General features: G+C 63.6%; 39 protein-coding genes, 1 tRNA gene and 3 pseudogenes (2 of these 43 cut by a window edge). 19 read left to right on the top strand and 24 right to left on the bottom strand.

Going from position 1 to position 57,671, the window contains the following annotated elements; genetic code table 11:
• A protein-coding gene (locus tag P5205_01505) for a PEGA domain-containing protein (GenBank protein ID HSA09022.1) crosses the window boundary here: on the top strand, positions 1-355 show its 3' end. It extends 716 nt beyond the left edge of the window; the window shows 355 of its 1,071 coding nt (coding positions 717-1,071); the start codon falls outside the window, past its left edge; the stop codon is at positions 353-355.
• Positions 356-479: 124 nt separating this feature from the next.
• Here the strand turns inward: P5205_01505 and P5205_01500 are convergent, their stop codons facing one another.
• The 3 genes from P5205_01500 to P5205_01490 all read right to left on the bottom strand — a co-directional run bounded on the left by P5205_01500 (position 480) and on the right by P5205_01490 (position 3,987).
• Positions 480-1,454, bottom strand: a complete 975-nt coding sequence (locus tag P5205_01500) for a glycoside hydrolase family 43 protein (GenBank protein ID HSA09021.1) — start codon at positions 1,452-1,454, stop codon at positions 480-482.
• Between the two features lie 163 nt (positions 1,455-1,617).
• Positions 1,618-3,597, bottom strand: a complete 1,980-nt coding sequence (locus P5205_01495) for a DUF4838 domain-containing protein (GenBank protein HSA09020.1) — start codon at positions 3,595-3,597, stop codon at positions 1,618-1,620.
• Positions 3,598-3,741: 144 nt separating this feature from the next.
• Complete coding sequence (locus P5205_01490) at positions 3,742-3,987, bottom strand: hypothetical protein (GenBank protein ID HSA09019.1); 246 nt, start codon at positions 3,985-3,987, stop codon at positions 3,742-3,744.
• Between the two features lie 557 nt (positions 3,988-4,544).
• Between P5205_01490 and P5205_01485 the strand changes: the two are divergent.
• Together P5205_01485 and P5205_01480 are read left to right on the top strand one after the other, a co-directional pair.
• A pseudogene (locus tag P5205_01485) lies at positions 4,545-4,736 on the top strand (response regulator transcription factor).
• A 298-nt stretch (positions 4,737-5,034) separates the two neighbouring features.
• Positions 5,035-5,676 carry a response regulator transcription factor gene (locus P5205_01480; protein HSA09018.1) on the top strand — a complete coding sequence of 214 codons (642 nt, stop codon included), beginning with the start codon at positions 5,035-5,037 and terminating at the stop codon, positions 5,674-5,676.
• A 396-nt stretch (positions 5,677-6,072) separates the two neighbouring features.
• On the opposite strand, the gene P5205_01475 is transcribed toward P5205_01480, so the two are convergent.
• The 5 genes and pseudogenes from P5205_01475 to P5205_01455 all read right to left on the bottom strand — a co-directional run bounded on the left by P5205_01475 (position 6,073) and on the right by P5205_01455 (position 11,151).
• Positions 6,073-6,756: a DUF481 domain-containing protein gene (locus P5205_01475; GenBank protein HSA09017.1), complete on the bottom strand. Its 684-nt coding sequence runs from the start codon at positions 6,754-6,756 to the stop codon at positions 6,073-6,075.
• Positions 6,757-7,587: 831 nt separating this feature from the next.
• Positions 7,588-7,887: pseudogene (locus P5205_01470) on the bottom strand (DUF3313 family protein).
• 203 nt (positions 7,888-8,090) lie between these two features.
• Positions 8,091-8,366: a hypothetical protein gene (locus P5205_01465; GenBank protein ID HSA09016.1), complete on the bottom strand. Its 276-nt coding sequence runs from the start codon at positions 8,364-8,366 to the stop codon at positions 8,091-8,093.
• 175 nt (positions 8,367-8,541) lie between these two features.
• Positions 8,542-9,945, bottom strand: a pseudogene (locus tag P5205_01460) (transposase).
• Between the two features lie 1,130 nt (positions 9,946-11,075).
• A tRNA-Lys gene (locus P5205_01455) sits at positions 11,076-11,151 on the bottom strand.
• 183 nt (positions 11,152-11,334) lie between these two features.
• Between P5205_01455 and P5205_01450 the strand changes: the two genes are divergently transcribed.
• The gene (locus P5205_01450) at positions 11,335-11,784 is read left to right on the top strand and encodes a hypothetical protein (GenBank protein HSA09015.1); all 450 of its coding nucleotides are present in this window, start codon (positions 11,335-11,337) and stop codon (positions 11,782-11,784) included.
• A 31-nt stretch (positions 11,785-11,815) separates the two neighbouring features.
• On the opposite strand, the gene P5205_01445 is transcribed toward P5205_01450, so the two are convergent.
• The 6 genes from P5205_01445 to argH all read right to left on the bottom strand — a co-directional run bounded on the left by P5205_01445 (position 11,816) and on the right by argH (position 19,048).
• Positions 11,816-13,168, bottom strand: coding sequence for a sialidase family protein (locus P5205_01445; GenBank protein HSA09014.1), 1,353 nt, complete (start codon positions 13,166-13,168; stop codon positions 11,816-11,818).
• 294 nt (positions 13,169-13,462) lie between these two features.
• Entirely contained in the window at positions 13,463-14,356 is an 894-nt protein-coding gene (locus P5205_01440) for a sugar phosphate isomerase/epimerase family protein (GenBank protein ID HSA09013.1), read from the bottom strand.
• A gap of 156 nt (positions 14,357-14,512) precedes the next feature.
• Positions 14,513-15,559: a Gfo/Idh/MocA family oxidoreductase gene (locus tag P5205_01435; protein ID HSA09012.1), complete on the bottom strand. Its 1,047-nt coding sequence runs from the start codon at positions 15,557-15,559 to the stop codon at positions 14,513-14,515.
• Positions 15,560-15,574: 15 nt separating this feature from the next.
• Entirely contained in the window at positions 15,575-16,546 is a 972-nt protein-coding gene (locus P5205_01430; GenBank protein ID HSA09011.1) for a hypothetical protein, read from the bottom strand.
• Positions 16,547-16,556: 10 nt separating this feature from the next.
• On the bottom strand, positions 16,557-17,591 hold the full coding sequence (locus P5205_01425; protein HSA09010.1) for a phytoene/squalene synthase family protein: 1,035 nt from the start codon (positions 17,589-17,591) through the stop codon (positions 16,557-16,559).
• A 56-nt stretch (positions 17,592-17,647) separates the two neighbouring features.
• On the bottom strand, positions 17,648-19,048 hold the full coding sequence (gene argH, locus P5205_01420) for an argininosuccinate lyase (protein HSA09009.1): 1,401 nt from the start codon (positions 19,046-19,048) through the stop codon (positions 17,648-17,650).
• A 100-nt stretch (positions 19,049-19,148) separates the two neighbouring features.
• Between argH and P5205_01415 the strand changes: the two genes are divergently transcribed.
• Entirely contained in the window at positions 19,149-20,048 is a 900-nt protein-coding gene (locus P5205_01415) for a hypothetical protein (protein ID HSA09008.1), read from the top strand.
• Between the two features lie 8 nt (positions 20,049-20,056).
• Here the strand turns inward: P5205_01415 and P5205_01410 are convergent, their stop codons facing one another.
• Positions 20,057-20,530 carry a Fur family transcriptional regulator gene (locus P5205_01410; GenBank protein ID HSA09007.1) on the bottom strand — a complete coding sequence of 158 codons (474 nt, stop codon included), beginning with the start codon at positions 20,528-20,530 and terminating at the stop codon, positions 20,057-20,059.
• A gap of 169 nt (positions 20,531-20,699) precedes the next feature.
• Between P5205_01410 and P5205_01405 the strand changes: the two genes are divergently transcribed.
• From P5205_01405 to P5205_01395, 3 genes are all read left to right on the top strand, one after another.
• On the top strand, positions 20,700-22,205 hold the full coding sequence (locus tag P5205_01405; protein ID HSA09006.1) for a deoxyribodipyrimidine photo-lyase: 1,506 nt from the start codon (positions 20,700-20,702) through the stop codon (positions 22,203-22,205).
• An 89-nt stretch (positions 22,206-22,294) separates the two neighbouring features.
• Positions 22,295-23,854, top strand: a complete 1,560-nt coding sequence (locus P5205_01400) for a radical SAM protein (GenBank protein HSA09005.1) — start codon at positions 22,295-22,297, stop codon at positions 23,852-23,854.
• Positions 23,855-23,877: 23 nt separating this feature from the next.
• Positions 23,878-25,251, top strand: a complete 1,374-nt coding sequence (locus P5205_01395) for a sigma-54 dependent transcriptional regulator (GenBank protein ID HSA09004.1) — start codon at positions 23,878-23,880, stop codon at positions 25,249-25,251.
• Between the two features lie 265 nt (positions 25,252-25,516).
• Here P5205_01395 and P5205_01390 read toward each other — a convergent pair whose 3' ends face one another.
• The 4 genes from P5205_01390 to eno form a co-directional block, all read right to left on the bottom strand.
• Positions 25,517-26,794: a hypothetical protein gene (locus P5205_01390; protein HSA09003.1), complete on the bottom strand. Its 1,278-nt coding sequence runs from the start codon at positions 26,792-26,794 to the stop codon at positions 25,517-25,519.
• Positions 26,795-26,961: 167 nt separating this feature from the next.
• Entirely contained in the window at positions 26,962-27,798 is an 837-nt protein-coding gene (locus P5205_01385) for a sugar phosphate isomerase/epimerase family protein (protein HSA09002.1), read from the bottom strand.
• A 49-nt stretch (positions 27,799-27,847) separates the two neighbouring features.
• Positions 27,848-28,378: a hypothetical protein gene (locus P5205_01380; protein ID HSA09001.1), complete on the bottom strand. Its 531-nt coding sequence runs from the start codon at positions 28,376-28,378 to the stop codon at positions 27,848-27,850.
• 109 nt (positions 28,379-28,487) lie between these two features.
• On the bottom strand, positions 28,488-29,789 hold the full coding sequence (gene eno / locus P5205_01375; protein ID HSA09000.1) for a phosphopyruvate hydratase: 1,302 nt from the start codon (positions 29,787-29,789) through the stop codon (positions 28,488-28,490).
• Positions 29,790-29,967: 178 nt separating this feature from the next.
• Between eno and P5205_01370 the strand changes: the two genes are divergently transcribed.
• From P5205_01370 to P5205_01320, 11 genes are all read left to right on the top strand, one after another.
• Entirely contained in the window at positions 29,968-30,111 is a 144-nt protein-coding gene (locus P5205_01370; protein ID HSA08999.1) for a hypothetical protein, read from the top strand.
• A 231-nt stretch (positions 30,112-30,342) separates the two neighbouring features.
• Positions 30,343-31,788, top strand: coding sequence for an Nramp family divalent metal transporter (locus P5205_01365; protein ID HSA08998.1), 1,446 nt, complete (start codon positions 30,343-30,345; stop codon positions 31,786-31,788).
• A 37-nt stretch (positions 31,789-31,825) separates the two neighbouring features.
• Positions 31,826-32,248, top strand: coding sequence for a universal stress protein (locus P5205_01360; GenBank protein ID HSA08997.1), 423 nt, complete (start codon positions 31,826-31,828; stop codon positions 32,246-32,248).
• 46 nt (positions 32,249-32,294) lie between these two features.
• Complete coding sequence (locus P5205_01355; protein ID HSA08996.1) at positions 32,295-34,268, top strand: DUF6067 family protein; 1,974 nt, start codon at positions 32,295-32,297, stop codon at positions 34,266-34,268.
• A 123-nt stretch (positions 34,269-34,391) separates the two neighbouring features.
• Complete coding sequence (locus P5205_01350) at positions 34,392-37,736, top strand: discoidin domain-containing protein (protein HSA08995.1); 3,345 nt, start codon at positions 34,392-34,394, stop codon at positions 37,734-37,736.
• A gap of 85 nt (positions 37,737-37,821) precedes the next feature.
• Entirely contained in the window at positions 37,822-39,177 is a 1,356-nt protein-coding gene (locus P5205_01345; protein ID HSA08994.1) for a Gfo/Idh/MocA family oxidoreductase, read from the top strand.
• A 758-nt stretch (positions 39,178-39,935) separates the two neighbouring features.
• Entirely contained in the window at positions 39,936-40,292 is a 357-nt protein-coding gene (locus P5205_01340; GenBank protein ID HSA08993.1) for a hypothetical protein, read from the top strand.
• Entirely contained in the window at positions 40,289-41,830 is a 1,542-nt protein-coding gene (guaA, locus tag P5205_01335) for a glutamine-hydrolyzing GMP synthase (GenBank protein HSA08992.1), read from the top strand. The genes P5205_01340 and guaA overlap by 4 nt, the downstream gene beginning before the upstream one ends.
• A gap of 119 nt (positions 41,831-41,949) precedes the next feature.
• Entirely contained in the window at positions 41,950-45,765 is a 3,816-nt protein-coding gene (gene mfd / locus P5205_01330; protein ID HSA08991.1) for a transcription-repair coupling factor, read from the top strand.
• A gap of 105 nt (positions 45,766-45,870) precedes the next feature.
• Entirely contained in the window at positions 45,871-48,366 is a 2,496-nt protein-coding gene (locus tag P5205_01325) for a glycoside hydrolase family 127 protein (GenBank protein ID HSA08990.1), read from the top strand.
• 13 nt (positions 48,367-48,379) lie between these two features.
• The gene (locus P5205_01320) at positions 48,380-49,570 is read left to right on the top strand and encodes a dienelactone hydrolase family protein (GenBank protein ID HSA08989.1); all 1,191 of its coding nucleotides are present in this window, start codon (positions 48,380-48,382) and stop codon (positions 49,568-49,570) included.
• A 98-nt stretch (positions 49,571-49,668) separates the two neighbouring features.
• On the opposite strand, the gene P5205_01315 is transcribed toward P5205_01320, so the two are convergent.
• The 5 genes from P5205_01315 to uvrB form a co-directional block, all read right to left on the bottom strand.
• Complete coding sequence (locus P5205_01315; protein HSA08988.1) at positions 49,669-51,162, bottom strand: arylsulfatase; 1,494 nt, start codon at positions 51,160-51,162, stop codon at positions 49,669-49,671.
• A gap of 162 nt (positions 51,163-51,324) precedes the next feature.
• On the bottom strand, positions 51,325-53,877 hold the full coding sequence (locus P5205_01310) for a DUF3516 domain-containing protein (protein HSA08987.1): 2,553 nt from the start codon (positions 53,875-53,877) through the stop codon (positions 51,325-51,327).
• 208 nt (positions 53,878-54,085) lie between these two features.
• A complete protein-coding gene (locus P5205_01305; protein ID HSA08986.1) occupies positions 54,086-54,583 on the bottom strand; it encodes a ferritin-like domain-containing protein in 498 nt (165 codons plus the stop codon).
• Between the two features lie 239 nt (positions 54,584-54,822).
• Positions 54,823-55,839 (bottom strand): methyltransferase, encoded by a 1,017-nt coding sequence (locus P5205_01300; protein HSA08985.1) that lies wholly within the window; start codon positions 55,837-55,839, stop codon positions 54,823-54,825.
• Between the two features lie 7 nt (positions 55,840-55,846).
• Positions 55,847-57,671, bottom strand: partial view of an excinuclease ABC subunit UvrB gene (gene uvrB / locus P5205_01295; protein HSA08984.1) — the 3' portion only. Its footprint extends 278 nt past the window's final position; only the last 1,825 of its 2,103 coding nucleotides appear in the window; the start codon falls outside the window, past its right edge — the gene reads right to left on this strand; the stop codon is at positions 55,847-55,849.

The raw sequence follows: 57,671 nt of genomic DNA, 5'->3' as shown, positions 1-57,671 counted from the left end.
GTTCCTGACACCGGAACAGGTCGCCGAAGGGCAGCGGCTTGCTCGTGAGTTCAACCCTGGCGAGGCGTCCCCCCCGCCAGGCGTTGACAGAACGCCTGCCGCCTCCCCGAGCAACAACACCCCGGCTCCCTCGACGGGTGGCAAAGCAGGTATTGTTACTGTGATGGCACCGGACGATGCGTGCGAAATTTACGTGGATGGCGGCTTCGTCGGCCATACGCCGGCGCGGGTGAGGCTCAAGGCCGGGCCGCACGTGGTGGAGGTCAGGAAAGCGGGATTCAAGACTTACCAGAAGAACCTCCAGGTCAGCGAGGGGGCGGAGCTGACCCTGCGGGCGGTCCTGGACAAAGAGTAGTCACTGACACACCCAAAGTCGGGCTGCTCGCCCCGCCCCGGCGCAGTCTAAACCGCAGGTCCGGCTGCAATTATCGTTCCCGGGCTGGCCGTCCCGCAACACAAGCCAGCCGCAGGGCTGGCGCTCAGGGAGCCGGCTGATCCGTGCCCCGTGACAGTTTCGTGTGCAGAACGCCTTGTTCGTCGAACCAGATGGGGTCGAGCGCGAGAAAGCGGCGCCAGCCCCGCTCGGCGTTCCATTTCTGGTGATAGACGAGCCAGAGCTTGCCGTCGGGACCTTCCACGACGCAATGATGGCCGGGCCCGATCACGGACCCGCCGCGCCGGGCGATCGGGTTGCCGGCGTATCTCACGAACGGGCCGCTGGGTGACTGGGAGGTCGCGTAGCCGATGGCGTAGTCGGGCGTGTCGGCCCCAGAACCGGAATAGGTGAGGTAATAAGTGCCCTGGCGTTTGAGTATGAAGGGGCCCTCGGTGACCTCACCATTGGCCTTTTCCCAATCCTGCTCCGGGCGGATGAGGACCTTTGGCTCGCCTCGCTTGGTCAGCGGGTCGGCCATCGGCTGGACGAGAATCTTGAAACCGCCGGAGAGGTCAACATAATACAGGTAAAGGCTGCCGTCGTCGTCCTGGAACAGGTGGGCGTCAATCGAGTGCGATGCCAGCGCTGCCTTGTCGGTGAACGGCCCCAGCGGACTGTCCGCCACGGCCACGCCAACCTGTTTCTCCAGCGGCCCGCGCTGCTCGCCGGGCAGGTTGTCCGTATAATACAGATAGAACTTGCCGTCGCCGCGCTCGTGGTGGAAGACCTCGGGCGCCCAGGCGCCGCCACGCGGGTCCGTGAACGCGCGGCCCTTGGATTCCCAATCCACCAAGTTCGTGGAGACGAACACCTCGTAGCCCCGGCCATCGGTGGTCCCGTAGAGGTAGTAAGTGCCGTCCAGGCGCAGGATGAAGGGGTCGGCTATCACGCGTTCGGGCAGCAGCGGGTTGCGATAGGTCCGGGCGGGGGCGGGCGCGGCGGGGGGCGGCGGCTCGTTGCAGGCACACAGCCCCACGGCCACCGCGGATAGAAGCAAGGTAATCGTTAGTCTTCGCATCGGGGCGTGACAATAGACAAGCTGCGCCCACTAGGAAAGCCTTTCAACGAAGCCTTGGACCGCGGTTGGCAGAGCGCGGCGGCGACACCGCTTTCCCTGTAAGGTCCTTCTCCGCAAAGCGGCGTGGCGCTTTGCTTCCCGCCGCACCCCACAAGCTCTGTGTCTATTCCTTGTTCCCCGCCGCAATGGCCTTGGCCTCTTCCTCAATCCAGTTTTTCACATTGGCGGTGATGAAGGTGGGGACTTCCTTGCGCTCGATGAGGCCCTGGTTCAGGTCGGCCAGCGTGTAAAAGAGGGCGAGCACTTCGTCGGTATAGGCGCGGGCGCGCTCCAGTTGGGCGCGGGCCGGGGCGAATTGGCCGGCGCGGCGCAGGCGCTGGATGTCGTCGCGCTGGCGGTGGACCTCCATGAGGCGCTCGGCCAACGTGTGGAGTTTCTCCACCTTGCCGAGGCGGCGGGCCAGCATGGGTTCGCTCGCCACGAGCCGGGCGGCCGGTTCGAGCAATCGCTTGCGCTGGTCGGCCAGCCGGGCGCGGTCCGCGTCGCGCGAATCGCCGCGCACGCGGTAGCACAACTCAGGATCGCGCGCCCACGCCTCATGGTAGTCGGCCAGCAAAGCACCTGCCTCCGGGCCGAAGTAATGCCGCGCGTAATCACGCAGCAGGTCGTAGGGGCTCAGCGAGAAGTCGTGGAAACAACGGCCGGCCAGGTAGCCGTTCAAGCCGTGGTTCCACCAATAGCCACGCGGCCACATCAACATATAGACCGAATCAATCCCTTTCTCGCGGAAGTAGCGGCGGTCGCCTTCCATCGCCACTGTGAACGGCGACATCACCCACGGCTCGGCGAAGTTGTCGGTGTAATACTGGCACAGCGTGACGCCGCCCCGAGCGGCGCGGCGCCACTTCTCCAGGTTGTCCTTGCGGTCATAGCGCGGGTCATCGTAGCCCATCGTATAGACGCGGCCCCAATGCGCCCACACAACGCGCTGTTGCGGGTGAATCCGCGCCGTGTCGGGCGGATCGGTCATGGCGCCATAGCCGCCAACCGTCTCGACCAGCAGGTCCGGCCGGCAGGTCTTGAGCCGCTCAATGACTTCCGCCATGAGGAGCATCAGCAGGTTGCTGGCGCCGGCCTTCTTGCATGGCTCGCATTCGCAGGCCTGTCCGCCATCGAACGGCACCAGGCAGAGGATGTTGATTTGCTTCGCCTGCCGGGCGAACGCCGCGGCGTTGTCGGTAAACTGCTTCCGCGCTTCGGGATTCGACCAGCAGAACTGCGCGCCCGCGAAGGCCTGAGGCACGCGCTTGCCGTCGCGCAGACCAAACCAATCGGGATGGTTGGTCAGGTAATCCTCAGCGCGCAGCAGGAGGTTGAAGCAATGGGCCGGGCCGTGCAGGAACATGTCGCGCTGTTTCAATGCGGCAAGCAGGCCGGTGTCGGCAAGCTGCCGGTATTGCGTCTCCAGCGGGGTGTGGGTGTCGGCCTGCCAGCCCATGGCGTTGTAACGCGCCTTCATCGCCCACTCGATCTGCTTGCGGGCCGGGCCGGCCTCCATCTCAAAGAACCACGCGCTGCCGTTGCAGATGCGGTGCTTCATCGGCGAGGCCACGGCCCACGATCCGGCGGGCAGGGAAATCGTGCTCTGCACCGGCACGACCTCCGGGTCCGCGGCATCTTCGGTGGGGTAAAACCAGCGGCAACCCAGGCGCTCCAGCACATCGTAAATGCCATAGATCACTCCGCGCGCGTTGTCCCCGGCGATCACGATGCGGGCTGGGGTCTTGGGCGTTCCCGCTACGACCGCCACTGCGTAACCGTCATAGCCCTTTGCGGCTGGGGGCAGCACCGCCCGGTCCTTTGGCGACAATTCGGGGCGGAGCCCGACAGCCAAGGCCGGTTTGCCGCGGACGCGCTTGACGATAGCCAGTTTGCAGCCGCTGATTTGCCGGAGGTATCGTTGCAGTTCGCCAGCCCCCCAGTTGATGACCGGCGAGGCCGGCGGTGGGCAGACAATGCGCCAATCGCTGGCGCGGTCTTCGGCGATCTTGACCTGCTGCACCGGATCTGCGGGCGAGGCTAGACTGGCAGCAGCGGAGGCTGTGAGCAGAATTAGAAGGCAGAGTGTTGCCGCCGGTTTCATCCGCGGGAGCGTAGTGCACCGCCGCCGAGGAAGGAACTGGTTTGTGTAAGTGTGAGCACTCCCCAGCGCTTGTGCATAAAGGCGCGCGGGTTCCTTCCGACGGGCGCGCCACGGAGCGCAGCCCTTCAGGGGCCTAATCGCGGATCAAACCGTGCCGCGCTCCATGAAGACCAACCGCTCGTCGTATTCATCAACCGTGGTGAGCGAGCCGTCGTCGTCGCAGACCATCACGCCACGCTCGGCCCCGGCATAGTCCTCATATCCGGGGGCGGTCTCGCAGTTCTCGCCGTCGCTCACGAACACCACGGTGGCAAATGTGCCGGCAAGTTGGACACGGTCCCCGAGTTGAATATCCTCACCTGACGTATAACGCAGTAGTTCAGCATCCATAGGTTTTGTGCCGTCAGGCCCGCCCGAGTGCTCGCAACGGGCCGGTTCTTTCTGTTGCAAACTCCAGCTAATTCCCGACTTCTTCCTGCGCTGCCAGGATACACGCCCCCCCTCACGCCGGTCAAATCCACAACCTCTCGTCTGCGCCCGGCGCTACGGTCGCCAAACCGCGTGCGTTCTCCACCGGGGACCCTGACCGCGCGTTGACAGGAACGCGGGAGAAATTTGCTTGTTTGCGATATGCCCCCGGACGGTCTAAATTGTAGAAGCTGGGTGCCACCTTGCGCAATCGGAAGTGGCATTCGGCGTTAGATGTGGGGCCGATGGACGTATTTGCGGCCCCGCGCTTGTAGGGGGTGAGGAGCGCGGTGAACTGCGCGCCACGTCAGCGGCCCGCCATTTCGGTGTTCTGTCTTAGGCTCGATAGTGCTGCCTGCCACGCAGGCCGCCATGGGCGGAAGGCGCCACCGATACTGTTTGCCATGCATCCTGAATATGAAAGATCAAAGCGGGCGCTGGGGAGTGCGAGCCCTGAGGCAAAGAGAACCGGCGGGGTGCTCACCCCGCGTGAGCGCCAGATTGTGCGCCTGATTGCGGAAGGGCGCAGCAGCAAGGAGATCGCCCATCGGTTGCAGATATCAGTCAAGACCGTGGACACGCATCGCAGCAACCTCATGCGCAAGCTCCAACTCCACTCGGCGAGCAAGCTCGTTCGTTACGCCATCCGGAACAAGCTGATCGAGCCCTGATATACGGTTCGAAACCGCGTCCACGCAAGGTCTCTTCTCTACAGGATTCTGTGTATTGCGCGCGGCTTGGCTTTTGCCGCAAATTGTTTCTCTGAGTTCGAACTGGGCTGCTTTGGCCACATCTAATTGGCCTGCCAGCTCGGCTGGCGCCTAGTCGCCAGCCGAGCCGTATTTACCGCAAGCGCACGCGACAGAGGGGTTGGGTGTGCATTGCGATCAGAGACATTGGCTCCATGCCAGCCCGCGGCCCGGGTCGCTGCCGACGCTTTGCCGTGGCTCAAGACAACATGTTAACGCGATGACTGAAAGGGCATTAGACGGGCACCTGCGGGTGCTGGTGGTGGATGATTCTGCGCTTGTGCGGCAATGTCTCTGCCAGCTTCTGGAGGAAGGCGGGCGGTTTGCAGTCGTCGGGTGTGCCAACGATGGGCAAGCGGCTGTGGAATTGTCCGCCAAACTGCGTCCAGACTTAGTGCTCATGGACCTGCACATGCCGGGGATGAACGGCCTGGAGGCAACGCAGCGGATTAAGCGGCACCCCAAAGCGCCGATGGTCATCATGGTGACACTTCATGACACGCCGGCCTCCCAAGCCGCCGCCAAAGCCGCGGGCGTGGATGCCTTCGTGAACAAGGCGGCCATGGCCAAAAAGCTGCCCCCGCTGCTGTCCGCCCTGCGACGAACTCGCAAGGATCCAACTCGGATGCCGGCTGGCACCGGCCCCGCGACGGAGGGGTTTGACGGCGCGCTTACGCCCCGCGAGCGCCAGGTGCTGCAACTAATCGCGGATGGCCGCAGCAGCAAGGAAGTCGCCCATCGGCTGCAGATCTCGGTCGCGACAGTTGACACGCATCGCAGCAACCTCAAGCGCAAGCTCAACCTCCATTCAGTGAGCCAACTAGTCCGCTATGCTATTCGGCACCGGCTCATTGAGCCGTGACCGGAGAGCCGACCCCACGGCGGCATCACTGCCCCCCAGCAAGAATCGGATAGTCCCTCCCAATTCCTAACCCGCGCACTGTCCAAATTTTGGACAGTGATGCTGCCTGCCAGCCTTATCCACCCCCTCTGATCCCCGGGGGCTCTGGCTTGGGCTTACGGTGACGGCACGCTGGTGCCCCGGTGTGTATCCCATGGGGAGCGCTCCCCATGGGATACACACCGGGGCCCAACCGCACTAACAAGCCATCCTCCAGCCAACTCCGTGTCCAGGCGCGACTACTGCATCGTGACGGCGCCCGAAGCGATCCGGAGGTGTTTGTGGTTCCGGAGGCGTTGGTGTCGCGACTCGTGTTCGTGGTCGCGAAGCGGGAGTGCGGCTGAGTGGGAAAGCCGGTTAAAACCTGTAACCGAGTCCAACGGTGAGGTAGAAATCGCTATTCTGCGGTATCTCCCCGCTCGAATCCGCCTCGGGCTTATGCAGATACTCCCAAACGAAGGAGACATCAAAGTCCAGATGCTGCTTGATTTTGAATTCGAGCTTGGAGACTGCGTGGTGGGTATATTGCCCCGCTTCCTCCTTGGCGAAGATGGTCCGCAGGTTCTCCGAGAACGTCAGGCGACGGGTGAGGTCCATTTTGAAGTAGGTTTCCAGCACTGCTGCCGGCGTGGTCGCGGTATCGGATTGGTCCGGCTCTACCGTGTCAAACCGGGTGTACTGGTAGGCGGGACCGGCGGCCACGTTCCAGGTGAGCCCTGAGCGATCAAAAATGTAATAGCCGCCGCCCACCATGGCCGTCCCGCGGTGCGCAATGTTGGCCAGCGGGTCATGGTAGTATTCCAGCTGCGGCGCGCGAATGAACCAGTGGCGATCCAGGCGGATGTCGTAGGTGAAATTAAGGCGCTGATTATTGGCGCTTTCGATCCCGTTTACCTGGCTATAGTTGCCCAGGTAATCGAGCACCAAGTCGGTATTCGGACTCCGCCGAGCCAACTCGCCGCTGGTGGTCAGCGTGATAAATCTGTTATTGCCGGACTGGAGGCTCAGCCCGACGCTGAAGTTGCCCGACCAGTAATGCATCCCCCGACCGCCCGAGGGTGTAAGGCCCAGGAGTTGGTCCCGTGGCAGGAGGATCTGCTCGGGGCCGCTGACCGAGACTACCTCATTGCTAACGACGACAGTTCCAAACGCGGGCTCTTTCCGGCTGTCGAACCTGGCCCACGCCGGACTGGCGGGATAGATCTGCCGGATGTCCTTGAGCTTGAAGGTCTGCTCGTCCAGCTCGTCGTTGTCAAACTCCAGTTTTCGGTTCTGCAGATACTTGAACCGGCCGCTGAGCCAGGAGCCGGACTTTAGCTGAATCCAATCCAAGCTGCCCTGGCCAAGGTTCGGCGGCAGCCACTGATTGGTCGAGGGTTGAAGGCCAGGGGTTGAGACTTGATTGGTAAGCGGGATCGTGCCCGCGGACTCGCCGGGAGGCTGGCGCTGGAGTTCGCGAACCTGGGCGCGGAGGAGTGTCAAGCGCCCCCCCAGTTCGGATTCAAAGACGACCGTATCAGCGGTTTCGACGATGACCTTGCCGACGAACCGTTCGCCGTTAGTGGCCACCAAAACGTCGCCGGGGGCCGCTGTCGGCAGGGCGATCCAGGCCAGCGCCAGCCACAGGACAAGCGCAACGCAACGCGCTGCCGAACCCGGCCGGCGGATGGTGTTCGTTTGCAGGTTGCCCGGCACGACTTCACGCCCCAGGCCTCCGAGAGCGGTTTTGGTGACGGAACCCGTTTTCTCTTCAATCAGGCGCGGGTTGAAGCGCTGTGCCGACCAGCCGAAGGACAGCTTCACATCGCCCCAGGTGCTGTTGGGCTGGGTGCGCAGGGCCTTGGTCCCGACCCGCCGGTCCACCGTGGCAGCCGGCTTGGATTTCCGCGCGTCGGGCTGCGCCGCGTGGATTACAGGGACGTCCTGCCCGCCGGCCGTCACAATCTGGCAGTACTTTTGCAGCGCGTTGCTCATTGAGGTGTGGAACAGATCAATCAGCTTCTGCTGGTTATCGGCCGAGATTTTGCCCATCGACGAATCCGGGTCGTCGGATTTCCACAGCTCGACCGGCGTGATCCAGAGTTTGGTGTACTTGGCCCAGTTCACCTCCGGTTTAATGTAGTACAGGTCGGCTCGATCGGGCAACCTCTTTTGCATTCGGGAGTAGTCCCCCCAGGAGGCCGAAGGGTTCCACCCCGAGAGAGGTCTGGCATGTAGTCTCGCAGGCGGTTAAGTCGGTCAGCAAATAAGCTGCGAGGCTAAGGTCAGGAGTTCCAATGCAGTTGTTGTCTTCATTGGTAAGGGTGTTGATGCTATGTGGTTCGTTGTTCAATTGGGCCGCGCCTTTAGCGCCCGTGTTTGATGACCGGCTGGCGTTACTGCGCCGGAATGGTGATCAAGGGCAGTCTCTCGGGACTGCCGGATTCGGCGAGGGTGAAGAAGAACATGACAGCGGTGAGCGCGCGTTTGGTTTGCCAGTCAGCTTCGTCAACCCAAAACCAGTGGTCGCGGTAACGCACGGCGGCGAAGGCGTGTCTCGGCTTGTCCTTGCCGCTGTGAATCCGCATTACGTTCTGTCGGCTCGCCGGCTCGGCGTTGTCGAAAGCGGGCACGGCGCTGCGTTCCTTCAGGTGGACCTCCGGCACGTCCAAATAGCTAGCAGCCTGTCGGACTTAAGGCGGGGCTTATCAGGCAAGCTGGGGCCGCAGGCGCGAGCACGGCTAAGTCACCCTCGGCGGATCTTGATCGCGCGCTACAGCCCTCCCCCATCACCCTATAGAGCAAGAATGCTCAGTTTCTCCCGCGCACAGGTTCCTTGGCCGCTTTTTAGGCCACGGCGGCAGTCTTGAACCCCGCGCTTAGAAGGTGTAGCCGCTTGAGGTTGTAAGCGAGGCACACCCACTGCCATTCCAATGCCACCTTCTCCAGACCGCGCAGCAGGAATTGGCGAAAGCCCAAGACGCTCTTGATAATCCCAAAGACTGGCTCCACCGTCTGCTGCCGCAACTTGTATCGGGCGCGCCCCGCCGCCGTCCGCAGCCGATATTTCATCCGTTGGCTGGCAGGGGCCTCGGGACCCGGCACCTCCGGCTCGGGCCTTTGCTCCAGATCGCTGACCCTCCGATGATGCTCCTTCTTCTCCAGGACGGCATACACAATCGTTCCGGTGGGCTGAGCGTCGGCGGTGCTTTCCACCCTCCGCACGGCCTCCTCGCTCTAAAACCCACTATCGGCCAATACTGCGGCCACCGATGCCACCGGCCGGCCAATCGCCGCCACTGTGGGAACCAGTTCCTGCTTGTCATTGGGCGCCTGGCTCACCCGCTCTCCCACCATCAAACGGCTCTCCACCTCCACCGCCGCCTGCGCATTGTAACTCTGCTCAAAATGTTGACCGCTGCCCGCCTTCATGATCCGACTCTGCGGGTCGGTGAAGTTGTATTGGTCGGTGGGCCGGGGCCGGCCACTGGGAGCCTTGGGTCCCGGTCGGCGCGGCTTGTCTCCGGGCTCCGGTGGGGCCGCCCGTTGGGCCAATTGGGCTTGGTATTCAGCCATTTCGGCAGCGGCCCGAGCCTTGGCCCGCGCTTCAATCTCCGCCCGCGCTGCCGCCAGCTTGGCCTTCCGTTCTTGCCGGCGCTGCACTTCCTGCGGAATGGTCAAACCTTCCTCCAGCGGCCGGCTGTCGGCTTGCTCGGCTTTGGCCAGCAATTCTTTGACCTCTAACTCCAACTGCGCGATCGTCTTGCCCGCATGCTCATAACTGACTGCGGCATGCTTGCTGGCGTTGGCCAGTACCTTGGTCCCATCCACCGCCACCGTGATTTGACCCACCTGCAGGAACTTCAGCGCCTGGGCCAGTTCCAACACCCGCACAAAGGTCTCCGCCAACAGCGCCTGGTTCTCTCGGCGAAAGGCGCAAATCGTATCGTGGTCCGGATGGGTATCCCCGCAAATCAGCCGCACCGGCACACTGTCCCAGGTGGCTTGCTCGATGCGCCGGGAACTAAACACCCCGGTGGCATAACAGTCAAGCAACAGCGCCAAGAGCATCCGCGGCGGATACTGTTCACTGCCGGTGCCCCGCTCATTGACCCGCACCTGGCGCAAGTCCATGTCCTCGACCACGTCCAGGATAAAATGGGCCAAGTGACCCGCCGGCACCCACTCGCGCAGGTTCGGCGGCAGAAGCAAGGGAGTATCGTAATCAACTGTGACGAAACGTGCGGCCATGCCGCCATTGACAGCTCAGTCCCGCCTCGTATTCAAACAGCGCCAAATAATTTGTCGCCTAAGTCCGACAGGCTGCTAGCTCGAATCTGGGGATTGTACGGGAAGAGTCTCGAACAGTTGTGTATTTGTAATCCCCGACGCGCCGTACCGTCAAAACGTCGTGGTAGATACGACCGCTATACCCGCTGAGGCCCACCACGAAAATGTCATTGTCATTCCCGCTTCTGCGCAACGGCGAGATTCTGCACCCGTTGCCGGCTGCATCCTCCACCCTGAATCCTTCGTCTAGAACAGCTATCCTATCCAAGTAAGCATACGCGGAACCAGTGTTGGTGTTTAGACCCTCATGCCTGTACAGCACGACTCCCAGAAACGCGACCGTTCCATCCGAATACTTGCGGTAGGCATCCGCGCCAGCACTCTGCACGATTGCGCCAATCCTTTTTGCTTTCTGTTCCAGTTCTGCTCTCCGGCTCAGTATTGCCTGCCTCTGCGCTTGGCGCTGCGCCTCCCTGGCTTCCGCAACCGGATCTGGTTGCTGTCCCCAGCCAGAGGGGAGGTTTAAGAAACGGCCCGTCGCTGCGAAGCTCGACAAGGTGGAATACGCGAGCAACACACACAGGGTGAAAAAGAAGCAACCGCACTTTGCGGATTGAGTCTTCATTACGCGTCTAGCGTAGTCATCATCCCACTGGCCTTACTCTCGGCGATTACGCCCCCTGCCCGGGAATTGCAGGCGTGATTCACTGGCAGCACGCAAGGCTGCAGTCTTGGGTAGGACCGCCTCGCCAACGCGGCCAAACGGTGGCGCTTTCGGCGAAAGCGCCCGACCAGCCTGAGGGATTTCGGCACCACCATGATTTACCGACTAGCTGGCGACCGTCGAGCCAGCCTCGGCCCCCCGGTCCACATCCCCCGCCCTCGGCCACCAGAGACCCCATAGCGCGTCCTGACGGTGGGAGGGATAGAAGACCCCCAAACGCCCCTGCGCAGTTCTGCGGGTCGGTTGCGGCAGGTTGCCTGGAGACCTGTGCTTCCCAGAGATTGCCCGCGAAAGAACTCAAGTTAGAACTGGAAGCTGAGAAGTGGTTTCTACCCTTGTCTTACGCAAGTTTGCCCAGGTTCTAAGATGGTGGGTTGGCTGGGACTCGAACCCAGGACCAACGGCTTAAAAGGCCGCTGCTCTACCGACTGAGCTACCAACCCGGACCGCGGCAGGGCCGTGGCCAAAACTACTTAATACGGGGGGCGGCGCGAACACGCAAGCACTGTTCACGCTGACACCGCTCATAGCTCCAACCACAGTGATCTCACAACCATTGATTCGTTCGATGCATCCTGCAGTTTTATCAATTCACTGCTTTCACTTGGCGCCCTTAATATATCCCCATGAATAATGAACCTGGTAACTTGAATGGCAGATCGCAGCAGTTAACGCGGCGACTTGTCGGCTTGTGTGTGTTCCCCTTGCTTATGCTCACGGGCTGGACCGGCTGCAGGGAGCCGGCCAATATCGCTCCCGGCGTCGATCCCGTCGGCACCTACACGCTGGTCAGCGTTGACGGAAACAAGGTGCCGTGCCGGGCAAAGCATGGCGAGCACGAGCTGACCGTGAGCTCCGGCACCTTTATCATCAGAGCGGATGGCACGTGCAACAGCAAGATGGCATTCATCCCACCCTCCGGCAGCGAAGTTGTGCGCGAGGTCAGGGCCACTTACACCCGGCAAGGCGCAAAGCTCACGATGAAGTGGGAAAGGGCCGGGATCACCAGCGGCACGGTGAGCGGCGACACATTCACGATGAACAACGAGGGGATGATCCTGGCTTATCGCAAGTGACGCCGGCGGCGGCGTGTCTGCTTGAGGCGCGCTAGGGCGCCGGTGCAGGCACTTTCAAGTCCGCCAGGAATTCCGGCGTGATCTTCTTGCCGAGGAGGTAGAACTTGCGGTCGGGGTGCCAGAGGACGTTGTTGCCTTTGCGAGTGGTAAAGCTGGGGTAAACGCCGATGTCGGTGCTGCCGTGTTTGCCTTCGACGGGTGGGGTGCCGTCGTAACGCAGGCCATCGGTGTCCATGAGTTGCCTGGAGTCGCTGAACCAGAGGGGCTGATCGGCGCCGGGGCGGAACTCGCCGAGGGCGATGAAGGCGGGGCGGCGGGGGCCGTGGGTGGCTTCGGGTTTGGCATCAATGTTGCCCCGGTTGTTGTGGTGGAGGAGCACGTAGCGGCCGTCGGCCAACTGGTAAATTGGGCAGCAACTGACGGGCTGGAGGATGGGAAGGCCGTGGTCGCAGCGCAGGAGGGGGCGCGGGTTGCACCAGGTCTCGCCGTCGTCGGCGGAGAGGCTGTACCAGATATAACCGGAGTTGGTGCGCATGACACAGAAGAGGCGCTTGTCCGGCAGGCGGACGATGCTCGGCTCCTGGGCGATGCTGAGGAGGGGATACTTGTAGTGGGGCACGCGGAGAGCCTGCTCGCCCCAGGCGGAGTATTTCACGCGGAGGTCTTTGGGCTCGGGGTTGGTGTCCACGTTCTCAAAGCGCATGAACTCGACGACGGACTCGATCTGCGTCCACGACTCGACTTTCTTGAGGGTGGCACGGGCATGGTTGACCCAGTGGGAGTAGCCCACGAAGTAGCCGCCTTTGAGGTCGCGCATGGGATTCTGCCAGACGATCCACTCGGCGGGAATGCGGCCGGCGGGATCGTCGTAGATGCTTTTGGGCATGGGGATGTTCTGGGGCGCGGACCAAGTGGCGCCGTTATCATCACTGTAGATGCCTTCCATGGTGCCAGTGTGCATTTGGATCCAGCCGGAGTTGCCCTGGTTGCGGTTGAAGAGAACGTAGATGCGGCCGGACTTCGAGACCATCGGGAACGCCCAACTGGCCATGTGAGCGGGGTCCTTGGGGGTGGCGGGGCCAACGAGGTGTTTGGGAGGCGACCAAGTCACGCCCTCGTCGGTGGAGCGGGCGAAGACGATGCGGTTGCCGACGGGGCCATCGGGGGCGTTGATGTTCTGGGTCCAGACGGCCATGAGCGAGCCGTCCGGGCCGTCGAAGACGAGGAAGTGCTCGTTGTGGCCGTCATGCGTGGAACCATCGAAGCTGCCGGGCACATAGACGATGTAATCGGGCTGGCTGCGGCGGGCTTCGCGCTGCAGTGTCTCCTTTACGCCAGGGTCCGCTGCGAGCGCAAACACGCCGGATAGGAGCAGCAGTAGCACGTTTGCGGTGGCGGCGCCGGCGCCCGGCCGCAAAGGACTGCGGAGGCGACTCAGGCGGGGGCTATCACAATGAGGCATAAACACAATGGAGGATACCTGGTCTGTCCTTACGAAAGCAAACCACTACCAAACCGGCCGACTAAACCAAGGCTCGTGGGATCGCTCGCCCTCCCGCCGGACGCTGGCCCATTCACAGCGCCCGGCGCGGAAATGAGCCCAGCACATGCTCCGCGCCCAGCGAATCGTAACCGACAAAGTCCAGCCCATTCGATGTCTCATGCAACGTCAGCCAGGCTACAGCAGGTCCTGGTAGGCGAGCCAGAGGGCGCGGTAGTATCTCATCACGCGCACAGGGTCGGCGCTGGCGGGAATCTCGGCGAGGCAGTAGCCGGTGTAGTTGATCTGGTTGAGGCGCGCAAAGAGTTTGCGGAAGGGATAGTCCTCGATAAACAAGTCGCGCATGTGGACCAGGACGATCTTGTCTTTGAGCAGGTTGAAGTTGTGGTCCCAGCCCTCGCCGTCGAGGTCGGTGGGGTTGGAGTTCCAGCAGGCGCCGACGTTGGGATGGTTGGCCGTGTCGAGAATGGTCTTGATGTGGGGCGGAAAGGAGGTGCCGGAGCCGTGGACTTCGAGGCGGATGACCTGGCCGTGGTCGCGGGCGAAGTCGCCAAGCTCGCCGAGGGCGCGGCCGATCTGGGCGAGGGTCTTTTCGACAGGGACTTCCTGGGGGAGGGAGTTGGGGCGGACTTTGACCCCGGAGGCGCCGACGTCCTGGGCGAGGACGATGTACTGGCGGGTGGCCTCAATGTCCTGGCGGAGCTTGGCCTGGTCAGGCGTGTGGTAATCGAACGCGCTGCCAAGGCCCACCAGTTGGATCTTTGAGTCCTGAAAGCGTTTCCGGACTTCCTTGCGCTGTTCCGGCGACAGGTTCACCTCCACCTTGTGCGCGTGGGTGGTGCGGAGTTCCACTCCCTCGAATTGCGTTTCCTCGCAGTTCTTGATAATGGTGGGGATGTCCCAATCCCGCGCGAGGTTGTAGGTTACCAGGCCCAAGTGCATTTTCGGCGGCCGAACGAGGAAGCTGGCCGGCTTGGACTCCGCCGCCCCGCGGGCCAACCGCGGCGCGAGGCTCAACGCGCCCAGGCTGAGGCTGCTGGCTTGGATGAATTGCCGACGATTAAAATTCATGCTTGCAGGTTCTAACAGAACCCGCACTGCGTTCAACGTCTTTTTGATCGGCCAGCAAGAACGCCCAGGGCGGGTTTCGCGCGTCGGAGTGGCTCGCGAGGAATGGCCTTGCCTCCCAAGGCAGACGGACCCAAAGGGCGCCAGTTCAAGTCCCGGCTAAATGACCACGACTTTGCCCGTCCGGACGGACTTGGCTTCTGCTTCGCAGATTTGCACCGCGCTCAAGCCGTCCTGGGCCGTGACTACTTTGGGCCGCTTGCCGCTTTGGATGGCTTCCAGCATGTAGCGGAGTTCTCCAACGTAGCCGTCTGACCCGTCGCTCTTGACGAAGCGCGAGGCTTTGCCGGCCTCGCTGATCCGCAGGGCTTGCGCGCCGCGTGCCAGGTCGAAGTCCAGCGTCGCCCGCTCGCAGATCACGGTGTAAGCCATGTTGAAGCCACCGGTCAGCAGCCAGGTGCCTTCGGCATAAACGACCGGTCCGCGGGGGTAGTGGTACTGGGTGACGACATGATCAATCGAATTGCCGTTGCGCGTCACGCCGGACGAGAAGACGCTCGCCGGCCGGCCGAAGAGGAACTGGACGAAGTCCGTGTCGTGGATGTGGAGGTCGAGGAGCGCGCCGCCGGTCAGGTCGCCGCGGCTGTAGGTGGCCTTGCTCCAGCCGGGAGCGGGAGAGAGCCGCCGGAACGAGGCGGAGCAGATCCGGCCATACGGCTTGTCGGCCACGATCTGCTTGAGGCAGGACCAACCGGGCCAGAAGCGCATGCACATGGCCGGCATGAAGAACCCGCGGGCGGACTGGGCGGCGCGGGCGATCTCGCGGGCGCGCGCGGAGTTGAGCGCGAGGGGCTTCTCGCAAATAACGTGCTTGCCGGCTTTGAGGGCGGCGATGGCCTGCTCGGGATGCAGGGCGGTGGGGACGCAGAGATCCACAAGGTCAACGCCGGAGTCGGCGAGGACTTCGTCGAGAGCGCGATAGACTTTGACGGCGCGGCCAAGATCCATGGCGTCGGAGCCGGTGATGTTGCCGGAGACCCCAGGCAGGATGCCGTTGACCGGGACGCGGAACGCATCGCACACCGCCGCAATTCGGGCAGCCTTAAGCTGGCGGTAGGCCTTGATGTGGGTGACGCCCATGAAGCCGAGGCCCACGACGGCGACGTTGACTTTCCGATCCGGATTCCGGGATTTCCTATTCTTCATACAAGCTGAAATTAGTCAGGGCTCAGCCAGAATTCTGGCGCGTTGCTGGTGGTACTCCTCGGGGGTAATCTGGTCCGCTTTGTACTTGGCCAGGAGCTCATCCAGGCGCTGCTGCTTAGCGGTGGCGACGGCCGGAGGCGGTCCCTGCAGCGGCGGGAAGGACTGCAGGATCTGCTCGGCAGTCGGCCTCTTCGTGACTTTCTGCGTCGACGACGCGGGAGCGGTGGGCTCGACAGGGGGATGCGCCGCCAGTTCTTTCATCTTCAGATCCAGGGCCTCCTGGGCTTTGGCGAGGAGCGTCGGGTCCGCCGGGGTCGGCGCGGCCAGCATCGGCGTGGCGGCCGGCTGGACGGCGGGAATGGTTGCAGCCGGCACCGGCTGAACCGCTGGCGCCACAGGCTGGACGACCGGCGGCGGTGCCATCGCTGGCGCCGGGACAGTGACCGCTGCTGGCGGCGGCGCCGCGATCACCGGTTGCGGCGTGGCCGTGCCCGGTTGCGCCTGCAATTCAGCCATCTTCTGGCGCAAAACCTCGCGCGCCCGGGCGATGCTCTGCGAATCCATCGGCGTCGGCGCGACGAGCACAGGCGTGGTGGCCGGGGCAACGGCCGGCGCAACGACCGGCGCAGGAGCGGCTTGACTGGCAGACCTCGAAGTCCGGGGCCGGCGCACGGGCGGGGGCGCCCATTGCGCGGGCGGTATGGTGCGCCCGCCAACTGATGGCTCCATCACAGGGGCAGTCACAGTCGGGGCCGGCTGGGGAGCCGGTGCAGGCACGACTACCGGGGCGGGCTGCGTCTGGGTCTGTGGGATGGTGGCACGCGGCGCCGGCATGGCCGCGGGCGGCTGGCTCTGCAACTCGTTGAACTTCTTCTCCAACGCCTCGCGCGCCTTGATTTGCGCCTCAGTGTCGGCCGCGCGGAGCGGCACCACTGCCACGCAATACATTGCCGCGCAGACAACCAGGAAGGACTTTGAAATCTGCATGGGGGCCTTTTTACGGCAAATTGGGGGGCGACGCAACAGGTTTCCCGACCGGGAACATTTTTTCCCAAGCCCCCGGCCAGGGGTAGAGCAGAACGGAACGGAAGATGATTTTCCGGACCTGGCGACGGCTGACTTTGACCCGCAGCGCCGGGTCGAGCACGTTGTCGTCGCGCAAGCGCTCGAGCGTTTCCCGGCCGATCAGAATCGGCCACGCGCAGGCCAGCCGCACACGGACACAGCGGCGCGGCAAGGCATGAATGTAGTCCCAGCCGGCCCGCAGGTGGGCGTCGGCGCGGGCAAGGTACTCGTGGTAGAGCGGACGAAAGCGCGGCTCGCTCTCCGGGAGCAGCAGGTCCCCGGGTTTCAGGCCTGACACCGCCAGCTTCTCCGCCGGGATATAACAGCGCCCCTGGCGCAAGTCCGCCGCCACGTCGCGCAGGATATTCACCAGTTGGAGCCCCTTGCCGAACCGCACGCTGTTGGCCAGCAGTAATGCGTCATCCACCGAGGCCCGCGGGAAAACATGCGCGCGGCAGATCCTGGTCCAGAACTCGCCGACGCAACCCGCCACGCGATAGGTGTAGTCGTCCAGCTCCGCGTCGGCGCGCAGCGCCACGAGCGAACCGGCCGACGCGCCGGCGAAGCGCCGCAAGTCCAGTTCCTGTCCGCTGGTGATGATTTCGAGCACTTCGCGCACCAGCTGCCGATCCCCGGGTTGCAGGCCCTGCAGCAGTGCCAGGCTCGCTTCGCAGCGCTCCAGCAGAATGCCTTCAGCCCGCGACCCCTGTTGCCGCGCCAGGGCGCCGAAATCCAGCTTGGCAGTTGCCCGCCCTTGAATCCGCTCGCGCAAGGCGCGCAAGGCTTCCAACCGTTGCTCCAGCGCCACCAATTCGGTGTCAGCGATGGTGTCGGCCGTGCGAGCCAGCAGGTAGGCCAGGCTGACGGGCGTCCGAATCCCGCCCGGCAGCACGCGCAACGTAAGGTAGAATGAGCGCGACACATCCCGCAGCAGGCCGGTCAGCAGTTCTTCGGGCGCTTGCGCCATGGTTTTGGGGCGACTGAGACACCGTTTCGCCGGGGGCGGTCAGGGCGGCGCGGGGTTCAGCCAATTGACTTCTTCCACTTGGCCAGTTGCTTTCTGACTTCCGCCGGTCCGGGCGATCCCGCAAGCCGGCGCCGGACCAGGGCTTGCTGAAGGTCGAACACCTTGAGCGCGTCGGCCCCAAGCTTCTTCTCGACCGACTGCAACTGCGCGAGCGAGAGCTGGTTCAACGGCCGGCCAAGGCGTTCGGCCAGCGCGACCAGCGCGCCGATGGCGTGGTGCGCCTGCCGGAATGGCAGACCCTTCCGGACCAGGTAATCCACCAGATCGGTTGCCAGCAGCGCCGGATCGCCTGCCGCCGCCCGGCAGGCTTGCCGGTTGACCCGGGTATGATCCAGCATCGCCGCGCAGATCCGCACCGACGCCCTCACCGTATCCATCGTGTCGAACAGCCGCTCCTTGTCCTCCTGCAAGTCACGGTTATAAGTCATCGGCAGCCCCTTGAGCAGCGTCAGTAGGGCGACCAGGTTTCCGATCAGCCGGCCGCTCTTGCCCCGGACCAGCTCCGCGACATCGGGATTCTTCTTCTGCGGCATCAGCGACGAGCCGGTCGTGTAGGCGTCGGCGAGGCGGATGAAGTTGAACTCGGCGCTCGACCACAGAATTAAGTCCTCCGCCAGCCGCGACAGGTGGACACCCAGGAGCGCCGCAGTGCCGCAAAACTCCACCGCAAAGTCTCGGTCGCTCACCGCGTCCATCGAGTTCTGCGTGATTTGCGGCCGGCCTTTCGCGTCCACAAAGCCGAGCAGTTTGGCCGCCAGTTCGCGGTTCAGCGGCAGCGTTGAGCCGGCCAGCGCGCCGCTGCCCAGCGGGCATACATTCACCCGCGCCCAGCATTCCCGCAGCCGCTGCACATCGCGCTCGAGCATCTCGACGTAGGCCAGGAGATGGTGAGCCAGATAGACCGGTTGGGCCCGCTGTGTATGCGTGTAACCGGGGATCACGACTTCCCGCTCTCTTTCCCCCAGCCGCACCAGCGCGTATTGCAGCCGCCGGATCTCCATCAGCAGCCCCAGAATTTCCTCCGCCAGCCAAAGCCGCATGTCGAGCGCCACCTGGTCGTTGCGCGAGCGGCCCGTGTGCAGCTTCGCGCCCGCCGGCACCCGCCGCGTCAGAGCCGCCTCGATGTTCATGTGGACATCTTCCAGCTCCGGCCGCCAGCGGAATTTGCCCGCCCGGATTTCCTTGCCGATGGCATCCAGCCCCCGGGTGATCGCGTCCAACTCCCGTCGCGTCAGGCACCCGGCCTCCCGCAGCACGACGGCATGGGCAATCGAGCCGGCGATGTCGTGCCGCCAGAGCCGCTGGTCGAACGAGACGGATTGAGTGAATTGTGCCACGGCCGCCGCCGGACCACCGGCAAACCGTCCGCTTCGAGAAACAGGTTTGGATTTCTTCATGCGCTCAGCTCTGCCCGAATGTGCGGCCATGCTGCCCGGAAGTCACTGCTAAAAAAGAATTGTCCTGCCCCGTCCGCTGTGGAATGGTGGCGCCGAAACAATGAGTGAATTCAAGTTTGCCTGCCCCGTCTGCGGCCAGCATATCACGGCTGACGCCAGCACCAGCGGCGGGCAAATTGATTGTCCGACCTGCTTCCAAAAGATCGTCGTGCCCCAGGCGCCCGGCTCGCAGGAAACCAAGTTCATCCTGTCGGCGTCCCAGGTGGCCAAACCTCGTCCGGTCGCCGCGGAGGGCCGTTCCGGGCTGGGGCCGCTGGGAAGATCCACCGAGCGCACCTCGCTTGCGGCCCTCGTTGCCTTGCTCCTGCTCCTGGGTGGGGCAGGCGCGGCACTTTACGTGTTCCGAGACCGCATCTTCAAGCCCGCCCTCAAGCCGCCTCCCGCGGCCACCAACGCGGTCGCGCTGACCTCCAACGCGCCGGTTGCCATCAATCCGACCCACCCCATTCCGACCAACATCGCCTGGACGCTGGAACCGGCGAAGGCGACCATCCCGGAGACCACCGCCGCCGGCAGCATCCACGGCAGCGGCTTTCTTTGCGAGCGGACGACCGTGCAGGGCGGCATTCTGTCGCTGCGTCAGGGCCGTGCCTGGCCTCCGGATCTGGGGATCACTTTGATTTTTCCCGTGCGTCCGGGAGAGGAGTTAACCGGCAAGACGATCGAGATTGCGCCCGGCCATCCCCGACCTCTGCGCATCGTCCTGCGTTGGAAGGATGAACAACAGGAATCCATCACCGAGACCTTCCGCGATGGCTACGTCCTTAAAATCAGTTTTGGCCAGCCCGCCGAGGGCCGCCTGCCGGGGAGGCTCTACCTCGGCCTGCCGGATGCGGCCAGGAGCTTTGTCGCGGGAACTTTCGAGGCGGAAATCAGAAAACCCCAGCCGCCGAAATCCGGCTCGCCCAAATCACCCCGACCGCCTCGCCCGAAACGCTGACCCGCGGCTCAACTGCCCCGCTTCGAGCAGGCGCCCAGTTTCTGGAACTCCTCACAGGTCGCCGTGATGTGGAGCCGGTGCGTTTGCACCTTGAAGCCAAGCTGGCGGCTGATTTCATTCCCCAGCTGCTCGATCTTCCGGCTCTCAAACTCGATAATCTTCCCGCAGTCCTGGCAGATGATGTGATTGTGATGCGGGCGCTCGGCGTAATTGGGGTCGTAGAACTTGTGGTTGCCGCCGAAATCCATTTCCCGCACCAGGCCGCTCTCGGTCAGCAGTGGCAGGGTACGGTAGACTGTCGCGCGAGATACCGACCTGTCCCGTTGCTGGGCCCAGCCGAGCAACTGCTCCGCCGTGAAATGGTCCTGCGTGCTGAATACCGTTTCGATGATGGCCCGTCGCGGCCCGGTGACCCGCAGTTTCTTCTGCGCCAGAAAATCCAGGAACCGCTGCCGGACGCGCTTGTTGGCTGCTTCTGGCATGCGCCCAGATTAAGGCGAATCGCCTTGCCCAGTCAATGCCCGCAATGGCGGGCGTCGGACCTGTTTCGGACCGCCCCCGTCGCGGGCCGGCAGGCAGTATTAAGCCAGCTCCCGCTGGCCACCGATGGAGTAGTAGCTTTCCGCCCTTGAAAATGGTAATTCGTTTTCCGTGAAAACCGCAAAGGCCGCCACTGGCAAGACCCCTGCCGCGATCGTGTGGCTGCGCCAGGACTTGCGCCTGGCGGACAATCCGGCGCTGCAAGCGGCCTGCCGCCATGGCGGCCCGGTCGTGCCGGTGTTTGTCTGGGCGCCGGAAGAGGAAGGCGCGTGGCCACCCGGCAGCGCCTCGCGCTGGTGGCTGCATCAGTCGTTGGAGCAGTTGGCGGCGGCCTGCGACACTGCCGGGTCCGAGCTGGTTATCCGCCGGGGTTCATCGATCGCTGAGCTCCGGCGCGTGGCCAAAGCGGCGGGAGCCAACGCGGTGTTCTGGAACCGTCGTTACCAGCCAGCCGCCCTTGCCCGCGACCGGCAGGTCGAGGAAGCCCTGCGGACGGCCGGTCTGCAGACTGAGAGCCACAATGGAGCATTGTTGCACGAGCCTTGGACCATCCAGAACAAATCCGGCCGCCCATTCCAGGTCTTCACCCCGTTCTGGAGGACGTGCCTGAACTCCGGCGAACCTGCCGCCCCGCTGCCTGCGCCGCGAATGCTCATGCCGCCAAGCCGGCGACCCACGTCTCTGCCCCTGATGGTCCTGGGACTGGAAGCTGCCCACAGTTGGACAGACGGATTGCGGGCCGCGTGGCATCCGGGCAGCGTTGGAGCGAACGCTGAATTGCGGCGTTTCCTGCGCCAGGACCTCGAGTCTTACGATGAAGGCCGCAACCGGCCCGACCAACCCGGCACCTCGCGCCTCTCGGCGCACTTGCACTTTGGCGAGATCAGCCCGCGGCAGGTATGGCACGCGGTGAAGGGCTTTGCGGAATCGCGCTCCCTGCCGGCGGCGGTCTGGCGCCGCTGGCAATTCCTCACCGAACTGGGTTGGCGCGAGTTTGCGCACCACTTGCTGTTCCACTTTCCCCACACGCCGGAGCAGCCGCTCCGGCCTGAGTTCGCAGGGTTCCCCTGGCGAAAGAACTCCACGTGGCTTCGCGCCTGGCAGCGCGGCCGGACCGGCTACCCGCTGGTGGACGCGGGCATGCGCGAGCTTTGGTCCACCGGCTGGATGCACAACCGCATCCGCATGGTCGCGGCCTCCTTTCTGGTCAAGAACCTCCTCATTCCCTGGCAGGAAGGCGCCCGCTGGTTCTGGGACACGCTCGTGGACGCCGACCTGGCCAACAACACCCTCGGCTGGCAGTGGACCGCCGGCTGCGGCGCCGACGCCGCGCCCTTCTTCCGCATCTTCAACCCGGTGAACCAGGGCGCGAAGTTCGACCCCAACGGCGGCTATGTCCGCCGCTGGGTGCCGGAGCTGGCACGGCTGCCCGCGGCGTGGATGCACCGTCCCTGGGAAACGCCGCCGTCCGTGCTCGCTACCGCCGGCGTTGAGCTGGGCCGCACCTACCCCCGCCCTATCGTCAGCCCGTTCATCTCCCGCGAGCTGGCGCTGGAAGCCTATCAGAGGATGAGACGAAAGCCCCGGATCGCGGGCCACCAGTCCCCGGCCGATTGAAATCACAGGCGCGGCGGACAAAACCGTTTGCACTGAAGGCGTAACGCTGTTAGCGTAGTGCCATCAACCTTTCCAAAAGTTCGATTCCGATGAATGTCTTCCTGGTTTACGTGGGAGACGACGACTTCAGCCGAGTGCTCCCGGCCACGCTTAACCGGTCGAAGTCAGACAATGGACGCGTCAAGGTAATGGCATTCCCTCCGCTGGGAATTCAAACCCTGGCCCCCGTGCTGCGCCAGCGGGGGCATCAGGTGCGGATGTTTGATACCTGTCACCCTCAGATGAAGGCGGAGCATATCGCCGAGGCTGCCGCACAGGACCGGCCCGACGTCATCGGGCTTTCCTTCCTCTCGACCACCACTTACCCGGCGGCCAAACGGATGGCCCGCCAGCTCAAGGCAAAGGCGGCGGATATCCCGATCATCGTCGGCGGGGCCTTTGCCACTTTGAACGCGGACCGCATCCTGATGGATTGTCCGGACATTGACTGCGTGGGCCGCGGCGAGGGCGAGGAACTTCTGCCGGATTACCTGAGCCACCTCGACGATCCGGGCTCGGTGGCGGGCCTGGTCTGGCGTGATGGGAGGGGCAGAGTCATTCAGAACGCGCCCCGGCCCATCCTGGCAGACTTGGACCAGTTCCCCTATCCCGACCGCACCAGCCTGCCGATTGATTACATCGAATCCTTGCCGCTGGACGTGCCCGCGGTGCTCTCGCTCGACAAGTTTTGCACGGTGCAGACCTCGCGGGGCTGTCCTTACTCCTGCATTTACTGCGACATCCCGTTGCTGGGAGAAGGGCGCTGGCGGAGCCGCTCGCCGGAGCATGTACTGGGCGAATTGCAGCAGCTTAACGATCAGGGCTTTCGCTCGATCTACCTGACCGACGATCATTTTCTCATTAACCGCAAACGGATCAGCGCCATTTGCCAGGGCATCATTGACCGCCGGCTGCAGTTTAATTGGGGCTGCGAGGGCCGGGCGGACGCGGTGGGCATTGATCAGCTCCCGCTCATGAAGCAAGCGCGCTGCGATTCTCTGGCCTTCGGCGTGGAAGCGGGCACGCAGAAAATCCTGGACCGACTTAAGAAGAAGCAGACCCTCGCGCAGGTGGAGCGCGCGGTCAGTGAAGCCAAGCGGCATGGCATCAACCGGGTGCATGGCTTCTTCGTGGTCGGCTCGCCCGGTGAAACCGAATCGGACATCAAGGAGAGCTTCCGCTTCGCCGCACGCCTCCAACTGGACACCTTCGGCTTCAATCGGCTGTGCGCCTACCGCGGCACCCCGCTCTGGCAGGAGTACGTGGAGCGCGGGATCATTGACGACGAGCGGGATTGGCATAAGTGGTTCAAGTGCTCGGACATTGACCCGACCACCCTCCCCAGCGAATTGGTCAATCGCCTGCGAGCGAGAGGTTATGGCTCCCTCTTTGCGCGCCGGCTTCTTAAACGTCCGATTCGGACGGCGAGGCTGCTCCGCGCCTTCGGGCGACACATGAAGATCTCCGATATGATCAAACTGCTGAGCAGCCCTTTCCGCCGGCGCACGTTGACTCGGAAACCCGAGCTGCCCGCCCGGATGCTGGATTTGGGCCTCGAAGCGCCGGATCGGCGCGCAGTTTCGCTTGCGGACCTGCAACCAGCCGGGTAAACCGGAGCGGCAGGCCCGCACAGATGGCGACAGAATTTCGCAAACACGGTTCAAGAGGCCCGCGCATCCTGATCGTTGATGACGATCCCGGGCAGCGCAGCCTGCTGGACTCGTTCCTGCGCAGTCAGGGCTTCGACACCGTCACCGCCGCCTCGGGCGAGGAGGCGCTGGAGATTCTTCGCGCCGGGCAAATCAGCATGATGATTTCCGACGTGCGCATGCCGGGCCTCTCGGGCCTGGAAACGATGCGCCGCGCGCGCACCGAGCACGCCGTGCTGCCCATTCTGCTGGTCACCGCTTACGCCGACATCCGCGAGGCCGTCGGCGCCATGCGCGACGGCGCCCTCAATTACCTGGCCAAGCCGATTGACCTGGACGAGCTGCTCGCCACAGTCCAGCAGGCCACGGGCATTGCCAAACCCGCACCCGTGCGGTTCAGCGCCGACAAGCAATTGCCACCGCAAGTGGTGGCCAGGAGCCCGCTCATGCAGGCCGTCTTCCATGACGCGTCGCTAATCGCCGCCTCCGAGAGCCGCATCCTGATCAGCGGCGAAAGCGGCGTGGGCAAGGAAGTGCTCGCCGATGTCATCCATGCCTGGAGCCCCCGCGCCGGGGGCCCGTTGGTCAAAGTCAACTGCGCCGCCATCCCGGAGAACCTGCTGGAGAGCGAGCTGTTCGGGCACGAGAAAGGGGCCTTCACCGGCGCGGCCGGGAAACGGATCGGCCGCTTCGAACTGGCCAACGAGGGCACCATCTTCCTGGATGAAGTGGCCGACATGTCCCCGCCGCTGCAGGCCAAGCTGCTCCGCGTCACGCAGGAAGGGCGCTTCCACCGCGTCGGCTCCAACGTCGAACTGCGCACGAACGCCCGCATCCTGGCGGCCACGAACCGCAATCTGGAAGAGGAAGTCAATGCCGGCCGTTTCCGCGAGGACCTCTTTTACCGACTCAACGTCGTCGAACTCAACATCCCCGCCCTGCGCGAGCGGCCGGAGGATATCCTGCCGCTGGCCAATGCCTTCATCGCGGAGTTCACCGGCGGCAAGGCGCGGTTTGCCTCCGGCGTCGCGGATTGCCTGGCGCGCTATGCCTGGCCCGGGAACGTCCGCGAGCTGCGCAACGCGATGGAACGCGCCGCGCTGCTCTCGCTGGGCGAGCTGATCCTGCCCGAGCACCTGCCCGCCAAGGTCCGTGCCGGGGCCGAATCGGACCCCCCCGCGGAACTCCAGGATGCCGAGCGCCTGGCGGAAATCGAGCGGCAGGCCATCGTCCAGGCGCTCCGCAAGCACGACTTCAACCGCACCGAAACCGCCAAAGCACTCGGCATCAGCCGCCGCGCCCTCATCTACAAACTCCAGCGCTTCCGCGCGGAGGGCCTTTCCGTGGACCCGGCGTAGCACCCGGGTCGGAACCTGCTCCGCCCGCCCCCCAAGCCTGGAGCACCCCACGCCCAAGCCAATTACGGCGATATAACGGCGCCAATCCGGCGGGACTACGGTGTGTATCCCATGGGGAGCGCTCCCCATGGGATACACACCGGGGTATCACGGGTGTCACAACGTTGTCACACCGGGGCGGCTATTCGGTCCGGGAACAGGGAATTGAGCCAATAGAATGCGGTAATTAGCGCCCGCCTGGTTGTCCCAGGGCGGAATCCGCAGGTTAGAGACCCGTGGTCCGGGCAGCCGGATAGCCCAGCCGAAACTTGCCAGAACCCTCCGGCACCAGCAGATCGGTTTGTTGAACGGCCAGGTTGTCGCCAGCGCCGAGCAACTGCGCCAGGCGCCGACGCAATTCTTCAATCTGCGCCGCGGTGGGGGGCGCGGAGTCCGGCACGCAGCGAAGCAGCCATTCGCCGCCCGCGCGCTCGCATAGTTGGTAGTGAGCGATGCCTGGCAGATTCGCAAAGCACTGGTCAATCTGCCAGGTCGTCACCCGCCGGCCTTCCGGCGTTTGGAACGCGTCCGCCGCGCGACCATGCACGGTGTAGCTGGTGCGATAGGGCCGCTCCTGTCGCTCAACCAGATCGCCGATGCGATAGCGGATGAGCGGCATGAACTCATTCGTGAGGGTGGTGACGGCCAGCTCGCTTACGCCCTGGCTGTCGGTGTTGAGCTCTTCCAACAGGGCGGTTTGGAGACTGGGGCCCATTTCGCCGGGGCGGACCTCCATCAGCAGGTGGCCGGTTTCGGTCGAGCCGTACAGGTTAAAGACCGGCACCCGGAACACGCGCTCCAGAACCCGCCGGTGCACGGAGCTGACAAATTCGTAGCTGGCGATAATGAACCGCAGGGACGGCAGGCAAATGCCGCGCCGCTCGCAGTAACGCGCGAACAGCATGCCATAGACCGGGTCCACGTCCAGGAACCGCGGCTGCCACTCAACCGCTTCCGCGGCCATCCGCGCCAGCTCGGTTTCGCTCCAGAGAAACGGATAGCGCGAGAGGCTGACGAAGAGCGCGTTGCCGACCACGCGGTCGGCTCGCGAGGGCACGCCCGAATAGCATATATCCCCGCTGCACACTGGTGAATTGATCGTCACCCGCCGCGCGCCGGGAAACTCGTCGAGCGTGGCGGCGACAAACGGGTTGAGCCGCAGCGCCCGCTCCTCCTGCTCCGCCCACCAGCCGCGCCCAAGCAGCAGCGGCGTGCGTTCCTCCGAGGTGCCGGAGGTCTGCTCCAACTCCACCAAATCCTGGTCCAGCAGCATCTCCAGCTCAACGCCCGCCCGCAGGAAGTTGTGCGGGAAATCGCGGCGGATGTCCTGCTTGGTAATCAGCGGCAGCCGGCGCAGTTCCGCCAGTGACATCGCCCCGCCGGGGACGCGCGGCCGCTCGCCCGCCCGCTGGTACAACGGCACTTCGCGCAACCAGCGCGGCAGCACTTCGCCCAGCCGATACGGCAGGGCCGCTTCCTGAATCAGTTCAGGCGTCGCCAACATTCAGTCCTTCTCGCTTTCATGTTCTACTAAGCCCCGAATGTAGCACAGAATCAAGCCGCTTGCAGACGTCGGGCAGCGCCTGCCGGCGCTGCGCGAGATCCGGCTCGACCGCATGGTCACCGGCCACCCAGTCCATCACTACCGATTCAATTGCTGAACCGGATACTTCAAGCACCCGCCGCGGCCACTACTTCCCTGGCCGTGCGGATGTCGGCTACCCGCTGACTGCCGGCTTCGCGCTCGATGACGCAATCACCGCCGAACTTCACTTCCCGCAGCGCTCCAAAGAACGCCTTCCAGTCCACTTCGCCGGTGCCGACGGTGACTTCCTCGCCCCAGGTGCCCGGCACTTTCGTCCGGCGCGCGTCTTTGATGTGCACTTGCCGAATCCACGGCCCGAGCAGGCGCAGCGCCTCGATCGGATTGCCCTTATCGTAGAGGATCATGTTGGCGGGGTCGAAGTTGACCCCGACGTTCGGGCGGTTGAGCTTTTGCAGGAGCTGGACCAGCGCCGGCGCCGTTTCCTGCCCGGTCTCCAGGCCCAGTATGATGTTCGCGGCCTGAAATACGTCCGCCGTTTCGCCCAAGCGGCCCAGCATCTTGACGAAGCCGGGATCTTTCTCGTCGTGCGGCAGAAAGCCCGCGTGGAAAGTCACCAGCTTGAGGCCCATCTGCCGCGCCAGGGCGACGGTGGCGCGCACATTAGCGCGGTTCTGTTCCCACGTGGCATCGGGCGCGATGCCGCCACTGGCCCGGATGGTGTCCAGGGTCGAGTAATCCTCCCCCACGCAGCCGAACATGCCCGACACAATGCTCATGCCGTGCTGGCGGAACAGGGCCGCCGTCTCGCCCCACACCGCCGGCGATTCGCGCAGCGGATCCAGCGCGAGCTGCACGCGGCGGATGCCGGTGGCCTGCAATTTTGCGATCAGGTCCTGCGGGCTGGCAGGCTGCAACGACCAGCTGCACACCGCCACGCGTTCAGTCAATGTCTCATTCTTCATATTGATTCAGTTTCACCAATTGTTGATTACCGATCTCCGATCTCCAATCCTAAAACGCGTCTTCCTTCTCCTTGAACAGCAGGTTAAACGTCGTCAGCGAGCCGTAAGAGCGCGTGATGTATTGCTGCATTTCGACTTTCTCGCCGTCGCTGAGCTGCGGGTGGGCGTTGATCTTCTGCTCCAGCACGCGCAAGTTGTTGCGGATCATCACCACCTTGTGGAAGAAGGTTTCCATGGGCACTTCCTTGGTCTGCAAGGAGGGATCCGCAGGGTGCAGCACCGCCTTGCCCCGGTGCCACCGGGCGGCAAGCTGTTCCACCACGGAGTCCGGCTTCTCCAGCCCCAGCTTGCGAATCGTCGCATCCACCGTTTGCTGGACCACTTGGGCCAGCGGCAAGTCCAGTCCCCGGATGCTGGCTTGGGGTTCCGCTTGCTCCAGCCCGCTTGGTTCCGGCGCTACCGTCCGCCGCCCGTCATCGAACTGGATCTCCGCAGTTGCCTCCGCGATGGCCTTCACCGCGCCGACCCCGTATTGCGGGTGGCGGACCCTCATGCCGATGTGCAAGGCTTCGATCTTCATGTTCCGCATTTAACCACGCCCGCCCGGATAGGGAAACGCCTAAGTACAAAGCAAGACCCGGCCGGGGCCGGGCCTTGCGCGTGCTTAATTGAACTGAACCGGCAGCAGCTTACTTGCTCTTCCGGAACAACGGGCCGCCGTATCGCGCCTTCTTCCCCAGTTCCTGCTCGATGGCCAGCAACCGGTTGTATTTCGCGATGCGCTCGGAGCGGCAGGCCGAACCGGTCTTGATTTGGCCCGCGTTGGTGCCGACAGCCAGGTCCGCGATGAACGCGTCCTCCGTCTCGCCGGACCGGTGCGAGATCACCGCGCCGTAGCCCGCCTTTTGTGCCATTGCCACGGCTTCGAGGGTCTCGGACACCGTGCCAATCTGGTTCAGCTTGATGAGGATGGCGTTGGCGAGGCCGTCGCGGATGCCCTCGCGGAAGATCGTCGGGTTGGTCACGAACAGGTCGTCGCCCACCAGTTGCGCTTTCTTGCCGAGCGCCTTGGTCAGCGCCAGCCAGCCCGCGCGGTCTTCTTCGCCCATGCCGTCTTCGAGCGACACTATCGGATACTGCTTCACCCACTGGCTCCACAGCGCCACCATCTGGGCGGGGGTCTTGCGCGAGCGATCGGACTTCTTCATCACATAGGTGCCCTCGTCGTAGAACTCGCTGGCTGCCGGGTCCAGGGCGATGGAGATTTGCTTGCCCGGCTTGTAGCCCGCCGCGCGGATGGCCTCCAGGATGACCTGCACCGCTTCGGTGTTGGTCTTGAGGTTCGGGGCGAACCCGCCCTCATCGCCCACCGCCGTCACCAAACCGCGCTTCTGCAACAGCTTTTTCAGCGTGTGGAAGGTCTCCGCACCGTAGCGCAGGGCCTCCGAGAACGTCGGCGCTCCCAGCGGGAAGAGCATGAACTCCTGGAAATCCACGTTGTTGGTCGCGTGCGCCCCGCCGTTGAGCACGTTCATCATCGGCGCCGGCAGGATGTAGGGCGCGCTGGCCTTGGCCCCGAACAGCTTCCGGATATGCTGGTAGAGTGGCACACCCGCGTCCATCGCCGCCGCCCGGCAGACGGCCATGGACACGCCGAGCAGGGCATTGGCACCCAGCTTCGCTTTGGTGTCCGTGCCGTCGAGCTTGCACATCAGGTCGTCAATCTCCTTCTGCGCGTGCGGCGATTTGCGCACGACTTTCGGCGCGATGAACTTGTTGACGTTCGCCACGGCCTTAAGCACGCCTTTGCCCATGTAACGTTTGGCGTTGCCGTCGCGCAATTCCACGGCTTCCCGGATGCCGGTGGACGCGCCCGAAGGCACGCTGGCGGTTGCGGTGATGCCATTGGACAGCGTAACCGTCACCGAGACAGTCGGGTTGCCGCGTGAGTCCAGAATTTCCAGTGCACTGACTTTCTTGATCTTGTTCATGTTTAGATTCTTCATTAGCGAGAGGGATGCTATGCAAGTCGGGCGGGCACTTTCAATGGAATTTGAAGGGGGTGTGCGCCAGGCCTCCCCAGCCTGAATCTCCGGCACCTCCAAGCCATCCCATGCCGCCCGATAATCATACTACGATTACTATTCCGAGATCGCCTTCACCTGGAACGTGGGCGCCGGGATCCGCTGGAACATTACCGACAATGTGTTCATCAAGGTGACCGCCGGGGCACAATGGTTGCAGTATGATGACGCCGAGGATATCACGCCTCAATGCGGCGGTTCCTACGCCATCGGCATAATGTTGCCATAAGCACGCCAACTGGCGTGCTCCATCCTGGTCGAACGGAGTGGCCGGATTAACGACAGCCCGGAAGCGGGCGCAGGTCGAATCGAACCGCCAAGGGGGCTTGGTCACTGTTCGAGCAGACACATCCTGTTTGCAACAACATCCACGATGCAGTAAGGAGTAGGGCATGGCACAGAAGCTAAGTGTTGCCCGGTATTCTATAGTTCCGGGTGGCCAAGGCGGGGGGTGCCCGGGATGAGGAATGGTTCGAGACCGGCAGCCGACGCCAGCGCCGACGCCGGCCGCCACACTGCCTATTCTCCAACGCCGGAAGTCCCCGGCGGGCAGGTGTCGCTCGAAGGCATCCACGGCACCGTTCCCGTACCGCCACACTCGGCCGGGTTCTGGCGCCAATGGCGCGCGTTTGTGGGACCGGCCATCCTGGTGAGCGTGGGCTACATGGACCCCGGCAACTGGGGCACGGACCTGGCGGCGGGCGCGCAGTTCAAGTACGGCCTGCTGTGGATCGTGGCGCTGGCGAGCTTCATGGCGGTGATCCTGCAGGTCCTTTCGGCCCGGCTGGGCGTGGCGACCGGCAAGGACCTCGCTCGGGCTTGCAGGGACTGGTACCCCAAATGGTCCCGCTGGCCCTACTGGATCGCGATGGAACTCGCGGTGGCGGCGACCGACCTGGCCGAATTACTGGGCAGCGCGGTAGCGCTAAACCTGCTGTTTAGCATCCCACTAACCTGGGGGATCTTCATTACCGCGTTCGACGTGCTGCTGCTGCTGGCGTTGCGAGGGGTGGGCATGAGAATGCTGGAGGCCATCGTGGCGGTTCTGGTGGCAACGATTGGCGTCTGCTACGGCCTGGAGATCTTTGTGCTGCCTCAGACGCAGCCGAGCTTCCTGGAAATGGGCCAGGCATTGGCGCGGCCCGGCTTTCGCGAGAACGGCATGCTGGTAGTGGCCATTGGCATCATCGGAGCGACGGTGATGCCGCATAATCTCTTCCTGCACTCGGCGCTGGTTCAATCCCGGAAACTGCGGCGCGACGAGGCTTCGATCCGCACCGCCATTCGCTTCAACACGATTGACTCCACCGCGGCGCTGGCGATCGCCTTCCTGGTCAACGCGGGGATTTTGGTGCTGGCGGCGTTGGTGTTCTATGGCAAAGAGAGCGTGACCGTGGCGGGGGGCGAGGTGGTGAGATTTGGTGCCGACAGCGACTGGATCCTGGTGGCGCACCTGACGCTGGCCCCGCTGCTGGGAACGAGCCTGGCCAGCACGCTGTTCGCCGTGGCGCTGCTGGCCAGCGGCCAAAGCAGCACGATCACCGGTACCCTGGCCGGACAGGTGGTGATGGAGGGCTTCATGCGCTGGCGCCTTCGTCCGTGGATTCGGCGGATGATCTCCCGCCTGTTCGCCGTTATTCCGGCAGTCTGGCTGGTCAGCGTGCGCGGAGCGGACAGCATCACGGACCTGATCAATCTCAGCCAGGTAACCCTCGGGCTGATGCTGCCACTGGCCCTGTTCCCTTTGCTGCACTTCACGTCATCGCGCCGGAGGATGGGCCAGTGGGCCAACGGCTGGTTCCTGCTGATCCTGGGCTGGGGCAGCGTGCTGTTGATTACGGCCATGGACCTCTATAGTCTGCCGGCGTCGCTCAAGGAAGCCTGGCGCATCATTTCCAGCGGCTGAGCGCGACCAGAGCCCAACCGCGAGACCAATTACATTTATGAGCCTGTATAAGAAGATACTTGTGACCCTGGAGGGCACGCCTACCGATCGCGCGATCATTGAACACATCAAGCTGCTGGCGCGGGCGATGCAAAGCCGGGTGGTGTTGCTGCACGTGGCCAGCGGGGTGCCCGCCAAGTACCACGGGACGGATGCCGCCGGCACGGAAGTCGAGGAGGGCAAGGCCGGCCTGGAGCGGGTTCGGGCGGAGTTGGCGGCCGCGGGCATCTCGGTCGAAGCGGAGTTGGCCTACGGAGAACCTGTGAAGGAAATCGTGAGCTGGGTCCAGCGGAAAGGGTGCGACCTGGTAGCGATGAGCACGCACGGCCACCAATTCATGGCCGACCTGGTGCTCGGCACCACGGCCTTCAAGGTCCAGCACAGCATCAGTGTGCCCATGCTCCTGCTCCGCGCCAAGTGAACACGCCGCGGCCTTCCTGAACCTCCACCTGCAAGCTCAGCTTCCTATGCGATTCCACACGGTTCTCCTGCCCACGCTACTCTGCGGCTACCCCCTGCTCGCAGCCAGCCCGGATCTGCCGGCCCCTTACACGCCCGTGAAGGCCTCCAGCTCGCAGTTCCGCTGCCTCGGGCGCGAGACGGATTTGGGAAAGCTGTTGCTGCCCAGGCAGATTGTGGCCGCCGGCCAACCGCTGCTGGCCGCTCCCGTCCGCGTGGTCACGGAACCGGATGTCCTAGCCGGGCTTAAGGGAAAGGGCAGAGTCATCACGAACACCGCCGACAAGGCCACTTGGGAATGGACCGGCGAATCGGCTGCCTGCCGCATCACGGCGCGCATGACCGGCGAATGCGACGGGCTCTGCTGGTACGAGTTCGAGCTCTGCCCGAAGCAGCCGGTCAAACTGAGTCTGCTTCGGCTGGAAATCCCCCGTCGGGCCGCCACCGCCAAGTACCTGCACGCGGCGAACTTCACCTGGACGTATCTTTCTTCCGGGCTGCCTGAACTTGGCGGCCAATGGTCGGACAAGTTCAGGCCGTACGTCTGGCTGGGCGATGAAGAACGCGGCTTGGCCTGGTGCGCCGAATCGGCCAGAGGCTGGTCGCTCCGGGAGCCAACACGCGCCCTCCAGGCCCGCACGCAGGGGAACGTGGTGCTATTCAGCACGACGCTGCTCGATCATGAGGTGACGATTTCGGCCCCAATCACCCTTCGGTTTGGCCTGCAAGCGAGCCCGCTAAAGCCGGTCTCCTGCGCCTGGCGGGCCAGCGCCCGAATCCTGCACAACATCACCTACGCGGCCTGCGCGCCCGGACCAGATGGGCGGATGCAGTTGGATACGCTGCGGGACGCCGGGGTGAAAACCGCGGTCATTCACGACGATTGGACCGACTACTACGGCCAGATAACACCGCTTGACGGCGAGCGGCTCCGGCGGCTGATCCGGGAATGTCACAAGCGGCAGATCAAGCTGCTGGTTTACGTAGGTTACGGTCTGGCCCGCCGCGCTCCGGATTTGCAGGGACATCACGACGAGTGGTCCGTCATGCCGCTCATTCCGTGGAGCACTCCCTATCGCACCGAGTTTCGCGCCTTTGACGCCACCTGCGCTCGCAGCGGATGGGCAGATTGGCTGGTCAAGGGGATTGACCAGTTGTTCGCCGAATACGAACTGGACGGCCTCTACTTCGACGGCACCAGCGAGGCTTTTCGCTGCCATAACCAAGCCCATGGCTGCGGCTGGAAGGACAGCGACGGCAACCTGCGGGCCGACTACCCGATGCTGGCCTCCCGCCAACTGATGCGCCGGATCGCGGACACGGTCCGCCGGCATCGTCCGGATGCTATTCTCGACGCGCACATGTCCGCCAGCCTGACGCTGCCGACACTGGCCTTCTGTGACAGCTACTGGAACGGCGAACAGTTCGAGACGCTCAAGGCCAGCGATAAGTTCGAGCTGCCTTTGCACATTTTCCGCACCGAGTTCATGGGCTACGCGCATGGGCTCGACGCGGAGTTCCTGTGCTACGAGAACCGCCCCTTCACGTTGACCGAGGCGATTGCGTTAGCGTGGCTCCACGGTGTGGAGGTCAGGCCGTATCCGCGCACCCTGGCGCAAATCAGTCCGATTTGGCGCGCCATGGATAGTTTCGGGGCATGCTCCGCCCGCTGGCTGCCGTACTGGAGCGGGTCGGGCGCAACCGCGGGGGATGAGTCAGTCAAGATCAGCAGTTACCTGCACCCCGGTAAAGCGCTGCTCTTTGTCAGCCATCTGAAACGCGAGCCGCTCAGGAGCACTTTTCGCCTTGACCGCAAGCGGCTGGGCCTGGCTTCCGGAACGTTGCGCGCCTTCGATGCGCTTACCAGAATCCCCGTTGCCCTGAAGGACGATACGGTGCCGCTTTCATTCGACGGCATGGGCTATGGCGTCATTGAAATTCGCGACCGGCATTTCAAACCACTACCGGCGCAGCAAGAGTGAGGCGGAGCATGCCTGGGTCCACGACGGCTGAACCTTGAGCCGCCGCCAACCCGCGCGCCCTGCGGAAACGGGCGGGAGAGATTTCTCTTTTGGGCGAAGGCGCTCAACCGCACACTCCGACCGATGAAGAGCAACTCTTTAACCCGCTTCTCACTCCTGTTTGGTGCCGGCGCAATGCTCATCGGCATCTGTGGCTCCCAAGGGGCGGCGGCCCAGGCCGACCGCATCTCGCTGGCCGGACGATGGCAGTTCAGATTGGATCGCCGCAACGCTGGAATCGAGGAACGGTGGTTCGAGCGGTCGCTCCCGGACGGGATCAATCTGCCCGGCTCGCTGTCCGCTCAAGGCATCGGTGATGACGTGTCGGTCGCAACCAAATGGACGGGGAGCATCGTGGACAAGTCCTGGTTCACCGCGCCGGAATATGCCGAGCATCGGAAGCCGGGTAACGTCAAAGTCCCATTCTGGCTCCAGCCGGAGAAGTATTACGCCGGCGCGGCCTGGTACCAGCGGGAGATTGAGTTCCCACCGGCCTGGCGTGGCAGGCGGATTGTGCTGACCCTGGAGCGACCGCATTGGGAAACCCGCGTTTGGGTGGATGGCGAGGCGTTCGGTTCCAACCGCAGCCTTTCGACGCCGCATGAATACGATCTCAGCACGACGCCGGCCGCCGGCAAACACCGGCTCACCATCCGGGTGGACAACAGCCTGGTGGTGGATGTGGGCGAAAACTCCCACTGCATCAGCGATCACACGCAGGGCAATTGGAACGGGATCGTGGGGGACGTCAGCCTGCGGGCGACTGCGCCGGTGTGGATTGAGGACGTGCAGGTCTATCCGAATGTGGCGACAAGATCGGTGCGCGTCGTCGTGACCGCCACCAACGCCGCTCGGCAGCGTTTCGAGGGGAAGCTGTCGCTCTTCTTTGAGCGTGATGGAAAGGCCGCACGCCTGCCCGTCAGCCAGAATCTCGATACACCTGCCGCTGACCTGACCACCAAGGCCGAAGCTACGCTCGCTCCGGATGCGCCACTGTGGGATGAGTTCACGCCCAGCCTTCATACCGTCCGCGCCCAGCTCCGCGGCGAAGTCGGCGGGCAAATCGTCGCGAGCGAACGCGAGGTCACCTTCGGCCTGCGCCAAATCACCACTGATGGCACGCAGTTCCTCATCAATGGCCGCAAGACCTTTTTCCGCGGCACACTTGAATGCTGCATCTTTCCGCTCACGGGCCATCCGCCCACCGAGGTGGAATCCTGGAAGCGCATCATCCGCATCGCCAAAGCCTACGGGCTCAATCTGATCCGGTTTCACTCCTACTGCCCGCCGGAAGCAGCTTTTGTCGCGGCGGACGAACTCGGTTTCTATTACCAGGTCGAGACGTGCTGGCCTAACCAATCCACCTCCCTTGGCGACGGCAAGCCGGTGGACCGGTGGGTTTATGATGAGACGGACCGCATCCTTAAGGCTTACGGCAATCACCCCTCCTTCGTGCTAATGCCCCACGGCAACGAGCCCGGCGGTCAGAACGCCGCCGCTTACCTGGCCAAATGGGTGGAGCACTTCAAAACGCAGGACCCGCGCCGCCTTTGGTCGAGCGGCGCCGGCTGGCCGCAGCTGCCAGAGAATCAGTTCCACGTCACCCCCGACCCGCGCGTGCAGCATTGGGGCGCAGGACTCAAGTCGCGCATCAACGCCCAGCCGCCGGAAACGCAGACGGATTACCGGGATTACATCCAGAAACGCACCGTCCCCGTCATCAGCCATGAGATCGGCCAGTGGTGCGTCTATCCCAACTTCGACGAGATTTCCAAGTACCGGGGCTGCCTGAAGCCGAAGAACTTCGAGATTTTCCGCCAAACGTTGCGCGCGCACGGCATGGGCGATCTCGCGCATCGGTTCCTGCTTGCGTCCGGAAAGCTGCAGACGCTCTGTTACAAGGAGGACATCGAGTCCGCGCTGCGCACGCCGGGCATGGGGGGCTTCCAACTGCTCGACCTGCACGATTTCCCCGGCCAAGGCACGGCGCTGGTCGGCGTGCTCGATCCGTTTTGGGACGAAAAGGGTTACGTCACTGCGAAAGAATACAGCCGTTTCTGCAACCGCACCGTGCCTTTGGCGCGCCTGGGCAAGCGCGTGTTTACCACCGACGAGAAACTCGAAGCGGACATCGAAGTCGCCCACTTCGGCCCGGCCCCGCTTAAGGAAGTCGCTACGACCTGGACGCTGGTGGGGGACGATCAAAGAGTCGTTGCCGGCGGCGAGCTCCCGGTTTCTGACATCGCAATCGGCAACGGGATAGGCCGGGGCCGCGCAAGCATTGACCTGCAAGAGGTGCCGGCTCCCGCTCGTTACAGGCTGGTGGTGACTCTCAACCAGCCTTCCAGGGGTTCAGCCCCGGCCCCCGAGTTTCAGAATGACTGGGACGTATGGGTCTATCCGCCCAAAGTGGATACTCATCCGTTACCGGACTCTCTGGTGACCGAGGTCCTGGACGACCGGGCGCTGGCAGCGCTTGAAGCCGGCGGCAAGGTGCTGCTGATGCTTCCGCCGAACAGAGTCAAGGGCGACAGGCATGGCAAGGTCGCGCTAGGCTTCTCGAGCATCTTCTGGAATACGGCGTGGACCCGCCGACAACCGCCTACGACGCTTGGGATCTTGTGCGACCCCAAACATCCGGCCCTGGCGGAATTCCCAACTGACTTCCACAGCAATTGGCAATGGTGGCACCTCGTCAGCCGGGCTGGCGCCATGATCCTCAAGGACCTGCCCAGGGAATTGCAACCGATCGTGCAAGTCATAGACGACTGGGTGACGGGCCGCAAACTCGGCCTGGTGTTCGAGGCGAAAGTCGCAAAGGGCAGGGTTCTGGTCTGCAGCATTGATTTGAGAAACCACCTCGACCAAAACCCCGTCGCCCGGCAGATGCTCCACAGTCTGCTCGGCTACATGGCCGGTTCCGACTTCAACCCGAAGGTCGCCGTCAACAAGGACGCCTTGGCCGGGCTGCTGGACCGGGTTTCACCCTCGAAACTCGCGGCGTTGGGAGCCAAAGTACTCGAGGCCGACAGCGAGGACGGCGCAAACGGGAACGTCGCGGCGAACGCGATTGACGGCAACCCCAACACCATTTGGCACACGCGCTGGCAGCCGCGCAGCGACCCCATGCCGCACCATCTGATCATTGATCTGGGACACCCCGTGGCGCTCAGCGGCATTACCTATCTGCCGCGCCAGGACGGCGCCAATGGCCGCATCGCCGAATGCGAAATCTACTGCAGCTCCGACCCAACTTCATGGGCCGCGCCGACGGCCACGGCGACATGGCCCGACAGCACCCAGCTTCAGGCGGTGCGCTTCGAGAAACCGATCCGCGCGCGGTACGTGAAGCTGGTGGCCCGGTCCGAAGTCAACGGCAGGCCTTACGCCAGCATCGCGGAGTTGGACGTGCTGACGGACGAGCAATAGCCGCCCCGGAATGTCCGCCGCGGCCCAGCGGCGCGACTGCAAGAAAAACCGTGTCAATGTTGTGCGACAAGGTTAAATGTCTCTCATGAATCAGGATCGCCCCATCAGTCGCCGCGCCTTTCTGGAGAAGGCTGCCACCATCACTGCCATCGGCTTTGCCGCCCCGCACCTGGTCGCCGGCGCACAGCCTGCCGCCCGGCCCAAGCCCGGCCCCAATAGCCGCATTCACGTTGGCCTCATCGGATGCGGTGGCATGGGCCGCGCGAACCTCGCCAACTGCGCCAAAGAGCCTGATGTTGTCATCACCGCTGCTTGCGATGTATGGGAATCCCGCCGCGCCGCGGTTGTTCAGCAGTTCAAGGACACCTGCAAAGGCTACCGCGATTTCCAGCAGATGCTCCAGCAACCGGACCTCGACGCGGTCATCATCGCCACCCCGCCGCACTGGCATGCCCTGAATGCGATCGCGGCCTGCGAGGCCGGCAAGGATATCTACCTGCAGAAACCGATGACCCGGCACCTGGCGGAAAGCTTCGCCGTCCGCAACGCGGTGAAGAAACACAACCGCATCAGCCAGGTCGGCACGCAGATTCACGCGAGCGAGAATTACCGGCGCGTCGTCGAACTCATCCGCTCGGGCAACCTGGGTCCGGTCAGCACCATCCGGACCTTCAACGTCATGAACCAACTGCCCGACGGCGTGGGCCAAAGCCCACCCACGCCGCAACCCGCCGGACTCGACTGGGACCTGTGGTGCGGCCCCGCCCCGCTGCGACCATTCAATCCCATCCTTGCCAACAACTCCTACAATCATTGCTCGTGGATGGAATACAGCGGTGGTTGGACGCCGGGAATGGCGCCGCACATCATTGATCTGCCGGTCTGGGCGCTGGACCTTGGTTTCCCGCTGAGCACAAGCTCCTCCGGCGGCCGTTACTTGCTCAAAGACGATGGCGACGCCTATGACAATCACGAGGTCCTTTGGCAATACCCAGGCCTGACAATGACCTGGATGAGTTCACTCACCAACAGCTACGGCTTCGACTTCGAGGGCGACCCCAAGCCACGGCGCCGCCTGGGCATGTACTTCCACGGCGCCAACGGGACGCTGGCCGCGGACTACGGCACACTTAAAGTCATCCCCGAAGGCGACAAGATGAACGGCTTTGAAACGCCGCCCCAATCCATCCCCCCATCACCGGGCCACGAGCGCGAGTGGCTTGATTGCATTAAGTCCCGCCAGCAGCCCTCTTGCAGCGTGTTCTATCACATGCGGGTAGACGTGCCGATCGCACTGAGCCTCCTTTCCCTGAAGCTGGGCCGGACCATACGCTTCGACGCCAGGTCTGAGAGAATTGTCGGTGATACCGAAGCTGCCCGACTCGCCGTCCCGAGATATCGCGCCCCTTGGAAGTTCCCCAAAACCTACCTCAATACCTGACCTGGCAATTGGCTTGAATAACCCCGGGAAAGGGGTCCATCACGGACAGCCGAAGCACAGGAAATACAAGGTCATTCCTGCACCCCGGCGAAAACCGGTTGTGCCCTCCCAATCTCCAACCCGCGCACTGTCCAAATTTTGGACAGTAATGCTGCCTGCCTGCCTTCTACAGCCCCCGCTGACCCCAGCACCCTTGGCTTGGCGATACGGTGACAACACGGTGGTGCTACGGTGTGTATCCCATGGGGAGCGCTCCCCATGGGATACACACCGTAGCCCGTCCACACTCCCAGGCGATCGCCCAGCCAGCCGCAAGCCACTGCCAGCGCGCGACGACCGCAATGACGTCGAGCCCGTCCCGCGGGGGTTCTGGAGGGAGGCAGGGGAGTCCGAGACGGCGGATCGCCCTCGGTATTCCCCGGCAATTCGTGAAGAATCAAAAAAAGCGCTTGTCCTTTCAGCACATTGGGTCAAGGTTATCCCTACTATGAAAAGGTTATATATTCTTGTCGTACTGGTCGGGGTGGTCATCGGCGCAGTGCTGACGGGGTGCAACCCGCCTTCAGATGATACGCCGCAACCACCTGACACAAACGTGGCGCCTGCGGCTCCTGTGGCTCCGCCTCCGCCGGGCTCCAATTAGTCAGTCAGCTTTCCCAACTCAACCTTGGGATAACGGTCTCAAGCCGGGCAAAGTTCTTGCCCGGCCTTTCTATTCTTTGGCTTGGATTCACCGGGCCGGGAATTAGACTTGGGCCGTGCGAAGATCATTCTGTCTCTGTTTGGCGGCGGGGCTGGCGTTGGCTGGGTGCGGTGAATCGTCCAACCAACCGGACCCGCCAGCCGATGGCGCGGCCAGCGGCAGCAGCCCGTTGAGCGCGCCGGCTGACTATGTGGGAGCATTGGGCAAGGCGCAGCAAAAAGCAGTCAAGACGGTGGATACAACCTCACTCAACCAGGCGATCCAGTTGTTCCATGTGGATCAAGGGCGCTACCCCAAAGACCTGAACGAACTGGTGGAGACGAAGTTCATTCCCAAGGTCCCTGACGCGCCGCAAGGCATGAAGCTGGATTACGACGCCACTGCCGGGAAGGTCAAGGTGATCCCGCAGTGACGGAGCAGATTGTCATCCTGGACTTCGGTTCGCAGTACACGCAGGTCATTGCGCGCCGCGTCCGCGAGTGCAACGTCTATTCGGTCATCCTGCGCTATGACACGCCCGCGCGCGAAATCACGCGGCTCAATCCCAAGGGGCTGATCCTGTCGGGCGGCCCCTCCAGCGTCTATGCAAAGAACGCGCCGCTGCCGGACCGGGCCATTTTCCAGCTTGGCATCCCGGTGCTGGGCATCTGCTACGGCGTTCAACTCCTGGCGCAGTATCTCGGAGGAAAGGTCGAGCCGGGCCAGAAGCGCGAATATGGCAAAGGCACGCTGCGGATCAAGAGCCCCTCCTGCCCCCTGTTGGCAAAGTTGCCGACCACTTTGCAGGTCTGGAACTCCCACGGCGACAAGCTGACGAAGCTTCCCGCCGGATTCAAAGCGGTCGCCGTGACGGAAAACTCAGCCTACGCGGCCATTGAGAATCGCGCGGCGAAGATGTTCGGCTTGCAGTTCCACCCGGAGGTGGTTCATACGCCGCGCGGACGCGAAATCATCGCTCGCTTCGTCCACAATATCTGCGGCTGCGGCAAGGGCTGGACGATGCGCAACTACATCGAGCAAGCCGTCGAAGCCGTCCGCGCGCAAGTCGGTCACGAAAAGGTGATCCTGGGTCTGAGCGGCGGGGTGGATTCAAGCGTAGCGGCGGCCCTGCTGCACCGGGCCATCGGGCATCAGCTTACGTGCATCTTCGTCAACAACGGTGTGTTGCGCGGACGCGAAGCACAGGTGGTGCGGGAGGTTTTTGGCCGCCATTTCAAGCTCAATCTTCAGTACGAGGACGCGTCGCGTCTATTCCTGCGCCGGCTCAAAGGTGTGACCGACCCCGAAAGGAAGCGCAAGGTCATCGGCCGGACGTTCATCGAAGTGTTCGAAGCGGCGACGCGGCGGGCCGGCAAGGCGAAATTCCTGGCGCAGGGCACGCTCTACCCCGACGTCATCGAATCGGTGCCTATCGGTGGAAATCCCGCGGCCATGATAAAGAGCCATCACAACGTCGGCGGGCTGCCCCGGAAGATGAAGTTCCAGTTGGTCGAGCCCCTCAAGTGCCTTTTCAAGGACGAGGTGCGGCAACTCGGACTCGAACTGGGCCTGCCGCGCGAAATCGTATGGCGCCAGCCGTTCCCGGGGCCGGGCCTGGCGGTGCGGATTCTCGGCGAGGTCACGCCGCAACGCCTGGAAATACTGCGCAACGCTGATGCCATCGTGATCGAGGAGATGAAGCGGAGCGGCTGGTATCGCCGAATTTGGCAGAGCTTTGCCGTGCTCCTGCCGGTGCGCAGTGTCGGGGTGATGGGCGACGAGCGGACTTACGATTACACCATCGCGCTGCGGGCCGTGGAATCGCAGGACGGCATGACCGCCGATTGGGTAAAGCTGCCTTACAACCTCCTGGAGAAGCTCTCCAACCGCATTATCAACGAAGTCAAAGGCGTCAACCGCGTCTGCCTCGACATCACCAGCAAGCCCCCGGGGACGATCGAGTGGGAGTGACCACCCCGCTACTGCCTTGACGCGGCTGTTGGCGGCTGCGACCTTGCCACAGCTTGGCGCAGGATTTGGAAATCGCAGCGGCAAGCGAATTATTCGCTCGAGTGTCGGCGGCTCCCGCCGTGCAAACCTTGGCGCGGCGCCTGGAGAAGGGGGGGGTGTTGTCGCTAGATGGCATCAGCGCCGCGGCGCAACCGTTCCTGGCCGCGCTGGTGCAGCATCTGTTCCCGGCACGCCCGATCGTGGTCGTCACCGAAGGGCTCAAAGCGCAGGAAACGGCACAGCAGGATTTGGCGACGTGGCTGGCGATGGCAGAAGAACGCGCGGGGATTCCCGATGACCCGGCCCCGAAATCCAAGGGCAAGCTGAAGGCCGAGACCCGGCAGCCGAAGGCGGTCCCCCAACCGTCGCCCCTCACCCCCCAGCCCTTATTCTATCCTCCCTGGGAAGTGCTGCCGCATGAAGCTCGGCTCCCGCACTTGGACGTCATCAGCGAGCGCCTGGAGACGTTGGTCGCGCTCACGCAATGCGCAACCCCCGGTGCGCCATGTCCGCCCCCCATCGTCACCAGCGTTGTGGCACTGCTCCAGCGCACGTTCCGGCCCGAGTCAATCCGCGATCGCACACGCACGCTGACGGGCGGCGACCGCATTGATCCGCTGGCGTTGGTCGAGGGGCTCGAAGCGCAGGGGTATGAGATTGAGGCGCAAGTGACTCAGCGGGGCGAGCTTGCCCTGCGCGGCGGAATCCTGGACGTCTATCCGCTCACTGGCCCCTGGCCCGTGCGACTCGAATTCTTCGGCGACGAGCTGGAATCATTGCGGCAGTTTGATCCGCTAACACAAATTTCGCGGGAGACAATCAGATCAGTCACTATCCCGCCTGCGGGAGAGCTGGGCCTTCTCAAGCGGATGCATGCAGAAAATCCTGAGCCCTCAACCCTCGCCCCTCATTCCTTTCTCGGATCACTGCTGGACCACCTGCCATCAGAGACAATACTGCTGTTGTGCGAACCGGAGCTACTGGCGGAGCGGGCTGAGGAATACGCCAGGCTGGTTCCAGAGGGAGATCCTTTATTCATGCCGTGGGGAGCCTTTCAAGAGCAGGCTGTTAAGCGCGGGATGACCCGGCTGGAAGTAAGTGAGGCCGTGCCAGGCGTGGATGCTTTGGGAAACGAGACGGATGAAGACGGAACCCGGGAGGGCCCTCTCCCCCTCACACCAGCCCTTCCCATTATCGCCGGCAGCACGAACGATCCCCTCACCCCTTCCCTCTCCCCCTCCAAGGGGGAAAGGATGTCATTTACGGCGGGTGAGGGGGAAGCTGGCATTACCAATATCCAATCGCTTGAAGCAAACGAGGCAAGCACCCGTCCGGCACCCGCGCTCCGCACTCCGCACTTCGAAAGCCTGGAACCATTTCGTCCGCTGCCAGAACGCGCGCCCGAGCCGGCGGTAGTAGAGGTGCAGCGGCGGGAGTTCTTCGCCCAACTCCACCGCTGGCTGCGCCAAGGCTGGGCGGTGCATGTGTTCTGCAACAATGACGGCGAGCGCCAGCGATTCGGCGAGATTTGGGATGAATACGGCCTGACGCAGGAAGTCGGGCCGCCCCTGCAAACCAGGACGGCTCGTGGTCCGGGCGAGCGGGGCGCCCTTGCGCCCGGTGCCACCAGCACTCAGGTTGCAGACTCCAGGCTTCGGACACACTTGGGCACGCTGGCCCGAGGCTTTCTATGCGACGCGGCGAAGCTGGTGGTGGTGACCGATGCGGAGATCTTTGGGCGTTACAGGGTACAGCGCCCCCGGCGGCTGAAGTCGCCGCACGCACAAGCCACACGCTCAGCGCTGGACATTGATTTTACCGAACTTGAGGAAGGCGACTATGTCGTGCACGTCCAGCATGGCATTGGGCGCTACCTCGGGCTGCAAGTCCTGCCCGCGGGCGCGGGCACGAAGCCGACCGTAGGCGCCGCCGCGACCGCTCATGTTGGCCAGGAATGCCTCGTGATCGAATACGCCCCGGCCGACACGGAGCAGCCGTCGCCCAGGCTCTTTGTGCCGGTCACCGAAGCGCACATGGTCAGCAAATATGTCGGCACCGGCAAGGCGCGCCCTCCCCTCAACACGCTGGGCGGCACACGTTGGGCAAGGGCCAAGGCGCAGGCCGAACGGGCGGTGCGGGATGTCGCCAGCGATTTGCTCGCTATCCAGGCCGCCCGCGAATCGCAGCCGGGCCACGCCTTCGCGCCGGACACCCCCTGGCAGAGGGAGTTTGAGGGCGCCTTTATCTTCGAGGAAACGCCCGACCAGCGCCAGGCCATTGGGGAGACCAAGGCCGATATGGAGCGTCCCAAGCCGATGGACCGCCTGATTTGCGGCGATGTCGGCTTCGGCAAGACCGAGGTCGGCATTCGGGCCGCGTTCAAAGCGGTGCTGGACGGCAAACAGGTGGCGGTGCTGGTTCCCACAACGGTCCTGGCGCAACAACACTTCAACACCTTCCGAGAGCGCATGGCCGATTACCCGATACGGATCGAACTGCTCTCGCGCTTCCGCACCCGCAGCGCCCAGGAGAAGGTGGTCGCCGACCTGGCGGCCGGCGCGGTGGATATTGTGATCGGCACTCACCGGCTCCTCCAAAACGACGTCGCGTTCAAGGACCTTGGCCTGGTGGTGATTGACGAGGAACAGCGCTTCGGCGTGATGCACAAGGAGAAGTTCAAGATGCTGCGCCGGCTGGTGGATGTGCTCACGCTCAGCGCCACGCCTATTCCCCGCACGCTCTACCTGGCGCTGACGGGCGCGCGGGATATGAGCACGATTCAGACCCCCCCGCACGACCGGCTCCCGGTGGAGACTATCGTCACCCCCTACGACGAGCGCGTCATCCGGGACGCCATCCAGCGGGAGATCAACCGCGGCGGGCAAGTGTTCTTCCTGCATAACCGGGTGATGACCATTGCGACCATGGCTCAAAAGCTGCAGACGCTGCTGCCGCGCGCCCGGATTGTCGTCGGACACGGCCAGATGCACAGCGATGATCTAGAGGAGGTGATGACGCAGTTCGTCAATGGCGAGGCCGATGTGCTGCTGTCCACTACCATCATCGAAAGCGGGCTGGATATCCCGAATGCCAATACGATCATCATTGACCGCGCCGACCGGTTCGGGCTCAGCGACCTCTACCAATTGCGCGGCCGGGTCGGCCGCTACAAGCACCAGGCCTATGCTTACCTGCTGCTGCCGCGCCACGGGGGGCTGCTCACGGACGTGCGCAAGCGCTTGAGCGCGATCAAGCAATTTTCAACCCTGGGCAGCGGCTTCAAGATCGCCATGCGCGACCTGGAAATCCGCGGCGCGGGAAACCTGCTGGGCGCCGAGCAGAGCGGGCACATCACGGCGGTGGGATTTGAACTCTACTGCGAGTTGCTCAAGCAGAGCATCGCCGGGTTAAAGGGCGAGCAGATCAAGCCGCGGGTCGAGGTGCAGGTGCGGCTGGACTTCCTGGCGCTGGGACCGGCCGAGGAGCACTCGACGGCTGAAGGCCGCAGTGCAAGCTCGGAGGCCCGCAGCCAAGGCGCAGCTTTCGCTTATATTCCGTTCCGCTACATATCCGATGCGCGCCAGCGCATCGAGGTTTACCGGAAGCTGGCCCAAGTGACAGACAAGGCGGGGCTCAACGGCCTGGAGCGGGAACTGCGCGACCGGTTTGGCTTGATACCACCGCCATTGGCGCTGCTGCTCCAAGTGGCGGAAATCAAGTTGCTGGCGAGCGATCGGGCCGTCACCGAGATGGAGGTCCGGGACGACCGACTCATGCTCACCCGGAATAACGACTACGTCATGGTAGAAAACATGTTTCCGCGCCTGACCCGAAAGCAGGCCGGGGCGCGCTTGAAAGAGATCAAGAAGCTTCTGGCGGCAGTAGTGTCCCCTTAGACTCAGATCACAAACTCCTGTGCAACGGAGGACGCTTCTGCTGCTGGAAGAGGATTGACAGATTCCCCGCCGCACCGACCATGTGGCCGACACGTGAGTAATCTTATGCACTCGAAATGGACGGAATACCTGACGGATTGGCTGGGGCGGAGTCACGCTTGCGCAAGTTGGAGCACGGCCAGCCACCGCCGCACGGACAGTTCAGCGCATAACACCTGCACCTGGATGCCCGCGACGCTCGCCGCGATCCTCTTGTCCGCACCGCTTGCGGCCGGAGCGGAGCAATCGTTGCTTAAACTCCAGCCTGTGCCGTTCCCGGATGTGGCGATACAGGACAGCTTCTGGGCGCCACGACGAGAGACGAACCGCGTTACAAGCACCCCCTTTAGCCTCCAGAAGCTGGAGGAGGCGGGCAACCTGGAGGACATACGCCTGGCCGCACGCGGCGCGACTAACGGCTATCGCGGGCCAGTCTTCATGGATTCGGACCTCTACAAGGCGCTCGAAGCCGTGGCCTACTCGCTCGCCACTCGTCCCGACCCGGCGCTGCAAAAGCAACTGGACGACATCATCGCCCTTCTCGCCAGAGCGCAGCAGCCCGACGGCTACCTCAACAGTCACTTCACGGTCAAGGAGCCCGCCAGGCGCTGGACGAACCTGCGCGACTGGCACGAGCTCTACTGCGCCGGCCACATGTTTGAGGCGGCCGTGGCGCATTATCAGGCCAGCGGCATGACCAACTTCCTGAACATCGCCGCGCGCTTTGCGGACTACATCGATTCGGTGTTTGGCCCGCCACCCAAGCGCCTCGGCTACCCGGGGCACCCGGAAATCGAGTTGGCCCTGGTCAAGCTGTGGCGCGTCACCGACAACGCGCGCTATTTCGAGCTGGCGCGGTTCTTCGTCGAGAACCGCGGGAGGAAGTTCTTTGCCACCGAGCACCACACGCCGCTGGACAAGTATGACGGCTCCTACTTCCAGGACGATGTGCCCATCTACGACCACCAGAACATCAAGGGCCATGCCGTCCGGGCGGCCTACCTGATGTCGGGCACTACCGAGGTCGCCGCGCAGACCGGCGATGAGCGCCTGCTCAGGATGCTCGACCGCGTCTGGCGCAACACCGCCGAGCGCAACCAGTACATTACGGGCGGCATCGGCCCCAGCGCGCACAATGAGGGATTCACCGTGGATTACGACTTGCCCAACCTCACCGCCTATCAGGAAACCTGCGCGACCATCGCCCTGGCGCAATGGGCCCATCGCCTGGCCCTGCTCTACGGCGAGGCGCGCTACGCCGACGCCCTCGAACGCGCGCTCTACAATGGCGTGCTCTCCGGCGTCTCCCGGGACGGCACGAAGTTCTTCTACGTCAACCCGCTGGAGAGCGCCGGCAACCATCATCGCTCACCCTGGTTCGGCTGCGCCTGCTGCCCGCCGAATGTGACGCGCACGCTTGCCGCGTTGGGCGGCTATGCCTACGCCTTCAGCGCTGACTCGCTCTACGTCAACCTCTACATCCAAGGCTCGGCGCAGGCCAAGGTCGGCGACAACGCTGTGACGATCAAGGTGATTACCGACTATCCGTGGGACGGCAGGGTGACGCTGGAACTGGCGCCCGCGACACAGACGAGGTTCACCCTCAGGCTGCGCGTGCCCGGGTGGTGCCGAAAGCACAGCGTCACGGTTAACCATCGCGCGGTGCAGGCGACGACTCTCCAGCACGGCTACGTGGTCCTCGACCGCGAATGGAAGGAAGGCGACCGCGTCGAGCTCGACCTTCCGATGCCTGTTGAGCGGATGGCCGCCAATCCAAACGTGAAGGCCAACCACGGGCTGCTGGCTCTCCAGCGCGGCCCCATCGTCTATTGCCTGGAGCAGTGCGATCAACTCGAGTCACTTGCCGCGCTGTGGCTGCCGTTGGAAGCCGAGCTGAAGGCCGCGCGCGAGCCGGACTTGCTGGGTGGCGTGGTCACCATCACTGGCGAAGCTCGCGCCGCCTCCGCGCAAAAGTGGGGCCGCACTCTCTACCAGCCGCCGGCCGCTTCCCGCCGCGTCGCCTTCAAGGCAATTCCCTACTACGCTTGGGATAACCGCCAGGCCGGCGCCATGAAAGTCTGGCTGCCCGCTTCGGCACCGGTGCTCGCCGCGCAGGGGCTGGAGACCCGGGCGAAGGTTACTATGAGCTTCGCGAACAACAACTGCCAGCCACAAGGCATCAACGATGGCTTGGAGCCGAAGAACAGCAGCGAGCAGCCGGCAGCCTGCTGCCATTGGTGGCCGCGCAAAGGCACGAGCGAGTGGGTCCAGTACACCTGGCAGACGCCAGTCCAAGCGTGCGGCGCCACGACCTATTGGTTTGATGACACCGGCCGCGGCGAGTGCCGCTTGCCCGCCTCGTGGCGTATCGAATACCTCGACCGCGGCACATGGAAGGCAGTCAACGCCGCTGAGGGCTATCCGGTTGCCAAGGACAAGTGGTGCGCCGTAGGCTTCGCCCCGGTCAAAACGACGGCCCTGCGGTTGGTCGCACAGCTTCGTCCCGGCTTCGCCGCCGGCGTGCACGAGTGGAAGGTTGAGGAACCGGAGGATGCCCAATAGTGAATTCCGCCTTGTGAATACTGAAGCTGCCGATCCGCGGGCCCTTCTGCCGCACCCCAGGACGCCAGAGCGCCAGAGTCATCCGCTGGAACTGTCAGGCGCCAAGGCCGCCGCCATCGCTTTCCTGCTTCTCGGTTTGTCTATACCCTGCCGCTGTCCGGCCGCTTCGGACGCTCAGGCTGCCCCCTCGCGCCTTCCGCATACCAATCTGCTCGTCTTCCACAAGCGCAGTGGAGCGGCGGCTCCCGTCAAATCCAAATCCGACTGGCAGCGCCGCCGCGCCGAAATCCTCCGAGGAATGACGGAGGTCATGGGACCGTTGCCGGGCCGGGAGAAGTGGTGCCCTTTTGACCTGCGCACGGAGCAACGGACTAACTGCGGCTCCTATGTGCGCCTCCTCGTGACTTATGCCTCAGAGCCAGGCTCGCGCGTGCCAGCCTACCTGCTGATTCCGAACGAAGCCCTCAACGGCAAGAAGAAGCTGCCTGCGATCCTGGCGTTGCACTCGACCGACATGCAATACGGCCACAGCGTCCTCGTCGAGCAACTGCGCGGCAACTACCGCGCCTTCGGGCGCGACCTGGCGGAGCGGGGCTACGTCGTCATCGCCCCGGCCTACCCCCTCATGGCCGATTACCAGCCGGACCTGAAGGCGCTCGGCTACCAAAGCGGCACCATGAAGGCAATCCGGGACAATATGCGCGCCCTGGATCTGCTGGAAACGCTGTCCTTCGTCCGCAAGGGCCGCTTCGGCGCCATCGGCCATTCGCTGGGCGGACACAACGCCATCTACACCGCAGTCTTCGACCCGCGGATAAGCGTGATCGTTTCCAGTTGCGGCTTCGACTCCTTCTCCGACTACTATGGCGGCGACCCCGCCAACTGGCAGCCCGAGCGTGGTTGGTGCCAAACCCGCTACATGCCCCGCCTGGCGGACTATCGCGGGCGCCTGGCCGAAATCCCATTCGACTTCTACGAACTTATAGCCGCCCTCGCCCCCCGGCCTGTCTTTGTCAACGCCCCGCTCCGCGACGCCAACTTCCGCCAGCAAAGTGTGGACAGAATCCTGACGGCCGCCTCCGCCGTCTATCGCCTCTACCACGTGCCGGGCGTCCTCCAGGCGGCGTATCCCGGCTGCGACCACAATTTCCCGCCCGAAGTCCGCGAAGCCGCCTACAACTTTCTCGATCAGCACCTGCGCTGAATCTCGCTGCTCATCCTCGAACCAACGGAAGCGCTCAGCTCATCAGCCAGGCGGCTCACTTTCGGGACGAACAAATGGTCAACGGCTGAGGTCAGGCGCTACGGGCTGGTGCCGCCGGCTTGCCGCGTCGCCTGCAGTTGCTCCAGCATTTTCTTGGCGCGGTCCGGCTGTGCCTGAATGACGTTGTTCGTCTCACCGGGATCCTCCGCGAGCTGATAGAGTTGCCCGGCGGGAGCGATGCCAAGCTCAGTGCGGGTGAGGGCGTTCCACTTTGGTCCCGTGCCGGGCTCGATGTATTTCCACGGGCCATTCCGCAAGGCCAGCACGCGGGCGTGCTCGACCAGTTGCTCGCGGCCGGTCTTCGATTGGCCCAGCAGGGCCGGCAGCACGTTGCGGCTGTCCGGCCCCTCACCGGCGGCCAGCTTCTGCCCGGTCAGCGCGGCGAAAGAGGCCAGGAAATCAATGTGGCAGACCAGCGCATCCGACACGCCGGGCTGGATGCGTTGCGGCCAGCGGGTGATGAACGGGATGCGCGTGCCCCCCTCGAAGATGCTGTACTTGCCCCCGCGCAAGGGACCGGCAGGCCGGTGGTCGCCCAGGTTCTCGACTGCGCCATCGCGGTAGCCATCATCCACGACGGGGCCGTTGTCGCTGGATAGAATCACCAGTGTGTTGCGGCTCAGGTTCAACCGGTTGAGCGTGTTGAGGAGTTCGCCCACGCACCAGTCAAACTGCACGATCACGTCGCCGCGCACGCCGCAGCCGCTCTTGCCGACGAAGCGCGGATTAGGCACGCGGGGCACATGCGGATCATGGGTGGCAAAATAGAGGAAGAATGGGTTGCCCTTGTTCTGTTCGATGAACGAGACAGCTTTCCGGGTGAAGGTGTCGGCCATGTCCTCGTCCACCCAGCGGGCGGCGTTGCCCCCGGTCATGTAACCGATGCGGCTGATGCCATTGACAATAGTCTGGTTGTGTCCATGGCTGGGATGCACCTTGAGCAACTCGGGATGGTCCTTGCCCGTCAGACCGGTCCCGATGGGCTTGTCGTAGCTGACTTGAATCGGGTCCTTCGGGTCCAAGCCGACCACCCGCTGGTTCTCCACATACACGCACGGCACCCGATCGCCCGTGGCGGGCATGATGAAGGAATAGTCGAAGCCGATTTCGCGCGGGCCGGGTTTGAGCTCGCCATTCCAGTCGGGACCGCCTTTGCCACCAAGCCCGAGATGCCATTTGCCAACGGCCCCGGTTTTGTAGCCCGCGCGTTGGAGCAGGGAAGCCACCGTTGCCCGGCCCGGGGGAATGATCAGCCCAGCGTCACCAGGCAGAATGCCTGTTCCCCTTTTGCGCCAGGGATACTCGCCGGTGAGCAGCGCATAGCGGGCCGGCGTGCAGGTAGCCGAAGTCGAATGGGCGTCGCGAAAGCGCAGGCCCTCCCGCGCCAGGCGATCCACATTCGGCGTCGGGATCCTGGTTGCGCCGTAGCAGCCTGTGTCGCCAAAGCCAAGGTCGTCGGCGAGGATGATGAGGACATTGGGCTTGGCGGTGGGCGCGTCGGCGGTGGCGGACGGCTGGCTGGCCCGAGCCATGACGGCCAGCGCTGTTACGCCGGCCAGCAAGAGTGCGGCAGTTAGTCTCATGTTCTTATTCGTTCATGGGCAGATGCGCGGATGGTGATCCAGACAATCGCTCAGCCCAATACTTCGCTCAGTAATGGTCTCGGGCTTGTACTGCAACAACATTCGCGAGCGCTACGAAGCCAAGTTCCCCAGCCTCACCAACCGCAAGACAGGCTCCGCGGCCTCGCGCGAGCGGTCCAGATCCACTTCGAACTCTGCTACCCAGTCGTTGTGCTCTTCCGGGTCCACCAGCATCTGCTGGACGCGCCAGGTTCGCTTGTCCTCGGCGGGGAGCACGTAGGTATGGCGCAGATTGCGGGCGTTCGGGTCCAGGCAAATGCGCTCGTGCTCGGCATGGTAGCTGTCGAGCGCCTGCTGCAGCCGCGCGGCCGTCCACGGCTGGCCGTCGGGGTCCTGCGGGGAGGAGAGATGGGCAAGCGCCTGCTCGAAGTCGGCGTTTACCAGGCCGCGCAGGAAGCTGAAGATGCGGTTGCGGAGGGCGGCGGTGAAGGCCCGGGTGTCGCGGGTGATGTCGGCGGCGGCTTCCTCGGCGCCGGGTGGCCGGGCTTCCTTGGTCTCGGCGCGCTGGTAGCTCGGGTCGCGCAACTTTTCCCATTCGTCCAGCAAGCTGGAGTCAACCTGGCGAATCATCGTGCCCAGGTAGAGTTCCATCTCCCGCACAGGGTCGGTCTTGGCGGCATCGGGGACGGTCTGCGCCAGGACTTTGTACACGCTGTTCAAGTGCCGCAGCAGGATCCCCTCGGCCCGCTGCAGTTCGTAGTCGCGGATGTAATCGGAGAAGGAACGGAACGACTCGAACATCTCGCGGGCGATGGACTTGGGCTTGATATTCTCCTGCCCCACCCACGGGTGTTTGTCGGCAAAGGCGTTGAAGCTCGAGTAGATGAACTCGCGGTTTGGCTTTGGGTATTCCAGCTTCTCCAGCTCCTCCATCCGCTCCTCGTATCCCAGCCCGGCCATCTTCATTTCCGCCATCTTCTGGCTCTTGAGCTTGTCCAGTTGTTTGCGGAGGATGATGTCCGGGTCTTCGAGGATGGACTCCACGAGTGTCAGCAGGACTAGCGGAAAGTCAGGCTGCTGCGGATCCACCAGAGGCAGTGTCTCCAGCAGGTAGAGCGACAGCGTCTGGTCCATGGAAAAGTCGTCCTGCAGCTCGACATTGACGCGCAGGTAGGCGCCGTCCTCGGTCTTGGGGATGAACTCGATGATCTTGCGCTCCACCAGCGAGCGGAACAACTGCCACGCGCGTTTGCCATGCTCCTTCTTAGCCTTGGGCGTTTCATGGCAGTCGCGAATGAGGCGCTGCATGGCCTGGCAGCCGTCGCCATTGCGGCTGAGCACGTTGAGCAGGATCCCATGCGAGACGCGGAACCGGGAAGTCAGGCGCTCGGGTTGGGCGGCCATGAGGCGGGCAAATGTCTTCTGGTCCCAGTTGACGAAGTTCTTCTCCGGCGGTTTGCGTTTAACGACCTTCTTGCCAGCCCGGGCCGCCTTTTCTTCCAGTTTGAGGTTCTCGACCACATGTTCGGGCGCTTGCGCGACCACCCAGCCGCGGTCGTCGAATCCCTTGCGTCCAGCCCGCCCGCCAATCTGGTGAAAATCGCGCGCGCTCAGGATGCCGGTCTTCTGGCCGTCGTACTTGCAGAGGCGCGAGAACAGCACGGTGCGGATGGGGACATTAATGCCCACGCCGAGCGTGTCGGTGCCGCAAATAACCTTGAGCAGACCCTTCTGCGCCAATTGCTCAACCAGCACCCGATACTTCGGCAGCAGCCCGGCGTGGTGCAACCCGATGCCGTGCTTGAGCCATTTCCGGATCTCGGGGCCGTAGGGGCTGGCGAACTTGAAGCCTTCGAGCGTCGCGCCGATGGCATTCTTCTCCTCGCGCGTGCACACGTTGATGCTGGTAAAGTCCTGGGCGCTCTGGGCGGCTTCGAGTTGGGTGAAGTGAACGACATACACCGGGGCCTTGCCTTGCGCGACCAGGCTTTCGAGCGTCGTGGCCAGCGGCAGCTCGGAGTAGGCATAGTCCAGCGGCACCGGCCGGTCTTTGGAGGCAACGGCGGCGGTGGGGCGCCCGTTGAGGCGGGTCAGCGCCTCCTCGAAAAACGTCGTATCGCCGAGGGTGGCGGACATCAAGAGGAACCGCGCCTGCGGCAGCGTCAGCAACGGCACCTGCCAGGCCACACCGCGCTCGCGGTCGGCATAGTAGTGAAACTCGTCCATGATAACCTCTTGCACGTCGGCATCCGCGCCCTCGCGCAGCGCGATGTTGGCGAGTATTTCGGCAGTGCAGCAGAGAATGGGGGCGTCGCGGTTGACCGAGGCGTCACCGGTGCTCAGGCCGACGTTATCCGGCCCGAACTCGCGGCACAGCCCGAGCCACTTCTCGTTGACCAACGCCTTGATAGGGCAGGTGTAGACGGAACGACTGCCCTGCGCGATAGCCTTGAAATGCACCGCGGCCGCCACCAGCGACTTGCCCGAGCCGGTGGGCGTGTTGAGGATGACGTTCTTATTCTCAAACAACTCCAGGATGGCCGCCTCCTGCGCCGGATATAGCCGGAGCCGCTTGCTCTCGGCGTATTCAAGAAAACGCCCGAGCAAGACGTCGTTGGCCGGGCGCTCGTCCCGGGGCAACAGGTCGTACAGGGTCAGTGACACACTCCTTAAAGTGGAGGTTTGATGGGCCGAAAGAACGTGTTGGAGAGAGCGAGCTTTGTCATGCTAGCAGATACTCGCAAAGCAGGCGCGGTTGGCAATGCTGTATTGCCACCGCGCCTTAACGCGACCGCATTCGGGAACCCTGCGCTCGACCGGCGAACAAGCTCGCCACTGGGGCCAGCGTGCGGACCAGCCGGCGGCTGTCCATTTAATCTTCCGCTTCCTCCGAATTCTCGGGCTCCTTCCCGAACGACTGAAGGGCCAGGTAGTTCAGGCCGAAGCGCTTGATATTCTCCAACTGCTTGTCGAACTGGTCGTAGTGATTCTCCTCATCGTTTACCAGTGACTCGAAAACCTGCTTCGTGGCAGCGTCGGCATTTTGACCGGCTTGCAGAGCGAACTGGTTGTAAACACCGACCGCCTCGTGTTCCATCGCCGCAGCCTTGAGCAGCATTTCCTTGGCCTCCGTAATCTTCTCAACCGGCCCAGCCGGAACCATCAGCACGTCGCCCTTCAGGAAGAGGATGCGTTCAGCCAGGTGCTCGACATGACCCATCTCCTGGATGGCGATCCGCCGGAACATCGAGGCCAGCGGGGAAAAACCCTGGTCGTCCAGGTGGAAGTGCCAGTACATGTATTGGTGAACGGCCTGGAGTTCGTCCGCCACGCCTTTGTTCAGCAGGTCAATGCTCTTCTTCGTATTCATAGGTTGTTTCGATTGTTGCATATCGATTTCTACACCGCGAGCCGGTGAGGGTTCAAGACTAACCCGACAGGGGCCGGGGTTCGGCGTTTGAAATTGATCAGAACTCGCGGATTCGCATAGTTTGCGCCGCGACAATGAAAGCATGATCTCGACCAACAGACATTCCAAGCTGGAACTGTACAACGACGCCCCGCATGGCAAGAACGAGGCATCGCCCCGCTGAAGGACGCTAATCTTCGTCAGGCCCCAACAGGTCGCCGCGCGACAACGATCGCATTCATCGCCTCATCGGCACGCGCCACGGTGGTCTCCACAAAGCCCGCCGCCTCCAGGTCTTGCCGCAATTCGGCGAACGTGAAGGTGCCGCCACCCCTGGTGGCGACAAGCATGTTTACGGCAAATAACGCCCCGGCCACCGGCTGAGTGCGGTCTGCCTCCATCAGGATATCGCGGATGGCAATGCGCCCGCCGGGCGTCAGAACCGCAAAGACCTTGGCAAACAAAGCGCGGTTCTGCGCGCGGGAATTCTGGTGCACGATGGCACTCACCCACGCGAGGTCCGCGCCCGGAGGCAGCGCGCCGCGCGTGAAGTCGCCGGCGACGAGTTTGACGCGCTGGTCCAGCCTGGCGGCAGCCAGACGCCGCCGCGCCATGGGCAGGACGTGGGGCAGGTCAAACAAGGTGGCCCGCGCTGATGGACAGGCGCGCAGAAACGCAATGGTCCAGGTGCCCGAGGCGCCGCCGATGTCGAGCAGGCGCCGGAACCGGAGCGGCCGCACGGCCCGGATGACGCGATCGGCGTTGGGCGCGGAGATGTTGTGCATCGCCCCGATAAAAGACTCTTCGTCACCGGACTCGCCGCGCACGCTTGGCGTTCGCCGCACGGGGCGGCCGGTCTTGACGGCTGTGGCCAATTGGGCCCAGCGGCGCAGGCAGTTGGCCTGGTGTTGAGCCATCGCCAGCACGCTTTGCGGTCCATCCGATGTCAGACAGGCGTCCAAGCCAGCCGGAAGGACGTAATTGCCGCCGGATTTGACGAGCAGCCGCAGCGCCGCCAGGGCATCCAGCAGCACCGTCAGGGCGCGCAGGTCGCACTGCCGCTTGCGGGCGAGCTGCGCTGCGGTCAGCGGCGTGCGCGCGAGCGCGCCGAAGAGGTCCAGGTCGGCGGCAGCGGCCAGGACGGCCGCGCCCTGGTAGTTGCGTCCGAGAGCGAGGATCTTTTCGCTGGTCCACGATTGCGGCGTTTGCGGTTTCATGTCTTGTTCAGAATGGGACTTGCCGGCGGCCGGAAGAGGGGGACTTGCGGCCTTTTCGGTAGTTCACCCGCCTCACAGCGCCCCCTTTGGCCTGAGCCGCCGGTTGACTGCCGGTTACAGCGCGCTTCAGCTCGCGAATCTGGTCGCGGAGGAGCGCCGCCTTTTCGAACTCCAGGTTATTCGCCGCCGCCAGCATCTCCTCCTCAAGCTCCCTGATCGTGTCGTTGAGGTCTATGTCCACGCCCGATTCAGCCAGGACGGACTGTGCTTGCCTGGCAGTTTCGTGATAGGACGAGAGGCTTTCCTCAACGGCGCGGTTCACGCTCCGCGGGGTGATGTGGTGCTCGGCGTTGTAGGCCAGTTGCTTCTTCCGCCGGTAGTCCGAGATCGCCAGGAACCTCTGGATGCTCTCCGTCCGCGCGTCGGCGTAGAGGATTACCTCGCCGTTCAGGTGGCGCGCCGCGCGGCCCGCCGTCTGGATCAGGCTCGTCTCACTGCGCAGGAAGCCTTCCTTGTCGGCGTCGAGAATGGCCACCAGCGACACCTCCGGCAGATCGAGTCCCTCGCGCAACAGATTGATGCCCACCAGCACGTCGAACTCGCCCTTGCGCAGCGCGCGCAAAATCTCCACCCGCTCAATGGCGTCAATCTCGCTGTGCAGGTACTGCACGTTGATCCCGATGTCGCGCAGGTAATCGGTCAACTCCTCGGCAGTGCGCTTGGTGAGCGTGGTCACCAGCACGCGTTCTTTGGCCTCGGCCCGGCTCCGGCACTCATTGATGAGATCGTCAATTTGGCCCGTCAGTGGTTTGACCGTGATCCTGGGGTCCACCAGGCCGGTAGGGCGGACAACCAATTCGGCGACGCCATCCGACCGGCCAGTTCCGGGGCGGGCAACCGCGCATTGCCGCGCCCATTCCAATTCTCGGGCGCTGGGGGTGGCGCTGGCGTAGATGACCTGGTTCTGATGCGCCTGGAACTCCTCGAAGCTGAGGGGCCGATTGTCCAGCGCGCTGGGCAGGCGGAAGCCGTATTCGACCAGCACCGTTTTGCGCGAGCGGTCGCCTGCGTACATGCCGCCAATCTGCGGGACCGTGGCGTGCGACTCGTCAATGACCAGCAGATAATCCTTCGGGAAGAAGTCAAAGAGCGTGCACGGCCGGGAGCCGGCCGGGCGTCCGGCGATGTGACGCGAGTAATTCTCGATGCCGGAACAGAACCCCATCTCCTCCATCATCTCGAGGTCGTACTCCGTGCGCATTTTGATGCGCTGCGCCTCAATCAGCTTGCCGTGCTTCTCGAACCAGGCGATGCGCTCGCCCAATTCCTCCCGGATGGCCAGCACCGCCGGGCGCAGCTTTTCGGAGGGGGTGACGAACTGCTTGCCGGGGTAAATCGTCACCGCCTCCAGCAATTCCAGCTTGTGACCCGTCAATGGCTCAAACCGGGTGATCCGCTCGATCTGGTCGCCGAAGAACTCCACCCGCAGCGCATCTTCACGACCGGCGGGGCACAGCTCCACGGTGTCGCCGCGCACGCGGAACTGGCCGCGCGTGAACTCGATGTCATTGCGCGTGTATTGCAGGTCCACCAGCCGGTGGAGGAACTGGTCTCGGCTCAACTCCAGCCCGGCACGGATGGGGATGACCATCGCCTCGTAATCCTCCTTGCTGCCGATGCCGTAGATGCAGGAGACGCTAGCCACCACGACGACGTCCCGGCGGGCAAAGAGGCTGCTCATGGTCGAGAGCCGCAGGCGCTCAATCTCGTCGTTGATGCTCGAATCCTTCTCGATGAAGGTGTCCGTGCGCGGGATGTAGGCCTCGGGCTGG

It is taken from the genome of Candidatus Paceibacterota bacterium (assembly GCA_035452965.1).
In the GTDB taxonomy this organism is placed as follows: domain Bacteria; phylum Verrucomicrobiota; class Verrucomicrobiia; order Limisphaerales; family UBA8199; genus UBA8199.
The sequence above is the reverse complement of the archived record's forward strand: the minus strand, read 5'-3'. Positions and strand labels throughout refer to the sequence as shown.

What these genes read in the sequence shown, in the direction of transcription:
- P5205_01500 (HSA09021.1), bottom strand. Translation starts at nt 1,454, where the DNA reads ATGCGAAGACTAACGATTACCTTGCTTCTATCCGCGGTGGCCGTGGGG.
- P5205_01495 (HSA09020.1), bottom strand. Translation starts at nt 3,597, where the DNA reads ATGAAACCGGCGGCAACACTCTGCCTTCTAATTCTGCTCACAGCCTCC.
- P5205_01490 (HSA09019.1), bottom strand. Translation starts at nt 3,987, where the DNA reads ATGGATGCTGAACTACTGCGTTATACGTCAGGTGAGGATATTCAACTC.
- P5205_01480 (HSA09018.1), top strand. Translation starts at nt 5,035, where the DNA reads ATGACTGAAAGGGCATTAGACGGGCACCTGCGGGTGCTGGTGGTGGAT.
- P5205_01475 (HSA09017.1), bottom strand. Translation starts at nt 6,756, where the DNA reads ATGCATTACTGGTCGGGCAACTTCAGCGTCGGGCTGAGCCTCCAGTCC.
- P5205_01450 (HSA09015.1), top strand. Translation starts at nt 11,335, where the DNA reads ATGAATAATGAACCTGGTAACTTGAATGGCAGATCGCAGCAGTTAACG.
- P5205_01440 (HSA09013.1), bottom strand. Translation starts at nt 14,356, where the DNA reads ATGAATTTTAATCGTCGGCAATTCATCCAAGCCAGCAGCCTCAGCCTG.
- P5205_01435 (HSA09012.1), bottom strand. Translation starts at nt 15,559, where the DNA reads ATGAAGAATAGGAAATCCCGGAATCCGGATCGGAAAGTCAACGTCGCC.
- P5205_01430 (HSA09011.1), bottom strand. Translation starts at nt 16,546, where the DNA reads ATGCAGATTTCAAAGTCCTTCCTGGTTGTCTGCGCGGCAATGTATTGC.
- P5205_01425 (HSA09010.1), bottom strand. Translation starts at nt 17,591, where the DNA reads ATGGCGCAAGCGCCCGAAGAACTGCTGACCGGCCTGCTGCGGGATGTG.
- argH (HSA09009.1), bottom strand. Translation starts at nt 19,048, where the DNA reads ATGAAGAAATCCAAACCTGTTTCTCGAAGCGGACGGTTTGCCGGTGGT.
- P5205_01415 (HSA09008.1), top strand. Translation starts at nt 19,149, where the DNA reads ATGAGTGAATTCAAGTTTGCCTGCCCCGTCTGCGGCCAGCATATCACG.
- P5205_01410 (HSA09007.1), bottom strand. Translation starts at nt 20,530, where the DNA reads ATGCCAGAAGCAGCCAACAAGCGCGTCCGGCAGCGGTTCCTGGATTTT.
- P5205_01400 (HSA09005.1), top strand. Translation starts at nt 22,295, where the DNA reads ATGAATGTCTTCCTGGTTTACGTGGGAGACGACGACTTCAGCCGAGTG.
- P5205_01395 (HSA09004.1), top strand. Translation starts at nt 23,878, where the DNA reads ATGGCGACAGAATTTCGCAAACACGGTTCAAGAGGCCCGCGCATCCTG.
- P5205_01390 (HSA09003.1), bottom strand. Translation starts at nt 26,794, where the DNA reads ATGTTGGCGACGCCTGAACTGATTCAGGAAGCGGCCCTGCCGTATCGG.
- P5205_01385 (HSA09002.1), bottom strand. Translation starts at nt 27,798, where the DNA reads ATGAAGAATGAGACATTGACTGAACGCGTGGCGGTGTGCAGCTGGTCG.
- P5205_01380 (HSA09001.1), bottom strand. Translation starts at nt 28,378, where the DNA reads ATGAAGATCGAAGCCTTGCACATCGGCATGAGGGTCCGCCACCCGCAA.
- eno (HSA09000.1), bottom strand. Translation starts at nt 29,789, where the DNA reads ATGAACAAGATCAAGAAAGTCAGTGCACTGGAAATTCTGGACTCACGC.
- P5205_01365 (HSA08998.1), top strand. Translation starts at nt 30,343, where the DNA reads ATGAGGAATGGTTCGAGACCGGCAGCCGACGCCAGCGCCGACGCCGGC.
- P5205_01360 (HSA08997.1), top strand. Translation starts at nt 31,826, where the DNA reads ATGAGCCTGTATAAGAAGATACTTGTGACCCTGGAGGGCACGCCTACC.
- P5205_01355 (HSA08996.1), top strand. Translation starts at nt 32,295, where the DNA reads ATGCGATTCCACACGGTTCTCCTGCCCACGCTACTCTGCGGCTACCCC.
- P5205_01350 (HSA08995.1), top strand. Translation starts at nt 34,392, where the DNA reads ATGAAGAGCAACTCTTTAACCCGCTTCTCACTCCTGTTTGGTGCCGGC.
- P5205_01345 (HSA08994.1), top strand. Translation starts at nt 37,822, where the DNA reads ATGAATCAGGATCGCCCCATCAGTCGCCGCGCCTTTCTGGAGAAGGCT.
- P5205_01325 (HSA08990.1), top strand. Translation starts at nt 45,871, where the DNA reads ATGCACTCGAAATGGACGGAATACCTGACGGATTGGCTGGGGCGGAGT.
- P5205_01315 (HSA08988.1), bottom strand. Translation starts at nt 51,162, where the DNA reads ATGGCTCGGGCCAGCCAGCCGTCCGCCACCGCCGACGCGCCCACCGCC.
- P5205_01305 (HSA08986.1), bottom strand. Translation starts at nt 54,583, where the DNA reads ATGAATACGAAGAAGAGCATTGACCTGCTGAACAAAGGCGTGGCGGAC.
- P5205_01300 (HSA08985.1), bottom strand. Translation starts at nt 55,839, where the DNA reads ATGAAACCGCAAACGCCGCAATCGTGGACCAGCGAAAAGATCCTCGCT.